The following is a 44445-nucleotide window of genomic DNA, read 5'->3' on the forward strand; positions in this document are numbered from 1 at the left end:
CGTCGGCGGGCTCACCCACTCCTCCCCGATCCTCGACATCGGCCTCGACCTGCGCGAGGTGCGGGCCTGATGCTGCTCACCATCGACGTCGGCAACACGCACACGGTCCTCGGCCTCTTCGACGGCGACGAGATCGTCGAGCACTGGCGGATCTCCACCGATCCGAGCCGCACCGCCGACGAGATGGCGGTCCTGCTCCAGGGCCTCATGGGCATGCACCCGCTGCTCGGCGTCGAGCTGAGCGACGGCATCGAGGGGATCGCGATCTGCGCGACGGTCCCCTCGGTGCTGCACGAGCTGCGCGAGGTCACCCGGCGGTACTACGGGGACGTCCCGGCGGTCCTGGTCGAGCCGGGCGTCAAGACGGGCGTCCCGATCCTCACGGACAACCCCAAGGAGGTCGGCGCGGACCGCGTGATCAACGCGGTCGCGGCCGTCGAGCTCTACGGCGGCCCGGCGATCGTCGTCGACTTCGGTACGGCGACGACGTACGACGCGATCACCACGCGCGGCGAGTACGCGGGCGGCGCCATCGCGCCGGGCATCGAGATCTCGGTCGAGGCGCTCGGCGTGAAGGGGGCCATGCTCCGCAAGATCGAGCTGGCCAGGCCCCGCAGCGTGATCGGCAAGAACACGGTGGAGGCGATGCAGTCGGGCATCGTCTACGGGTACGCGGGCCAGGTCGACGGCGTCGTCGCCCGGATGAAGCGGGAGCTGGTCGGCCCGGCCGGCGACCCCTCGGACGTGACGGTGATCGCGACCGGCGGCCTGGCGCCGATGGTCCTCGCCGACTCCCAGGAGATCGACGAGCACGAGCCCTGGCTGACCCTGATCGGCCTGCGCCTGGTCTACGAGCGGAACGTCTCCCGCATGTGACCCCCGCCGGGGCCGGCCGCCGCGGGCCGGCCCCGGGGACCGCGCCGGACGCCCGCCGCGAAGCCGCCGCTCGTCGGCGCGCCGTAATGATCGCTAAGAGAAAATTGTCCGATTAGCGCGTATCGTCGGCCCATGCCCACGCCATACGGATCCCGCGGCGGCATGGCGTTCAGCGCGGACGAGCTGCGTGTGCTCCGCCGTGCCCTCGCCGTCGCCCTCCACCCCGCCCCGCTCCAGGACGAGGACGTCCAGGACACCCTGCGCCTGGCCGAATCCGTGGACGAGGCCGTACGCGAGGCCGGCCGGCTGCGCGCCTTCCTCCTCGACGACCTGGCCCGCTACCGCGAGGCGCTTCCCGGGTCCCTGAGCGGCTATCTGGAGCTCCTCCAGGACGCCCTGGCCGCCGGGTACGACCCCGCCGCCGACGACCTCGCCGCGCTGCGCGCCCTGCGCCGCAACCCCGCGGCCGCCGCGCTCCTCGCCCGCTGCCAGATCCTCGCCGAGCGCTCGGTGCGCGCCCGCCTGGCCCGGGTCTCCCAGGCCACCGGTACGACCGCCGTCCGGAGCCCGCAGGGCGCCGTGGTCGCCGCGCCCCGCACCCGGCTGCTCGCCCTGCCCGGCGGCCGTGCGGCGGCGGACGACCCCAAGCCGACGCCCCCGGTGCCGGCCGAGCGTCCGGTGCCCAAGCCCTCCGAGGTCTTCCCGCCGCGCCGGAGGCCCGTACCGCCGCCCCCGCCCGAGGAACGGGTCGCCGGATAGCTAGGCTGGGCGCCATGGACTACGTATCCGCGCTCGTGCCCCCCGTCGTGATGGCCGTGTTCTTCATCGCCCTGGTCACCGTGATCGTGAAGAGCCAGGGCGGCCCGAACAAGGCCAAGGAGGACGCGGTCGTGGACGCCGCGCTCGCCCGCGCCGAGGCGACCCGCCAGGCGGACAGCACCCCCGCCGGCTGACAGCCGCACGAACGCCGCAGCACCCGGGACGTACGACCCTTCGTGGTCGTACGTCCTTTTTGTTGCGTTTCCCTCCGTCAATCGACGCTTACTGGCGTTTTGCGCACTAAAGTGACGCTGTGCCCCGTCCCCTGGGAGAGCTCGAAGACGCCGTGATGACGCGCGTCTGGCAATGGAACCGTCCGGTGACCGTCCGGGAAGTTCTGGAGGACCTTCAGCAGGAACGGTCCATCGCCTACACCACCGTCATGACCGTCATGGACAATCTCCATCAGAAGGGCTGGGTCCGCCGGGAAGTCGAAGGCCGCGCCTATCGATATACGGCGGTCTCCACCAGGGCCGCCTACGCCGCCGCCCTGATGAACGAGGGATGGGCGCAGAGCGACAATCCGGCAGCCGCGCTCGTCGCCTTCTTCGGCATGATGTCGCAGGAACAGCGCGAGGCCCTCAACGACGCCATCCGGATCGTGCAGCGCGACACCCCGCTCCCCGCCCCGCCCGAGGAGGGCGCCGAGGGATCCGGGGCCCAGGAGCGATAGCGTCCCCCCATGTCGCCGTCCGCTTCCCCGGCCGCTTCCCCGGCCTCCGCCAAAGCCGTCACCGTCCGCAGGGCCCGCACCGGAGACGTCGCCGCGGTCCGCCGCCTCGTCGACCCCTTCGTGAACCGCGGCATCCTGCTCGACAAGGCCACCGTCACCCTTTACGAGTCCATCCAGGAGTTCTGGGTGGCGGAACGGGACGAGGACGCCACCGTCGTCGGCTGCGGCGCTCTCCACGTCATGTGGGAAGACCTCGCCGAAGTGCGCACTCTCGCCGTCGATCCCGAGTTCAAGGGAGCCGGCGTCGGACATCAGGTGCTGGACAAGTTGTTGCACACCGCCCGATGGCTCGGTGTGCGGCGGGTATTCTGCCTCACCTTCGAAGTCGACTTCTTCGCGAAGCACGGCTTCGTCGAGATCGGCGAGACCCCGGTCGACGGAGATGTCTACAGCGAGCTGCTGCGTTCCTATGACGAGGGAGTCGCCGAGTTCCTCGGTCTCGAACGAGTGAAGCCGAACACCTTGGGCAACAGCCGGATGCTTCTGCACCTGTGACCCGTGCGGATCCCTATGTCCGAATCGCGCACGTTTCCCGCGTTGCCGGGCATCTGAACCTCTCCCAGGGGTTTGTGTTTTTCCGGGAAAAGCGGTTTCCTTTCCGCGTACTGCATTTTCGATGAAAGGAAATCCGGTGGCACAGAAGGTTCAGGTCCTTCTTGTCGACGACCTCGACGGCGTCGAGGCGGACGAGACCGTGACGTTCGCGCTGGACGGCAAGACCTACGAGATCGACCTCACCACCGCCAACGCGGAAAAGCTCCGTGGTCTGCTCGAGCCGTACACCACGAGCGGCCGTCGTACCGGTGGCCGCACCGCCGGCGCGCGTGGCAAGGGCCGCGCCGTGGCGACGGGCAGCCAGGACACCGCGAAGATCCGCGCGTGGGCCAAGGAGAACGGCTACGACGTGAACGACCGCGGTCGCGTGCCGGCCACCGTCAAGGCGGCCTACGAGGACGCGAACCGCTGAGGCGACAGCTGCTGAGCCGCCGGCCCCCGGGTCCGCGCACTCAGCAGCCGCGCCCGGTGGCACTCCGCGGCCGCCGCGGCCACCAGACGCACCAGGCACGGGGCATCCGCACCGCTCCAGGGCGCGGACCGCAGGGCCGGCAGCGAGGACTCGACCTCGCGGCCCGGCGCCGGGGCCCGCAGCCACACGGAGGCACCCGGCGCGCCGGATCCGCCCCGCCCCGGGGGAAGGGGCGCGGTCATCCGGCCGTCGGCCCCCATGGCCGTGAGGTCCAGCGCGATGCCGCCCCACTCCAGCCAGTCGAGCAGCCCCGGCAGCTCCTCGGCCGTCCCGGCGGCCACGAGCAGCCGCATCCGGCGCCCCAGCAGGGCCACCGGACCCGTCGCCGGGCCCGTCCGGCGCAGCACGCCCCGGCCGGCCTCGGCGGGCAGTTCGAGGACGTCGAAGCGCAGCCCCGTGACCAGCTGCACCGGCGGACCGGCCACCGTCGCCCAGCCGAGCTCCTGCTCGTACCACCGCGCCAGACCGCCGTCGTGCGGCGTACGGGGAAGCGGGACGGTGAGGGCCATGCCCGGGGAACTCCCGCGGGGGCGGGTTGGTTACGCCCCGAGGCGACCTCTCTGGTGACCGCGCGTCCCCGGCCGGACGCGCACGGTGTCCGTGATGGGGCGTACGCGTGCATTCGGCAGCGCAAGGGTGTTCGCTGGTAGCGGAGGGAACCGGGGTGCGCCGCATGGAGTGTCAGTCCTTACGGGTAAGACATTCCTAGTGGAGAGGGGCGACTCGCGGGCTTCGGCGTCTCACGTTCGCCATCGGCGTACTGATGACGCGGCTAACTACTTGGCCTGCGGGAACATCGTCTCGCACCATCGGGTTGGAGCATTTGTCGGCTGTTCGGCAGCAGGTCTCCCCGCGGAAGAGGGGGTGATCCGGACGGATGTCGGCAGTTGGAATGAGCGGTCCCCGCTTGCGGGACTAAGCTGCGGAAGGACAGGGAGGGGATCGACCCCTAACTGACTGACCGCTCTGAGGAGCGATTAACGATGTTCGAGAGGTTCACCGACCGCGCGCGGCGGGTTGTCGTCCTGGCTCAGGAAGAAGCCCGGATGCTCAACCACAACTACATCGGCACCGAGCACATCCTTCTGGGCCTTATCCACGAGGGTGAGGGTGTCGCCGCTAAGGCCCTGGAGAGCCTCGGGATTTCGCTCGAGGCGGTCCGCCAGCAGGTTGAGGAGATCATCGGGCAGGGGCAGCAGGCCCCGTCCGGGCACATCCCCTTCACCCCGCGTGCCAAGAAGGTCCTGGAGCTCTCGCTCCGTGAGGCCCTCCAGCTCGGCCACAACTACATCGGCACCGAGCACATCCTGCTCGGCCTGATCCGCGAGGGCGAGGGCGTCGCCGCCCAGGTCCTCGTGAAGCTGGGCGCCGACCTCAACCGGGTGCGGCAGCAGGTCATCCAGCTGCTCTCCGGCTACCAGGGCAAGGAAGCCGCCACGGCCGGCGGTCCTGCCGAGGGCACCCCCTCGACGTCCCTGGTCCTCGACCAGTTCGGCCGGAACCTCACCCAGGCGGCCCGCGAATCCAAGCTCGACCCGGTCATCGGGCGCGAGAAGGAGATCGAGCGGGTCATGCAGGTGCTGTCCCGCCGCACCAAGAACAACCCGGTCCTCATCGGCGAGCCCGGCGTCGGCAAGACCGCCGTCGTCGAGGGCCTGGCGCAGGCCATCGTCAAGGGCGAGGTGCCCGAGACCCTCAAGGACAAGCACCTCTACACCCTGGACCTCGGCGCGCTGGTCGCCGGCTCCCGCTACCGCGGTGACTTCGAGGAGCGCCTGAAGAAGGTCCTCAAGGAGATCCGCACCCGCGGCGACATCATCCTGTTCATCGACGAGCTCCACACCCTCGTGGGTGCGGGTGCCGCCGAGGGCGCGATCGACGCCGCCAGCATCCTCAAGCCGATGCTGGCCCGCGGTGAGCTCCAGACCATCGGTGCCACCACGCTCGACGAGTACCGGAAGTACCTGGAGAAGGACGCGGCCCTCGAGCGCCGCTTCCAGCCCATCCAGGTCGCCGAGCCGTCGCTGCCGCACACCATCGAGATCCTCAAGGGTCTGCGCGACCGGTACGAGGCCCACCACCGGGTCTCCATCACCGACGAGGCGCTCGTCCAGGCCGCGACGCTGGCCGACCGGTACATCTCGGACCGCTTCCTCCCGGACAAGGCGATCGACCTGATCGACGAGGCCGGCTCCCGGATGCGCATCCGCCGGATGACCGCGCCGCCGGACCTCCGCGAGTTCGACGAGAAGATCGCCGGCGTCCGCCGCGACAAGGAGTCCGCGATCGACTCGCAGGACTTCGAGAAGGCCGCCTCGCTCCGCGACAAGGAGAAGCAGCTCCTCGCCGCGAAGGCCAAGCGCGAGAAGGAGTGGAAGGCCGGCGACATGGACGTCGTCGCCGAGGTCGACGGCGATCTGATCGCCGAGGTCCTCGCGACCGCCACCGGCATCCCGGTCTTCAAGCTGACCGAGGAGGAGTCCAGCCGCCTGCTCCGCATGGAGGACGAGCTCCACAAGCGCGTCATCGGGCAGAAGGACGCCGTCATCGGCCTCTCGCGGGCCATCCGCCGTACGCGTGCCGGTCTGAAGGACCCGAAGCGCCCCGGTGGCTCGTTCATCTTCGCCGGTCCGTCCGGTGTCGGTAAGACCGAGCTCTCGAAGGCCCTCGCCGAATTCCTCTTCGGCGACGAGGACGCGATGATCTCCCTCGACATGTCGGAGTTCAGCGAGAAGCACACGGTTTCGCGTCTCTTCGGTTCGCCGCCCGGATACGTCGGCTACGAAGAGGGCGGCCAGCTCACCGAGAAGGTGCGCCGCAAGCCGTTCTCCGTCGTCCTCTTCGACGAGGTCGAGAAGGCCCACCCCGATATCTTCAATTCCCTTCTCCAGATCCTGGAGGACGGTCGTCTGACCGACTCCCAGGGCCGGGTCGTGGACTTCAAGAACACGGTCATCATCATGACGACCAACCTCGGGACCAGGGACATCTCGAAGGGCTTCAACCTGGGCTTCGCCGCCCAGGGCGACACGAAGTCCAACTACGAGCGGATGAAGGCGAAGGTCAGCGACGAGCTGAAGCAGCACTTCCGCCCCGAGTTCCTCAACCGCGTGGACGACATCATCGTCTTCCCGCAGCTGACCCCGGAGGACATCCTCCAGATCGTCGACCTGATGATCGGTCGCGTCGACGAGCGCCTCAAGGACCGGGACATGGGCATCGAGCTCTCCCAGTCCGCGAAGGAGCTGCTGTCCAAGAAGGGCTACGACCCGGTCATGGGCGCCCGGCCGCTGCGCCGGACGATCCAGCGCGAGATCGAGGACACGCTCTCGGAGAAGATCCTCTTCGGCGAGCTGCGCCCCGGTCACATCGTGGTCGTGGACACCGAGGGTGAGGGTGAGGAGCGCAAGTTCACCTTCCGCGGCGAGGAGAAGACGGCGCTGCCGGACGCCCCGCCGATCGAGGCTGCGGGCGGCTCGGGCCCGAACCTGTCGAAGGAAGCGTGACGCACGCGCTGAACCCGTAGCGCTGAAGGGGCGGCCCCGGAACCCGATGGTTCCGGGGCCGCCCCTTTTCCCGTCCGCGCGGCGCCCCCGCCGTCTAGCTGACCGTGAGCCGGTCGCCGAGGACGTCGGCGCCGAGGATCTGTCCGCGGGTGAAGGAGGTGACGTCCACCATCAGCAGAGGCAGGTCGAGGACCGGGGTGAGGTCCAGCGTCCCGGTGGAGTCCGGGGCGCCTCTGACACTGAGGTAGACGAGCGCGCTCAGCCGCGCCACCGCCGTCAGATCCGTCAGCCCGGGGCAGTGCGCCAGATAGAGCCCGGTGAGCTGACCGCAGTCCACCCCGCTCAGGAAGCCGAGGCCGGTGAGCCGGAGGTTCTGGGAGAGACCGAGGAAGCGCAGCCCCCGCCCGCTGAGGCCGCTGAGGAGTTCGGGCTCGCCGAAGTCCCCGTAGAGGTGGACGCTCGGGTGGTCCGGCAGGAGCCGCAGCTGCTCCGGGCTCGTCACCATGATGGGGGTGCTCGGGGTCAGGTGCGGAGCGATCTCCCGCGCGTACCCCTCAAGGGGGAACTGGCTCCAGACGCCGGAGAACCTGTTCGCCTCGCCCGCCTCGGCGAAGGCGCGGGCGTACGGCAGGGCCTCCCGGCCGCCGATCGTGGAGACCAGGTGGACGACGCTCTCGATGGCGTCCTTGGGGACCTCCCCGGGTCCGGGCAGCAGCGGCAGTACGTAACCGCCCAGGCGGGCCAGCTGTCCCACCTGCTCGGTGCTCCGCGGCGGGATCACCGACTTCACCGCCTTCCGCACCCGTCCGTGCAGCGCGCCGTCCAGCCAGGCCGCGTGCTGGGCCGCCAGCGCCGCGAGGACGTACAGCGTGGTCTTGAGGTCCCGTTTGCGGGTGGCCGAGCCGGCCGTGAGGAGGCCCTCGACCAGGGTGGGCAGGTCGCGGCGGGTGCAGTGGCCGGCCGCGAGGAGCAGGACGTCGTGCCACTGCTGGTCGTGGGCGTGCCGGAGAGCCTCCCTGAGCTGGTCGTCCTCCACCAGTTCCTTCGCCGCCAGGAAGTCCTGGAAGGTGCGGTGGGTGAACTGGAAGACGCGGTCCGCGCGCTCCTGGAGGAGACCGCTGCGGTTCAGGAGGTGGGTGAGGATCTCCTCCGGGGTGCCCTGGCGGGAGACGTCCGGCATGCCGGGCAGGGCGCGGGTGAGCTGCCGCAGGGCCTGTTCCCTGGTGAACTCGGTCTGGCCGCCCCTGACCAGCCAGGCCGCGAGCCGCTGGAGGAGTTCGGTGTGCTCCTCGACCGTCATGCGGATGCCGTCGGGGGCGTCGATCCGGCGCTGTTCGTCGCGGGCGCCGAGCAGCATCTGCAGCGCCGAGTCGTAGAGCGCCCAGCGGGTCTTCGGCAGCAGGCCCTCCCGCAGCCGGTGCAGCGCGCAGATGACCGCGCAGAGCAGCGGGGTCCGGGCGAGTTCGGCCAGGGCCGGGTTGTGGTGGAACTGCTGCGCCAGGTCGCGTTCGAGCTCGGCGAGGTTCCGGTCCGGATCCCCGTCCAGCCGGGCGGCGGCGTGCCAGGCCGCGACGAAGGCCTGGATGTCGGCGTCCCGGAGCGGCAGGAGGGTCAGTTCCTCGAACTGCTCGGAGCCGAGCCAGTCGGGGGCGACGGCGAAGGGCCGCACGGTCGCCACGCAGCGGGTGCGGGGGTAGCGGTCGAGCAGCTGGGAGAGCCAGGTGTGGGCGGCCTCGCGCTCCTCCGCCGGGACCTCGTCGAGGCCGTCGACGAGGAGCAGGCCCCGCCCGGCGTTGAGGACCCGGCCGGCCCAGCCGTCGGGGGCGGGATCGATCATGAGCCCCGAGACGCGGGCCAGCTCGCCGGGGGAGGGGTAGCCGTTGCCCTGGGCCCGCAGGGTGCGCAGCGGGACGACGAAGGGGACGAGGCCGTTCAGCTCGGCCAGGTGGGGCCCCAGGGTCCCGGCGGCGGCGTGCGCGGCCAGCCACCACACGAGGGTGGTCTTCCCGGCCCCGGCGTCGCCCCGGAGGAGGACGCGCGGCCGGGAGGCGAGCAGGTCGTCGATGCGCTGGGGGACGGGGGCGGCGGGGCCGGGCTCCCGGGAAGCGGCCTCCAGCGAGAGGTAGGCGGTGTCGAGGTCCCATGTGGAGGCCCGCTTGCCCAGTTCGTCGAGGCCGAAGATGCGGGTGCGGCGGTAGGCGGCTCCGACGGCCTCCGCGTACTCCTCCTCGTACGGCTGGTCGTGGGGGTGCGTGCCGGTGATCCGTACGGGCGGGGCGGCGCCGGGGGGAAGCCACCGGCGTATCTCCTCGTTCGCGAGGACGGTGGTCAGGGGTACGCACTCCAGGCGGCGGTGGCCGCGCCCGCGCGGTACGGAGCGGACGATGCCCAGCAGCTTTCCGTCGACGAGCACGGGCGCGCCGGAGAGGCCCGCGAGGGGCGAGGGGCCGTCCTCCGTCCCGGTGACGGGAGGGTGGTCCAGCTCGACGGTCAACGTGCGGCGGAGGAGTCCGGCCATCGGCAGGACGGTGCCGGTGAACTGGTCGACGTCCAGCTTCCGGCCCTCGTACCGCTGGAGGCGGGGAAAGCCGACCACCTCGCAGCCGGGTATCGGGCGGTCGGTGGCGAGGGCGCTGAACAGGGGCGGGGTGCCGAGACGATGGCCGGACCGGAGGACGGCGACATCGAGCCGGTCGTCGGACCAGACGACCGACAACCGTCCCGGTACCGCCCGGTCCGGGGCCGCGACCGTGACGCTGCGGGCACCGCCGACGACGTGGGCGCTGGTCAGGACGAGGGTCGGGGTCAGCAGGACGCCGGTGCCCTGCTGTTCGCCGAGGACGGCGAGGACGGTGGTGGAGCCGCTCACCGCCCCTCGGCCCCGCCGCCGAAGCCGGACAGGTCCGCGTCCTCGTCGTTGCCGACGAGCCAGGGGCCGTTGTTCGTGGCGTTCCGGGGCTTGAGCGTGAAGGAGACCCGGTGGGTCTCGCCCCGGGCGCGGGAGGCGTCCGCGCCGGCCTCGACGACCCAGGCCTTGACCTTGCCGCCCGCCTTCACCTCCTTGCGGAGTTCGATGGTGAACTCCATCTCGATGTCGCCCACTTCGAAGGCGACGGGCTGCCCGGTCGCGCGGGTGGCGGCGGTGACGAGCTGGTCGCGTACGGAGGCGATGGCGTCGGCGAGTTCGATGTCGGTCATGACCATGAACGTATCGGGGGAGGGGGAGGGTGGTCAGGTCATGTGTGGATCTCGACGGTGGGGGCGAGGGCTTCGGCGCCGGTGAAGCGGTTGCCGGAGCCTTCGACGTACCGGAGTTGGGTCAGGGACGCCAGCGGTGTGAGGTCGTGGACCTGCCCTTCGAGGTTGCCGTAGAGGCCCAGCTCACGCAGGGCGGGGAAGGCTCGGGCAATGGTGCCGAGAGGTGCGGTGGTGCCGGAGCACCGGACCCACAGGCTCTCCGTACGCGGCAGACTCAGCGATTCCGGCATGCATTCCATGGTCTGACTGCCCAGCCCGAGCCACGAGAGGTTCTCCAGGGCGGCCACCGCGTGCCAGTCCTCCTCGCTCATGGCAACGGCTTGGCGGATGGTGAGTCCCGCGAGACCGCGCGCGTGGCGGAGGAAGGTGAGCCCCCCTGTGGGGTGGCTGGACAGGATGAGGCTCGTCAGCTTGTTCTCGGACGAGAGGTGGCGCAGGAACGGGGCCAGGTTCCCCGGCAGTTGCACACTCCGCGCCTCATCGAGTGCCGGGCGGAGCAGGGCCATGCCGTCGAGGGTGAGGCTCCGGCTGATGCGCAGGTCGAGGCGCTCGGGGCGCAGCCCGAGGCGGGCGATCTCGGCCGCCTGGTCGTCGGACACCAGCGTGAAGTCGAGGCCGTCCGGATCGAGCCGGGCGATGATCTCCTCCGCGTAGGGTGCCGTCGCGAACCGGGTCCAGCCCCACATCAGCTGGGAGCGGACGCCCAGGGAAGGATGGTCCGTGAACCGTGCGAGGTAGGGCAGCGTGGCGTCGTCTGTGATGTGGGTCGCCGTCGTCACCACGGCGTGGGCCACTTTGTCGTCCAGCCCCTCCGGCCCCGGCAGCAGGTCCAGCACCGCCCGTCCCACCGACGCCAGCTCCCGGGCCTCGTCCGCGTCGCGCGGCGGGATCACCTCGGCCGTGCGGGCCAGGATCCGTTCCCGTGCCTCCGGTGCCACCTCCGTCGCGTGGTCCAGCGCCGTCGCCGCCACCACCAGGACGCGGAGCTGGGTGCGGCGGTCCGGTGCCGCGTCCGCCGCCTTCAGCAGCTCGTCGAAGATCTCCGCGCACTCGCGCGGGCGCGCGTGCCCGACGGCCATGCGGATGACGTCCTCCCACTGGTCGTCGGCCGCGTGCCGGACGAGGACGCCGATGTCCCAGCGGTCCACGAGGGCCTTCGCCGCCAGGTAGTCCTGGAAGGTGCGGTGCACGAAGTCGACCGTGTCCGCGGTCGGCTCGCGCAGGAGGCCGCTGCGGTGGAGCAGATGCGTGAAGACGGTGCCGGGGTCGTAGCCGGCCGCCTCCGTGATCGCGGGCACGGCCTCCCGTACGACGTCCTGCGCGTGCGCGCGGTCCATCGTGGTGCGGCCGTTGAGCGTCAGCCAGTACGCGATCCGCTGGATCAGCTGGATCTGCGGGGTCTCGCCGAGGTCGATCCCGTACGGGGTCCCCATGTCCCGCTCGCGGTCCCGGCGCGAGAGCAGCATCGAGAGGGCCGCGTCGTACAGCGCCTTCCGGCCGCGCGGCAGGAAGCCGCGCCTGCCGTGGTGCAGGGCGCAGATCAGACCGCACATCAGGGGGTTGGTGGCGAGCTGGGCGACGTCCGCCGTCGTGCGGAGGGCGTCGAGGAGGGGCTGCTCGTACGGTGCCGCCTCCGGTCCCGCCGCCCGGTGCCAGCGGCGGACGAAGGTGGCGACCGCGGCGGAGGACATCGGGGCGAGGGTGAGTTCGGCGAAGCCGTCGGGGGCGAGCCAGTCGTCGCGTACGGCGGTGGGGCGGGAGGTCACGAGCCAGCGGTTGCCCTCGTAGGTGTCGAGGAGGTCGCGGAGCCAGCGGCGGGCGCGGTCGCGCTCGGCCTCGGGGATCTCGTCGATGCCGTCGACGAGGACCAGGCCGCGCCCGGCGGCGAGGACGCGGTCGGCCCAGCCCTCGGGCGCGGGGAGCGGGCAGTCGACGGCGGAGAGGAAGCGCTCGGGGGTGGGGAGCCGCTCGCCGTGGCGGGTCAGGGCGCGCAGGGGGAGGACGAAGGGGATGCGGTCGCGGAGGTACGCCATGCCGTCCGCGAGGTCCTCGCGTGCGGCGGAGACGGCCAGCCACTGGATGAGGGTGGTCTTGCCGGAGCCGGCCGTGCCGCGCAGGAGGACCTTGTCGTGGCGGGCGAGGATCCGGTCGGCGGGGCCGCCGGACGGGCCGCCCAGGAGGAGGGCGGTGGGGAGGTCCGGGAACCCGGCGGTGAGCGGGGACCCGGCGGACGGGGTCTCCGGGAATCCGAGGGCGACCGACAACTCGGCGGACGGGGCCTCCAGGAACCCGGAGGTGACCGACAACCCGGCGGACGAGGACTCCAGGAACCCGGAGGTCTCCGGGGACCCGGCGGACGAGGACTCCGGGAACGTCACCTCCATCACCACCCGGCGTGCGAACTCCCGCTGCATCCGGCTCGACGTCCAGGGCCCTCCCGTTGCCTCCAGCGACAGGTACGCCACGTCCAGCGGCCACTTCTCCGGGGCGTCCCTGAGGTCCACGCCGTAGATGGTCAGGCGGCCGTGCTTCCTGGCGAGGTGGGCCAGATAGCGGCGCTCGAACTCCGCGTCCCGGCCGTCCTGCCGGGGCGTCCTGCGGATGACCTCGTCGACCTTCGCGATGAGTTCCCGCTGGCCACGGGTCTGCTCCACCAGGCTGCGGGCCACGAAGGTGGAGCGCTGGGTGAAGAAGTCGAGGATGTGGAGGCAGGCCCACTCCGTCATCGACTCCAGGTAGCGGACCGAGTCGGTGGAGAGGCCGTCCGGGGCGGGGGCCGCCGCGCGGAGGCGTCGGGCGAGGTCGAGGTGGCCGAGGCGGACCGCCTGGACGTCGTCCATGTCGAGGTCGCCGAGGGCGATCAGCGTGGCCGCGAGGGTGTCGGTGACGGCCTCGGCCTCGTCGGCGGGGAAGGGGCGCTCGCCGGGCCCGGCGTCGCTCCCCCGCAGCGAGCGCTCGACCAGCGTCGACGCCAGTTTCCGGACGTCCTTCTCGGTCAGCGTGCGCTTCTCGCCCCTGAAGGAGACGAGCGAGGAGAGCCGGACCTTCTCGGACCGTCCCGTGAGACCGGCCCCCGGACCCTCGCTGACCAGCAGTTTCTTCAGGATCGGGCCGATCACGGCCGAGCCGAGGCGCGTGCCGATGAGTACCGGTTCCATCTGTGTCCCCCCGTGGGTCCCGAAGCGGTCAGCGTAGTGCGGGACGGTCCTCGGGGCGGCCCGGTTGCGTGACCCAGGTCCCATCCGGGGCCGGTGCCTGGTGACAAGGCGCACAGGGGTTTCGAGGGGTACTAACCGGAATAGTGGCGACCTTTGGTGGGGTTTCGGGACGTTCCGGTGTGAACCGTCGGGACTTTGGTCCCGAGGGGTCCCGAACCGGACGTGAGGCGGCGTTTTCGGTGGTTCCGGGCATCCGTGACATGCGGATAAACCGTTTCGCTTGTGCCGGTATGTCCGATTTCAAGGGGAGGCTCCGGGGTTGTCAAGAGCTGAACTTCCCCGGAGATCGCTACGAGGCGATGTCGTAGATGGGGTGTTTTGGGCTGGATGGGGGTCCGGGTTACCAAGGATGAGCAAGCCCGGCGCCGCACCGTTCGCGTCGGGCCTCGCACATTCCGTTCCGCACTACCCGGAGGTTTTCCCCCGTATGTCGAAGCGCGTCATGAACCCCGCCGCCCGTGTCACCGTCGTCGCTCTTGCCGCCGCCGGCCTGGGAGCGTCGCTGGTGGCCGGAGCCGGGTCCGCCTTCGCCGCCGAGGGCAAGGCCGCCGCCCCGGTGGCGCTCACCGCGTCCGCCGCCGTCTCCGCCCAGGCCGAGGCCCAGGCGCACGTCGCCGCCCAGGTGAAGGCCGCCGCCGCGAAGGCGAACGCCAAGACCGTGGCCGTGAAGGCCGTCGCCGCCCAGCACGTCGTCACCGCGAAGAAGGCCCCGTCCTGGGTCAAGCCGGTCAGCGCCTACACGCTGAGCGCCAGCTACAACCAGGGCGGCGCCATGTGGGCCCACAAGCACTCCGGTCAGGACTTCGCCGTCCCGACCGGCACCCCGGTCAAGGCCGCGGCCGCCGGCACCGTCGTGAAGGCCGGCCCGAACGGCGGCGGCGACGGCCCCGCGTACGGCAACGCGATCGTCGTCAAGCACGCCAACGGCAAGTACTCCCAGTACGCCCACCTGTCGAAGATCAAGGTGAAGATCGGCCAGAAGGTCGGCGCCGGCCAGCAGATCGCCCTCTCGGGCAACACCGGCAACTCCTCCGGCCCGCACCTGCACTTCGAGATCCGCACGACCCCGAACTACGGCTCCGCCGTGAACCCGATGGCGTTCCTGCGGTCCCACGGCGTGGGCGTCTGACGCACGCGTCAGGCCTGATGGGCCTGTTCGATCAGATCGAGGGCGACTTCGAGGACGGCTTCCTGCTTCTCCTCGGGGTCGCCCTCGACGTTCTCCATGAAGAAGGTCCCGGCGTGCAGCGCGAAGATCGCGCTCACGGAGCGGACCTTGTCCTTCATCGGTGAGTCGGGCTCCTGGATGAACGCGTTGAGCGAGATGAACCGCTCCTTGAAGGTGAGCCCGATGCTCAGGTCGCGCACGGTCGCCTGGTTCTCGTGCATGAAGCGGAACAGCGGGGCCGCGGCGAGCAGGGCCTTCTGGTAGCGGCGCAGGATCTCCTGCTTGGTCTCCAGGGTGCGCGGCTGCTCGGCCGCCCAGGCGACCAGGTCGTCGATCGGGCGCGCGAGGTCCTGGAAGATCCCGATGATGATGTCTTCCTTGGTCTTGAAGTGGTAGTAGAGCGCCGCCTTCGTGACGTCCAGATGCTCCGCGATCTCGCGCAGCGAGGTCTTCTCGTATCCCTGCTCGGCGAAGAGTTCGAGAGCCACGTCCTGGATGCGCTGGCGGGTGTTGCCTCGGGCCATGGCTGCTCTCCACTTTCCAGAAAACTTACTTGACGACCGGCTAGTTACGGGTCTACTTTCCCCAGTGTAGTAACTAGCCGGGCGGCAAGTAAGGGACTGACATGACGGCGCAGCACGACACAGCGAAACCGGCACAGGGGGAATCGGAGCCGCAGCCACGCAGCGTCCGCGTCGTCCTCCTCGCCCTGATGATCGCGATGCTCCTCGCGATGCTCGACAACATGATCATCGGCACCGCGATGCCGACGATCGTCGGTGAGCTCGGCGGCCTGGAGCACCTCTCCTGGGTGGTCACCGCGTACACCCTGGCCACCGCCGCCTCCACCCCCCTCTGGGGCAAGGTCGGCGACATGTTCGGCCGCAAGGGCGTCTTCCTCACCTCGATCGTGATCTTCCTGATCGGCTCGGCCCTCAGCGGCATGGCCCAGGACATGGGCCAGCTCATCGGCTTCCGTACGATCCAGGGCCTCGGCGCCGGCGGTCTCATGGTCGGCGTGATGGCGATCATCGGCGACCTGATCCCGCCCCGCGAGCGCGGCAAGTACCAGGGCATGATGGCCGGCGTGATGGCCCTCGCCATGATCGGCGGCCCGCTCGTCGGCGGCACCATCACCGACCACTGGGGCTGGCGCTGGTCCTTCTACATCAACCTGCCGCTCGGCGCCGTCGCCCTCGCCATGGTCAGCACCGTCCTGCACCTGCCGAAGAAGCAGCGCGCCACGGGCACCCGCATCGACTTCCTCGGCGCCGCGCTGCTCACCGTCGGCATCACCGCGATCGTCCTCGTCACCACCTGGGGCGGTACGGAGTACGCCTGGGGCTCGGCCACCATCATCGGCCTCGCGGTCGGCGGGGCCGTCGCCCTCGCGGCCTTCCTGTGGGTGGAGACCCGGGCGAGCGACCCGATCATGCCGCTGCACATCTTCCGCAGCCGCAACTTCACCGTGATGTCCCTGATCGGCTTCATCACCGGCTTCGTGATGTTCGGCGCGGTCCTCTACCTGCCGATCTTCCAGCAGTCCGTCCAGGGCGCCTCCGCGACCAACTCGGGTCTGCTGCTCCTGCCGATGCTGCTGTCGATGATGGTCGTCTCGCTGCTCGTCGGCCGGGTCACCACCAGCACCGGCAAGTACAAGATCTTCCCGATCGTGGGCGGCGCGCTGATGACGGCCGGCCTCTTCCTGCTTTCCACGATGGACACCGGCACCTCCCGGCTGACCTCGGGCGTCTACATGGCCGTCCTCGGCGCCGGCATGGGCTTCCTCATGCAGATCACGATGCTGGTCGCCCAGAACAGCGTGGAGATGAAGGACATGGGCGTCGCCTCGTCCTCCACCACCCTCTTCCGGACGCTCGGCTCCTCCTTCGGCGTCGCGATCATGGGCGCGCTCTTCACGAGCCGCGTCCAGGACGAGATGACCTCCCGCGGCGGGTCCGGGATCACCGAGCGGACCGCCCAGCTCGACGCGGCGAGCCTCGCCAAGCTCCCGGCGGCGCTCCGCGAGGCCTACCAGCACGCGGTCTCCTCCGGCACCCACGGCGCCTTCGTGGTCGCCGCGGCGGTCTCCGTCCTCGGCTTCGCCCTCGCCTTCCTCGTCAAGGAGGTGGCGCTCCGCGGCGCCGGTCCGGCGGCGGCGCCGAAGGCCTCGTCGGACGACGAGAGCGCGAAGGTCGACCAGAAGGTCTGACCCCCGGAGGAGTACGTACGACGGTGGGGCCGGTCCCGGAACGGGGGCCGGCCCCACCGGCGTACCCCCGAGGACTCAGTCCGACGACGGCCGGCAGTCCGACGGCGGCCGGGAGCCCGGCGAAGGCCGCGCCTCCGCCGCCCGCTGCTCCAGCCGGCACAGCTCCGCCGGCCGCAGCATCGGGAAGCTCCCCGTGTTCGTCGGCGCGTGGTCCGGCAGCCACAGCACGGCGATGGCGCCGCCCACCCCGTTCGGCGCCGCCTCGGAGGCCACGTTCCGGAAGGTGAGCCGGGCGCCGAGCACCCGGGCCTGGCCCGCCGCGATCGTCAGGCCAAGGCCGTGGCCCTGCCCGGCGCGGTCGCTCGTACCCGTACGGAACCGGCTCGGGCCCTCCTTGAGGAGCGCCTCCGGAAAGCCGGGGCCGTGGTCCCGGACGCGGACGACCCGGCCCTCGACGGTGACCTCCACCTGCGGCTTGCCGTGCTTGGCGGCGTTCGCGAGGAGATTGCCCAGGACTCGTTCGAGCCGCCGCGGGTCGGTGTTCACCCAGTCCTCGTGGACGACGCGGACGACCACCTCGGGGTCGAGGGCCCGCACCCGCCGCTCCACGAACTCGCCGAGCGCGATCTCCTGCAGCTCCGCCCGCTCCGAGGCGCTGTCGAGCCGGGCCACTTCGAGCACGTCCTCGACCAGCGTCCGCATCGCCTGCGCCCGGTCCCGCACCAGCTCCGTGGGGCGGCCCGGCGGCAGCAGCTCGGCCGCCGTGAGCAGCCCGGTCACGGGGGTGCGCAGCTCGTGCGCGATATCGGCGGTGACCCGCCGCTCCGCCTCGATCCGTTCGTTGAGGGCGTCGGTCAGGGCGTCGACCGCCCACGCGAGGTCGTCGGTCTCGTCCCGTACGACTCCGCCGACGGCGTCCCGCACCCGTACGTCCGTGTTGCCCTGGGCGACCCGCCCCGCCGCGACGGCCGCCTTCCGCAGCCGTCGCGAGAGCTGTCCGCCGATGAGCACGCCGAGCGCGCAGCCGCCGAAGACGACCGAGACCGAGCCGATGACCAGGGCCCGGTCCAGATCGCTCATGATCGTCGCGCTGCGGTCGGCGAAGGGGATGTGGAGGGAGAGCACGTCGCCGTTGGCGAGCGGCACGGCGGCCCACACGTCGGGCGGCCCGCCGTGCCGGTGCTCCTGCACGTACGTGCCGCGCCGCCGGTCCCGCATCAGCTCGTCGAGCTGGGCGGGCAGCGAGGGGTCGTTGATCTTCGTGCCGAAGCGCGGTTCCTTGGGCTTCGAGGTCTCGTACATGCGCTGCGCGAACAGCAGCCGCTCCATCTGCACCTCGCGCGCGTTGTCGAGCATCGAGATGCGGGCGGCGTTGTGCACGACCACGCTCAGGGTGATCGCGATCAGCGCGCCGACGGCCGCGATGGCGACGGCGATCTTCCAGCGGACCCCGGTCCGCAGGGGGAGCAGCTTCATCCCGTACGCGCCCTAGCTCTTGAGCTTGTAGCCGAAGCCGCGGACCGTCTCGATCCTGTCCTGGCCGATCTTGGCGCGCAGCCGCTGCACATGGACGTCGACGACGCGGGTGTCGCCGCCCCAGCCGTAGTCCCAGACCCGCTCCAGGAGCTTGTCCCGGGAGAGCACGGTGCCGGGCGCGGACGAGAACTCCAGGAGCAGCCGCATCTCGGTCGGGGTCAGGCCGACCGGCACGCCGCCCTTGCGGACCTCCATGCCCTCGGTGTCGACCTCCAGGTCACCGAAGACGAGGAGCCCGCCGTCCGCCGCCCCCTCGCCGTGCTCACCGGCGCCGGGTCCGCCCGCGTGACCGAAACGGCGCAGGACGGCACGGATGCGGGCCATCAGCACGGAGCCGTCGAAGGGCTTGGTGACGTAGTCGTCGGCCCCCGCCTCCAGGCCGAGGACGACGTCGATCGAGTCGGCGCGCGCCGACAGCATGATCACCGGCACGGTCGACTCGTCGCGGATGCGGCGGCAGAGGCTGACCCCGTCCATGCCGGGCAGCATCACGTCGAGGAGGGCGATGTCCGGCCGCTGCGCGCGGAAGGCGTCGAGGCCGGAGAGCCCGTCGGGCATGGCCGTGACCCGGAAGCCGTCCCGCTCCAGGGCGAGCTGGGTGGCCTCACGGATGACGTCGTCGTCCTCGACGAAGAGGACATGGGTTTCGGCCATCGTGCGTGTCCTTCGGGTCTGTGCGCTGCTGCTGTGTGCGGGTTCGGGAGCGTCCGCCGGGTGCGGACCCTCCGCCGCGGGGTGTCCGCCGGGTCCGGGAGGCGTACGGCTCAGTCGGCGGGGCTCGCGGCCGGCGCGGGTTCCTCGACGCCGGCGTCGCCGAGGGCGCGGCTGTAGTCGTTGTGGACCCAGTCGTGCTGGGTGAACTTGTTCCCCGACCAGCGGTACGTGATGACGTCCTCGCCCGAGGGGTACGCGACCGGGTCGCCCTTGGCGTACACCTGCTTGGTGACGACGAGGTCGCCCCGGTCGATCGTGGCGTAGACGGCCGCGTCCTCCGCCATGAAGACGTTCTCGTACCGGTCGCTCCGCATCCGGTACACATAGGTGCCGATGCCGACGGCGTCACCGCAGGTCATCACGTTGACGACGACGTCCGGTGCGGGGGCGTTGGTGAGATTGCCGTAGGAGGCGTCCACCGGGTACGCGTCCGCGACGCAGGGCTTCAGATCGGCCTTGAGCCGCTCGCCGATCTTCGGGTCGGCCTTCAGCAGCGCGATCGGGTCCACCCGCTCGGCGGACTGCGGGCCGCCGGTGGTGGTCACGGAGGGGGTGGGCGCGGCGGCGGCCACCTCGTCGGTGCGGGCGGCGCCCTCGTCGCGGGAGCCGGTGCCGCCGGTGGAGCAGGAGGCCAGGAAGAGCCCGAGGGCGACGACCCCGGCCGTCGCCGTGAGCCCCGTCGCCCGGGCGGTACGGCGCCGGCGGCGCCGCCCGGTTCCGCACCGTTCGCCGCCGCCGGGGCCGTCATCGCCGTGGATGCCGCCGCTGCCGCCGTGGCGTACGCCGTCGTGGCGTCTGCCGTCGGCTTCGCCGTCTAGGCCGCGCACTGCTCCCGCTCCCGTTCGTCGCCTCGTACGGTCGTGCGCTCCCCGGTCCGCCCGAGGGCACGGGCGTCGAGGTCGCGGCTCTCCAGCTCCTGACGGAGCCGGGCGAGCGCGCGGTGGAGCGTGGACTTCACCGTACCCGTCGACATGCCGAGCGCCGCCGCCGTCTCCTCCGTGCTCATCTGCTCCCAGTGGCGCAGGACGACGACGCTGCGCTGCTTCGGCGCGAGCACCTTCAGGATGTCCATGAGCAGGGCGCGGTCGGCGTGCTGCTCGGTGGCGTCGTCGACGCAGGCGTCGGGGAGCTGCTCGGTGGGGACCTCTTCGAGCTTGCGGGAGCGCCACCACTCGGTCCGGGTGTTGATCATGACCCGGCGGAGGTAGGCGTCGGCCAGCGACTTGTCGGCGATGCCGTCCCAGCGGCCGAACGTCCTGGCCAGGGCGGTCTGGAGAAGGTCCTGGGCGTCGACGGGGTCGGCCACGAGACGCCGGGCACTGCGCAGCAGCGCGTCCTGCCGCGTGCGTACGTACTCCTCGAAGTCGAGCACCTCGCCATGCCTCATCCGAACCGCCTCCGAACCCCGTGACCTGCTTCGTTCCTCGTGTCGTGGACGACGCTACGGAGCGCTTGTCACGGGGCTGTGCGTGGCAGCCGTCGGTGGACGCACGGCTACCCATCGGTTGTGTAACGACGAGGGGGCGGAGGTTTCGGGGGCGGGGGAGCGGGGTTCCGCCCGTGCTCAGGCCACCGGAAGCCGGTAGAAGCCGTCCTCCAGCGGTTCGACCAGGCCGTCCGCGACCAGGCCGTCCAGCGCCCTGGCCCGCTGCACCGGCTCGTCCCAGACCGTGTCCAGGGCCGCCTGCGCCACCGGCTCGTGCGACTCCCGCAGCACCGCGAGGAGCCGGCCGCGGACCTGGCGGTCGGTGCCGGCGTACGTCTGGCCGCGCCGCGGCGGGCCGTCGTGCGCCGGCTTCCCCGAGAGCCGCCAGGCGCACTGCCCGGAGATCGGGCAGCGCCCGCAGTCCTCGTTCTTCGCCGTGCAGACGAGCGCGCCCAGCTCCATCGACGCGGCGGCCCAGCGGGCGGCCTTCGTCTCGTCCTCCGGGAGCAGCGCACGCGCGAGCCGGCGCTCGGCGGCCGTGGTCGCGTTCGGCGGGTACTGGACTCCGCCCGCCGCCCGCGCGAAGACCCGGCGCACATTGGTGTCCAGCACCGCGTGCCGCTGCCCGTACGCGAAGGAGGCCACCGCCGCGGCCGTGTACTCGCCGATGCCGGGCAGCGCGAGCAGCTGCCCGTGATCGCTCGGTACGTCGCCGCCGTGGCGTTCCGTTATGGCGACGGCCGCCGCGTGCAGCCGCAGCGCCCGGCGCGGATAGCCGAGGCGGCCCCAGGCGCGGACGGCCTCGCCGGGGGCGTCGGCGGCCAGGTCGGCCGGGCGGGGCCAGCGCGCGAGCCACTGCTCGTACACCGGGAGCACCCGGACGACGGGGGTCTGCTGGAGCATGAACTCGCTGACCATGACGCCCCAGGCGCCGGCCTCGGGATGCCGCCAGGGCAGGTCGCGGGCGTGCCGGTCGAACCAGGCGAGGACGGGCCCGTGCAGCTCGGCGGGCGGCGTCGGAAGCTCGGGGACGCCGGGGACGCCGGGGACCTCAGAGGTGCCGGGGTCGGCCGAGGCGCCGGAGACGGCGGAGGTGCCGGGGACGGCGGAGGCCGGGGACACGGCGGGGGCCGGCGAGGGAGCCGAGGCGGCCGGGGTGCCGGGGACGGCGGAGGTGTGGGGAGCGTCGATGGAAGTCATGGCACCCCGATCCTGGCACGTCCCCGGCGGGATCAGTACGCGCCGTGGCGTGTGCGGGGGGCTTCCTCGGCGTACGAGGCGTGCGCGGGGGCGTGCGCGCGCGGTCCGCGCCCCGCACACCACACCACGGCCGAATTCCGGCTCGACCTGGCCGTCTCCACCAGCGCCCCCACCGGCCGCGCCGCCGCCCGCATCACGACGAGGGCGACCAGCGCGCCGACGAGCAGACCGACGGTCACGTCGTGCGGGTAGTGGACACCGACGAAGACCCGGGAGAAGGCCATGAGCAGCGCCATCGGCACGGTCAGCCAGACGATCCCGCGCCAGGAGAGCGCGAGGGCGATGGCGGCGGCGCCCGCGATGGCCGAGTGGTTGCTGGGGAAGGACCAGTCGCCGTGCGGCGGGCAGGCGACGAGAGAGGCGGGCGCCCCGAGGACCGCCCGGCAGGGGCGTTCCTCGTCGACCAGCGACTTCAGCGCCTCGCTCACCACGTATCCGAAGGCGGTGGCGAGCGGGGCGAGCAGCGCGAGGGCCATCACCCGGCTCGAACCCTCGCGGGAGCGCCACCAGCCGGCCAGGAACAGCACGCCGAAGAGCAGCAGTCCGGCCTCGGTCCAGACCTCGGCGAGCCACTGGAACCAGTGGGGGGTGGAGTGCGCGAAGTCGGCGACGTCGAGATACAGACGGTCGGAGAGGTCGAGAAGGGTGTTCATGGTGGACGACGCTAACCGGAATCCGGAGTCCGCCGCCCCGGGCCAACGGCCAGAGCGACCCCCGACGAAAGTGGGGGTCACCCCGGGGCGCCGGTTCTCTCCCCTTTCCGCCGGGTTCGGGAGGGGGCTCGACGCCGGTTCCGGGAAAAGTTCCCGGAACCGGCGGATGTGATCATCGGCAAAACTTGAGGTCTCGGGCGGCGGGTGGGGCGGGAGTTGGGCCGGATCTCTCGTAAGGTTCGGGTCGTGGGATCTCTGCGCAATCCGGTCGGGCCGCTTCCCTCCACCATCTACTGGCGACGGAGGGCGGTGGCGGCGTGCCTGGTGGCGCTTCTGGCGCTCCTCGCCGTGTGGGCCGTCACCTCCGGTGACGGGGGCGGGAAGAAGTCGGACGACGCCTCCAACGGCTCGTCCCCCACGCCTCCCTCGATCACCCCCGGCCCCTCCGGCACCGGAGCCGCGATCAGCCAACAGCCCGGCGGACGCGACGAGTCGGAGGACTCCGGCGAGTCCACCGGCGGCAACGGCGGCTCGGACGGGGCCGGTACGGACCCGGGTTCGGGCGGCGACGCGGGCACGGACGCGGGTACGGGGACCGGGACCGGCGGCAAGAACGGCGACACGGACGGTGCCGGCGGCGACGGCGGCGCGGGCACCGGCGCGGGCCAGCAGGTCCCGGCCGGCTCCCCGCTCCCGAACTGCCCCGCCGGAGCACTGCAGTTGACGCTCCGCAGCACCAAGGTCACCTATGAGGCGGGGGAGAAGCCCCGCTTCCACCTGGTCGTCAAGAACACCTCGAACACCACCTGCAAGGCCGACTTCGGGCCCCGCAGCGCGGTCCTGACGATCAGTGACGACAAGGACGACGAGGTCTGGTCCACCGCGGACTGCCCGCGCCCCGGCAACCCGGTCCTGCTGCGCGTCCCCGCGCACGCCACCGTCACCCACACCGTGGAGTGGGACCGCGTCCGCAGCGCCCCGCAGTGCGCCACCGCCCCGACGACCCCGATCGCCCCCGGCACCTACCTGGCGGAAGCGACGATGCCGGGCGCGAAGGTGCTCCCGGCCCCGTTCAGCCTGGCGAAGGACTGACGGACCGGGCCGACGTCACGGGTCCGGGCCTCACGGGTCCGGACCGACCTCATGGTCGCGGGCCGCGCATCGGCGACCCGGCCCGGATCAGACGTACCGCTCCAGGATCGACGACTCGGCGAGCCGCGACAGGCCCTCGCGGACGCTGCGGGCGCGCGCCTCGCCGACGCCGTCGACGGTCTGGAGGTCGTCCACGCTGGCCGCGAGCAGCTTCTGCAGCCCGCCGAAGTGCTCCACGAGCCGCTCGATGATCGCGCCCGGCAGCCTCGGCACCTTGGCGAGCAGCCGGTAACCGCGCGGCGAGACCGCCGAGTCGAGGGTCTCGGGCGAACCGCTGTAGCCCAGGGCCCGCGCCACGACCGGGAGTTCCAGCAGCTCGGTGTGGGTCAGCGCGTCCAGCTCGGTCAGCGCCTCCGCGACCGTCCGCGAGCGCTTGGCCGTCGGCTCGGGCACGTAGTCCCGGATCACCAGCTCGCGCTCCGGCTCCACGCCCGCGATCAGCTCGTCGAGCTGGAGCGACAGGAGCCGCCCGTCCGTACCGAGCTCGACCACGTACTCGGCGATCTCGGTCGCGATCCGGCGGACCATCTCCAGACGCTGGGCGACCGCCGTGACGTCCCGGACCGTGACCAGGTCCTCGATCTCCAGCGCGGAGAGCGTGCCGGCCACCTCGTCGAGCCGGAGCTTGTACCGCTCCAGGGTCGCGAGCGCCTGGTTGGCGCGGGACAGGATCGTGCCCGACTCCTCCAGGACCCGGCGCTCCCCGTCCACGTACAGCGCGATCAGGCGCATGGACTGGGAGACGGAGACGACCGGGAAGTTGCACTGCTTGGAGACCCGGTCCGCGGTGCGGTGGCGGGTGCCGGTCTCCTCGGTGGGGATGGAGGCGTCCGGGACCAGCTGGACACCCGCCCGGTGGATCTTGGTGATGTCCTTGTCGAGGACGAGCGCGCCGTCGAGCTTGCACAGCTCCCGCAGGCGCGTGGCGGCGAACTCGACGTCCAGCACGAAACCGCCGGTGCACATCGAGTCGACCGTCTTGTCCAGGCCCAGCACGATGAGACCGCCCGTGTTGCCCCGGAGGATCCGCTCCAGGCCGTCACGCAGCGCGGTGCCCGGCGCGACCGCGCTCAGGGCGGCGCGCATCAGTGCTTCGTTGCCGGAGCCCGCGCCGGACTTTCCAGGAGCTGCTGCCCCGTCCTTGGCTGCCACTGCACTCCTCCGGCTCGTACGGATGGGCGAGACCAGGGCAAAGTCTAGCGACACCGCCCCGCCGCCCTCCGCCCCCGACCGATCACGGGTGGTCCGAAAGGGGTCCCCGGCCTGACACCGGCCAAACCCTTCACGGCTTTGCGAAGCGTACGGAACACACCTGTGCATCCGTCGAACCGGCACCCGCCCTCTGCCGAACCCGCACCCGGCATCCGCCGAGCCCCGCGCCGAGCACGGGTCGAACCGCGGCGCCCGGCCCCCTCCGAACCGGGCCCGCCCCCGACCCGCCGGCCCTCGGCGCCCCGCCGCCGGACGCCCGCCCAGGCCCTACTCCTCCGCCCCCTTCGCCGCGCGGCGGCTGCGCGGCAGCACCCGCAGCGCGTCCCCCATGTCCGCGACCTCCGTCACCTTCATGCCCGCCGGGACCCTGCCCGGGTCCGAGGGGACCAGTGCGTGTGTGAAGCCCAGCCGGTGCGCCTCGGCCAGCCGGCGCTGGACGCCCGTCACCCGCCGGACCTCGCCCGCGAGCCCGACCTCGCCGATCGCGACCAGGTTCTTCGGCAGCGGCGTGTCGCTCGCGGCCGAGGCGAGCGCGAGGGCGATGGCCAGGTCGGCGGCCGGCTCGGTGAGCTTCACCCCGCCCACGGTCGCGCTGTAGATGTCCCGCTTGCCCAGAGCGGTGATCCGGCCGCGCTGCTCCAGGACCGCCAGCATCATCGAGACGCGGGAGGTCTCCAGACCGGAGGTGGTCCGGCGCGGGGACGGGATCTGGCTGTCCACGGTCAGCGCCTGCACCTCGGCGACCAGCGGACGCTTGCCCTCCAGGGTGACGGTGAGACAGGTGCCCGGCACGGCCACGTCGCGCCGGGTCAGGAACAGCCCGGACGGGTCGGCGAGCCCGGTGATGCCCTCGTCGTGCAGCTCGAAGCAGCCGACCTCGTCGGTCGCCCCGTACCGGTTCTTCACGCCCCGGACCAGCCGCAGCCGCGCGTGCCGGTCGCCCTCGAAGCTCAGTACGACATCGACCAGGTGCTCCAGGAGGCGGGGTCCCGCGATGGCCCCGTCCTTGGTGACGTGACCGACGAGCAGCGTGGCCATGCCGCGCTCCTTGGAGGCCCGGATGAGCGCTCCCGCGACCTCGCGGACCTGGGCCATGCCGCCGGGCGCGCCGTCGATCTCGGGGGAGGCGACGGTCTGCACCGAGTCCATGACCAGCAGCGAGGGCTTCACGGCGTCCAGGTGCCCGAGGACGGCCGACAGATCGGTCTCGGCCGCCAGGTACAGGTGGTCGCTGAGCGCGTTGATCCGGTCGGCGCGCATCCGGACCTGGCTCGCGGACTCCTCGCCCGTGACGTACAGCGTGCGGTGCTCGTCGCTCGCCGCCTTGGCCGCCACGTCCAGCAGGAGCGTGGACTTGCCGACGCCCGGCTCGCCCGCGAGGAGGACGACCGCCCCGGGCACCAGACCCCCGCCCAGGACCCGGTCGAGCTCGTCGACCCCGGTCGAGCGGGCGGTCGCCTGCCGGCTGTCGACCTGCCCGATGGGCACGGCGGCGGCGGACACCCGCCCCGCCGCGGTCGTACGCACGGCGGGCGCACCGTACTCCTCGACCGTCCCCCAGGCCTGGCACTCGGGGCAGCGGCCGAGCCACTTGGCCGTCTGCCAGCCGCACTCGGTGCAGCGGTAGGACGGCCGGTCCTTGGTCGATTTCGTACGGGCAGCCATGTCGCCCACCGTAGCGGCCACCACCGACAACGGGCCCGGGGCCTGCGCACGCCCCCGGAACGTCCGGTTCCTGTCCCCTTTCGAGCGATAGCTTCACCCGTACGAATGAGAAGTCCGCAACCGGTACGAAGAGCGCCCCCGCGCTGCCTACGGTCGACCGGTGACGAGCAGCAGGCTGGAATCCCCCGCACGCACCACCGGCGCACACCGGGCGCACCCCGCCGCGGACCAGGGCCCGCGCACGCTCGGCCGACGACCTCCCGCCCGCTACGAGGCCGCGCTCGACGGGCTCTTCACGTACTGCCTCTCCGTGCTCTGCGACCACGACACGGCCACCGCCGTCCTCGGCGACGTCCTCGCCGTCGCCGAGCGCCACCACGGCCGCTGCCCCTCCGACGAGGACGGCCGTACGGCCTGGCTGTACGCCCTCGCCCGCTGGGCCTGCCTCCGCAGCCTCGGCGAGCAGCGCCGCAGGCGCCAGGGCGCCCACACCGGCCGCCCCGCCGTCACCGCGCCCGAGCCGCCCCGGGTCCCCGAGGAGACCGCCGAGCGCCGCCGCGCCGAACTCGCCCGGCTCGCCTGGCCCGAGGCCGCCGGCACCACCCCCGAGCAGCGCGAGGCCCTGGAACTGGCCGTCCGCCACGGCCTCAGCCACCGTCAGGTCGCCGCCGTGCTCTCCCTCGACCCGCTCGCTGCCCGCGAACTCCTCGCCACCGCCGGCTGCGAGGTCGAGCGCACCCGCGCCGCCCTCGCCGTCGTCGAGACCGGCAGCTGCCCCACCGTCGCCCGGCTCACCGGCGACCACCAGGTGCTCCTGTCCGCCGCCCTGCGCGCCGAACTCGTCCGGCACGTCGACGACTGCCCCCGCTGTCGGAAGGCCGCCGAGCGGGTCGGCGCCACCGCCCCCTGGCCGGGCGCAGGGGCCCTGCCCTCCGCCGGGCTGCCGCTCGTCGAGGCGCCCCGGGCCGCCGCGTACATGGCGATGCTTCACGTCCCGCGCGCGCGTGCCGGCGCCCCGCGCTTCGCGCCGACCGGATTCCCCATGGACCCCAAGGACCACGTGGCCCGCCGCGACCGGATGCGGGCCCGCGCGGTCACCACCACCGTCGTCGCGGCCGTGGTCGCCGCCCCCGTCCTCGCCCTGTGGACCTCCTACCGGGGCACCCCGGCCGCCGACGCGAGCGGCCACGACGGCGCCCGGATCAGCGCGAGCGACCGGGACGAACAGGTCGGCCCCGACGGCCGCCCGTACGACCGCTACGAGAACGCGGGCAACGCCCGCACCACCCCCGAGCCCCGCTTCACCCGCGGCAGCCGCGCCCCCGACGTCTCCGTCGAGGTGCTCAGTCCCGGCGGCCCCACCGGCTCCGCGGGCCCGTCCCGGCCCGGTGAACCCGCCCCCGGCTGGATCACCGTGGGCGCCCGGAGCCACGGCGACCTCACGCTGCTCACACTCACCGCCGACGGCGGCGCGCCCGTCGACTGGTCGCTGTGGACGGACGCGCCCTGGCTGTACGTGAGCCGGGCCTCGGGCACGCTCCGCCCCGGCGAGACGGTCACGATCGCCGTCCGCGTGGACCACGGCCGCGAGCCCCGGGGCGCCTGGAGCGCGCGGCTCGGGGTGAACCCCTCGGGCGCGGTGGTCAGGATCGACGGGCGCGGCGAGACCGCCCCGCCGCCGGTCGTGGACCCGGGCACCCCGCCGACGACGACACGGCCGACCACCCCGTCGACGAGCCCGCCCACCACCGGGCCGACGACCCCGCCGACGACGGACCCGGGCACGACGGAGCCGACGGACCCGTCGACGAGCCCGCCGACCACGGAACCGACCACCACGCCCCCGACGACGGAGCCGACGTCCACGCCGCCGACGACGGACCCGGGCACGACGGAACCGACCACGCCACCACCGACGACGGAGGAACCCCCGTCGCCGTCGTCCTGAGCCGGAGCACCGACGCCGGGCCCTGGGCGTCAGACTCTCGGGCCCGGGCGACACGAGGCCACCGGCCTCAGGAGGTCACCGGCCTCGGGCGGCCCCGGGCCTCAAACGGCCCCGGACCTCGGGCGGCCCCGGCCCTCAAGCGATCTCAGCCTTCAGCCGGCCCCCGGCCGGCGCCCGGTCTCAGACCTTCGGGTCCGCCGGGTGCGGGGCCACCAGCGGCAGCTGCGAGGAGAGCCGCGCCGCGCACAGCCCGGCCAGCACCTCGTAGGCCTCCTTGCCCATCATCTCGGTCAGCTCGGGCCGGTACGTCACGTAGACCGGCTCGCCCGCCCCGTGCGCCGAGGTGGCCGAGGTGCACCACCAGTGCAGGTCGTGGCCGCCGGGACCCCAGCCCCTGCGGTCGTACTCCCCGATCGACACCTGGAGGACCCGGGTGTCGTCCGGCCGGTCGATCCAGTCGTACGTACGCCGCACCGGCAGCTGCCAGCAGACGTCCGGCTTGGTCTCCAGCGGCTCCTTGCCCTCCTTCAGGGCCAGGATGTGCAGCGAGCAGCCCGCGCCGCCCGCGAAGCCGGGACGGTTCTGGAAGATGCAGGACCCCTCCCAGCGGCGGGTCTGCCGGTCACCGTCCTCGTCGAGCTGGGTCCAGCCCGACTCCGTGCCGACGTCGTGGAACTGCCACAGCTCGGGCGTCAGCCGGGCCACGTGCCCGGCGACCCGCTTCTCGTCGTCCTCGTCGGAGAAGTGCGCGCCGAGCGTGCAGCAGCCGTCGTCGGCCCGCCCCGCCTGGATGCCCTGGCAACCGCTGCCGAAGACGCACGTCCAGCGCGAGGTCAGCCAGGTCAGGTCACAGCGGAAGACCTGCTCCTCGTCGGCGGGGTCGGGAAACTCGACCCACGCGCGCGCGAAGTCGAGGCCCTTCTCGTCCGGCTCCACGCTCTTGCCCCGCTTCTTGCCGCTCTTCACACCCTTGCCGGCCGTCACGCCCGTCACATCGATGTCGCCACCGCGGTCTTTGCCCGGCTTCGCCTTCTTCGTCTTTGGCACAAGTCCAAGCGTATGCGGGCAGGCGCAGTAGCGTTCCGCCCATGAGACTCGGAGTCCTCGACGTCGGTTCGAACACAGTGCACTTCCTGGTGGTGGACGCCCACCCCGGCGCCCGGCCGCTGCCCGCCCATTCCCACAAGGCGGAGCTGCGGCTCGCCGAACTCCTCGACGAGCGGGGCGCCATCGCGCCCCACGGCGTCGAGCGGCTCATCGCGACCGTCCGGGACGCGCTGCACGCCGCCGAGGACAAGGGCTGCGAGGAGGTGCTGCCGTTCGCGACCTCCGCGGTCCGCGAGGCCAGCAACGCCGACGCCGTCCTCGCGCGCGTGAAGGACGAGACCGGGGTCGACCTCCAGGTCCTCACCGGCGAGGAGGAGGCCCGGCTCACCTTCCTCGCCGCCCGCCGCTGGTACGGCTGGTCCGCGGGCAAGCTGCTCCTCCTCGACATCGGCGGCGGCTCCCTCGAAGTCGCGTACGGCCTCGACGAGGACCCCGACACCGCGGTCTCCCTGCCGCTCGGCGCGGGCCGGCTGACCGCCGGCTGGCTGCCCGGCGACCCCGCCGACACCGCCGACGTGAAGGCGCTCCGCCGCCATGTGCGCGCCCAGATCGCGCGTACGGTCGGCGACTTCAGCCGCTCCGGCCGCCCCGACCACGTGGTGGCCACCTCGAAGACGTTCAAGCAGCTGGCCAGGATCGCGGGCGCCCCGGGCTCGGGGGAGGGGCTCTACGTCCAGCGGATCCTGAGCCGCAAGTCCCTGGAGGAGTGGGTCCCGCGCCTCGCCGCGATGACGGCCCCCGAGCGCGCGGCCCTGCCGGGCGTCTCGGAGGGCCGCGCCGGCCAGCTCCTCGCGGGCGCGCTCGTCGCGGAGGGCGCGATGGACCTGCTCGGGGTGGAGGAACTGGAGATCTGCCCCTGGGCCCTGCGCGAGGGCGTCATCCTCCGCCGCCTGGACCACCTGCCGACGGAGTAGCCGGGGCCGGGGGCACGGGCACCCCCTCCGCGCGCGTGGTGACGCAGCCCCCGCCCACGCGCGCGCGTGGTGACGCATCCCACGCCCACCTCGTGGAGGAACCCCCGGCCGCCCACCCCGCCCCCGCCGGCGTGACCCGAACCACCCCCCGGTCCCCCACCCCGCCCCGTACCCTGTCTCCGTGGCAGAACCAGTGGTGCGCGTCCCGGATGCGAAGGTCGCCCTGTCGACGGCCTCGGTCTATCCGGAGTCGACGGCGACGGCCTTCGAGATCGCCGCGCGCCTCGGCTACGACGGCGTCGAGGTCATGGTGTGGACCGACCCGGTCAGCCAGGACATCGAGGCCCTGCGGCGGCTCTCCGACTACCACCAGGTCCCGATCCTGGCCGTGCACGCCCCCTGCCTCCTCATCACCCAGCGCGTCTGGTCCACCGACCCGTGGACCAAGCTCCAGCGCGCCCAGGCCGCGGCCGAACGGCTCGGCGCGTCGACGGTCGTCGTCCACCCGCCCTTCCGCTGGCAGCGCCAGTACGCCAAGGACTTCGTCACCGGCATCTGGCGGATGGCGGACGAGACCGACGTACGGTTCGCCGTCGAGAACATGTACCCCTGGCGGTACAAGGACCGCGAGATGCTCGCGTACGCCCCCGAGTGGGACGTCACCAAGGACGACTACCGGCACTTCACCGTCGACCTCTCGCACACCGCGACCGCCCGTACCGACGCCCTCGCGATGATCGACCGCATGGGCGACCGGCTCGGTCACGTCCACCTCGCCGACGGCAAGGGCTCGGCCAAGGACGAGCACCTCGTCCCGGGGCGCGGCACCCAGCCCTGCGCCGAACTCCTGGAGCGCCTGGCGCTCACCGGCTTCGACGGCCATGTCGTCATCGAGGTCAACACCCGCCGCGCGATGTCAGCCGCCGAACGCGAGGCCGACCTCGCGGAGGCCCTGGCGTTCACCCGGCTCCACCTCGCGTCGGCCGCGACCCGCCCCTCCCGGGTGCCGCGGCCGTGACCGAACCGGCCCCGCGCCGGCGCGGCCGCCCCTCCCGTACCGGCGAGGAGAGCGGACCGGGCACCCGCGAACGCATCCTGGAGGCGGCCCGCGCCCAGTTCGCCGAGCGGGGGTACGACAAGACCTCGGTGCGCGGCATCGCCAAGGCGGCCGGGGTGGACCCGGCGCTCGTCCACCACTACTTCGGGACGAAGGACGAGGTCTTCGCCGCCTCGATCGAGGTCTCCTTCGAGCCGGCGACGGTGGTCCCGGCGATCGTCGGAGGCCCGCGCGAGGCGATCGGGGAGCGGCTCGCGCGCTTCTTCATCGGCGTCTGGGAGAACCCGGCCAGCCGCGCCCCGCTGCTCGCGGTGGTGCGCTCGGCGCTGACCCACGAGGCGGCGGCGAAAGTGCTGCGGGCGTTCGTGCTGCGGCGCCTCCTGGAGCGGATCGCGGCCGAGCTCGACGTACCGGACCCGAAGTTCCGGGCGGAGCTCGCGGCCTCCCACATGATCGGGATCGCGATCATGCGGTACGTGATCCAGGTCGAGCCGCTGGCCTCGGCGGACCCGGAGGACATCGTGACCCAGGTCGCGCCGACGCTCCAGCGCTATCTGACCGAGGCCTGAACACCGGGCCGCGTGCCCGGACCGCGCACCCCGGCCGAGTCCGGACCGCCGGGCCGGAGCCCGCCCGAAAGCTGAACACCCGGTCCGCCATGCGGACGCGCTGTCCAGATCTTGGTCCGTCGGCGTAGGCTCGGACACAAGCACCCCCATCACTGAGGAGCGAGCGACGATGCCCGAGCTGAGGTCCCGCACAGTCACCCACGGCCGCAACATGGCGGGCGCACGCGCCCTGATGCGCGCCTCCGGTGTACCCGGCGCGGACATCGGCCGGAAGCCGATCATCGCGGTCGCCAACTCCTTCACGGAGTTCGTCCCCGGGCACACCCACCTCCAGCCCGTCGGCCGGATCGTCTCCGAGGCCATCACGGCCGCCGGCGGCATCGCCCGCGAGTTCAACACGATCGCCGTCGACGACGGCATCGCGATGGGCCACGGCGGCATGCTGTACTCGCTCCCCTCCCGCGACCTGATCGCGGACAGCGTGGAGTACATGGTCGAGGCGCACTGCGCCGACGCCCTGATCTGCATCTCCAACTGCGACAAGATCACCCCCGGCATGCTGATGGCCGCCCTGCGCCTCAACATCCCGACGGTCTTCGTCTCCGGCGGCCCGATGGAGTCCGGCCGCGCGACCCTCGTCGACGGCTCGGTCCGCACGCTCGACCTGGTCGACGCGATCTCCGACGCCGTGAACCCGAACATCTCGGACGAGGACATCTCCCGCATCGAGGAGAACGCCTGTCCGACCTGCGGGTCCTGTTCCGGCATGTTCACCGCCAACTCGATGAACTGCCTGACCGAGGCCATCGGCCTCTCCCTCCCCGGCAACGGCACGGTGCTCGCCACCCACACCGCCCGCAGGGCGCTGTACGAGGACGCCGCCCGCACGGTCGTCGACATCACCCGTCGCTACTACGACGAGGACGACGCCTCCGTCCTGCCGCGCTCGGTCGCGACCCGCGGGGCCTTCGAGAACGCCATGGCCCTCGACATCGCCATGGGCGGCTCGACCAACACGATCCTGCACCTGCTCGCCGCCGCCCAGGAGGCCGAGCTGGACTACGGCCTGCCGGACATGGACGAGGTCTCGCGCCGGGTGCCCTGCCTGGCCAAGGTGGCCCCGAACGTCGCCAAGGACCGTACGTACTACATGGAGGACGTGCACCGGGCGGGCGGCATCCCGGCCATCCTCGGCGAGCTCTACCGTGCCGGACTGCTGAACGAGGACGTCCACACCGTCCACTCCCGCTCCGTCAAGGAGTGGCTGGAGGCCTGGGACGTGCGCGGCGGCTCCCCGTCCGACGAGGCCGTCGAGCTGTGGCACGCGGCCCCCGGCTGCGTCCGCTCGGCGACCGCCTTCTCCCAGTCGGAGCGCTGGGACACCCTCGACACGGACGCGGCGAACGGCTGCATCCGCGACGCGGCCCACGCGTACTCGAAGGACGGCGGCCTCGCCGTCCTGCACGGCAACCTCGCCGTCGACGGCTGTGTCGTGAAGACGGCCGGCGTCGACGAGTCGATCTGGACCTTCGAGGGCCCGGCCGTGGTCTGCGAGTCGCAGGACGAGGCCGTCGAGAAGATCCTCAACAAGCAGATCACCCACGGCGACGTGATCGTCATCCGCTACGAGGGCCCGCGCGGCGGCCCCGGCATGCAGGAGATGCTCTACCCGACCTCGTTCCTCAAGGGCCGGGGCCTGGGCAAGACCTGCGCCCTCGTCACCGACGGCCGCTTCTCCGGCGGCACCTCGGGCCTGTCCATCGGCCACGCCTCTCCGGAGGCGGCCTCGGGCGGCACCATCGCCCTCGTCGAGGACGGCGACCGCATCCGCATCGACATCCCGAACCGCTCGATCGAACTGCTCGTCGACGACGAGACCCTCGCCGCCCGCCGGGACGCGCTGAACGGCGTGTACGAGCCGAAGAACCGTCAGCGCAAGGTGTCGGCGGCCCTGCGCGCGTACGCGGCGATGGCGACGAGCGCCGACAAGGGCGCGGTCCGCGACGTGACGAAGCTGGGCTGACCCGCCCGGAGCGGACGAGAACGAACGACGGCGGCGGGGACCGGGCGGAGACGCCCGCTCCCCGCCGCCGTCGTCTCTCCGCCGCCCGGTGACACCGGGACGGGTGTCACCAGGACGCGGGGTCGCGCGCGTCGACCGCGAAGACCGAGCCGTCCGGGGCCGTGCCGAACACCCGGTCCCCGACGACCAGCGGCGCGGGCACCAGCGGCGCGTACTCCATCCGGCCGTTCGTGAGCCGGGGCCTGGTCTGGCCGATCAGCGCCCCGCGCGCGGTGTCCACGGCGAGCACCCGCCCGTCCTGGGCGGCGAAGTACAGCCGGTCGCCGGGGCCGAGCACCGGCTCGGACACGTTCCCGGCACCGGTCTCCAGCTCCCAGAGGACCCGGCCCTTGGGCGCCGCCGTGTCGAAGGCGACGAGGTGTCCGTCCGCGTCGAGGACGTGGACGACGGCGCCGCGCACGGCGATGCCCCGGATGTCGATCCGGTAGGGCAGCGCGAGCCGCCGCACGGAACCGCTCTCCGGGTCCAGCAGGACGAGGGTGTCGGACAGCGAGGCCTGGTAGCGGGAGGTGAGGAGCACGGCGCCGTCCCCGGTGAGGCCCAGAGGGTCGAGGTCGCCCTCCAGGCTCCGCTGCCGGAGCACCTCGCCGGTCCTCGGGCTGAGCGCGCCCACGCGCGTGCGCGTGCCGTCGGCCGAGGTCTCGGACACGGTCGTCAGCCCGGCCACGGCGTCGTACGGGCCCAGCCGCGGGGTGTCGAAGCCGGCCAGGCCGTGCCGCCAGAGCTCCTTCCCGGTCCGGCTGTCGACGGCCCGCGTCCCGCCCCGCCCGTCGGAGAGCACGACGGCGGAGCCGGCCGGCCGGTACAGCTCGGGGAGGTCCGCGTCCGCGCTCCAGCCGGGCACGCCGCCCTCGGTCGCGTACGCCCGCAGGGGGCCGGTCGGCGTGGCCGCGCCGACCAGGCCGTCGGCGAGGAGGAGGGGCGGCTTGGGGGAGTCCGACTCGACGGGTGTGGTCCGCGACCAGAGGACGCGCCCGGTGACGGGGTCGAGCCGGGCGAGGCCGATGCCCCGGGCCGCGCAGTACAGCGCGCCGCCGCCGTACGAGCAGGCGGGAGCGGCGGTGGGGCCGTGCTTCTGGAGCCCGGTGTGCCAGCCCGCGAACGCGGTGGCGACCTCTTCCGGACGCGCGGGCGGCTCGGGCGTGCCGCCCGCCGGCGGGGTCAGGGCCGCGTAGAGCCCGGCACCGGCCAGCGCGAGCGCGGCGAGGACGGCGAGCGTCGGCCGGGGGCGCAGCCGCACCCGGCCGAGGCCCGTCCGGCCGGGGCGCGGACGCCGTCGGGGCGGGACCGGCGCGGTGGCCCGGACCGGTGTGTCCGCGTCCCACGCGGGCGTGGGGCCGGACGCCTCGTCCCGGCCGTCCGGCAGGGCGGGCCGCCGCCGCTGTGCCGGTATGAAGGCCTCCGCCGCGTACGAGGGCGGCAGCAGGGCCGACATGATCTGCGCGGGCGTCGGCCGCTCGGCGGGGTCCTTGGCGAGGCAGCGCGCGACGAGCGGCGCGAGGTCCGCGGGGACGCCCGTCAGGTCCGGCTCGTCGTGGACCACCTGGTAGGCCACGATGTACGGGCTGTCGGAGTCGAAGGGGCCGTGCCCGGTCGACGCGTGCACGAGCACGGAGCCCAGCGCGAACACGTCCGCCGCGGGACCGACCTCCCTCGGCCGCTGGAACTGCTCGGGCGCCATGAACGGCGGCGAGCCGATGAGCTTGCCCGTCTCGGTGTGCAGATCGCTGTCGACGGGCCGCGAGATGCCGAAGTCGATGACCTTGGGGCCGGTGTCGGTGAGCAGGACGTTGCTGGGCTTGAGGTCGCGGTGGACCACCCCGGCGCGATGGATGTCGCGGAGCGCCTCCGCGAGCCCCGCGGTGAGCCGGCGCAGTTCGGCGGGGGCCAGCGGACCGTTCCGTTTGACCTGGTCGGAGAGGGTGGGCCCGGGGACGTAGAGGGTGGCCATCCAGGGGCGTACGGCATCGGGGTCGGCGTCGACGACCGGCGCGGTGAAGGCCCCGCTGACCCGGCGTGCGGCCGCGACCTCCTGGCGGAAACGCGCCCTGAACTCGGGGTCCTCCGCATACCGTGCGTGTACGACCTTGACCGCGAGCCGCAGCCCCGAGGCCGAGGCGGCGAGGTGTACGACCCCCATGCCGCCGGCGCCCAGGCATGCCTGAAGGCGGTAGTCGCCCGCGTACTCGGGCCCCTCCGCTTCCCGGTCGGCACCGGTGTTTCGCAGCGGCGGCATCGCCCACCCCCGTGTGGTTGCCCGTCACCTCGCGCGCACGTGCGCGACCCGACGGAGCCTAGACCATGACCCCCGGGATGTCGGTGCGGCTTGCTAGCCTGCGCGTCGCGGAGAGTGAAACTCAGCGGAGCGCTTTTGCGCCAACGGGGGAGGACCTGATGGACAGGGACACGGACAGGACGAAGACCACGCCGGGAGCGGCCGACACGGCCGCACCGGAGGCGGTGACCACGGAGACCGCCGCGACGGCGGGCGCCGTGACGACGATGGCCGTCTCGCGCTACTCGGTCGCCGCGGGCTACCGGGTCAACGTGCGCTCCGGCCCGAGCACCCAGTACCCGATCGTGCGCGTGCTGCCCCTGGGCGCCACGGTGGCGATCATCTGCCAGAAGTACGGCGAGTGGATCAGCGGCCCGTACGGCACCACGCGGATCTGGGACAGCATCGCGCCCGGCGAGTACGTCTCCGACGCCTACGTGCACACGGGCAGCGACGACTTCGTCGCACCGCGCTGCGCCTGAGGCCCACCGCCGCCGGCCCGGGGATAATCGACCTCGTGAGCGACCAGAGCGACGACGAGCAGACCCCCCGTACGGCCGGCGGCACGGGCGGCGGTGCGCCCGGCGGCACCCCCGCCGGGCCCCAGCCCGAGGAGATCCGTTTCTTCGGCACGACCTGGGTCGACCACGACGGCAGCTACACGGCCCGCCGCGTCGGCATGGCCGCCGGCTCGCTCGCCGCCGCCGTCGCGGCCTGCTTCGTGCTGCGCTTCGCGTACGAGGGCCTGGAGATCGCGGACGTCGGCGGCATCGTCAACGTGCTGGTCGTCCTCATGTTCGCGGTGTGCAGCGCCATCGCCTTCCGCAAGACCTGGGAGGGCTTCCTCCGCCGGCCCGCCGACCCGGCCCGCGAGGAGTCCCTGCGCAGCCTCAAGGCGATCGGCTTCATCGGCTCGCTCCTCGCGTACTGCGCCCGCTGCTTCGTCGAGGCACCCGGCGAGAAGCTCCGCCGCGCCGAGTACGAGACGGCCCGCGCCCGGTTCGAGAAGCGGCGCGGAACCCGTACGGGCAACCCGGCCGCCCGCAAGAAGCCCAAGCGCACGTAACCCCCCGCGCGAGCCCGCGCACCCCGGCGCACGGCTGCTGGTCCACAGCTGGGCCACAGCCGGATCGCCGCCCCCGAGAACTCTCTCCCGCGCCGATGTCACACTTCGCGGGTCCCGCGCCGTCCCCTTGGCATGCAGACGACACAGCACCGCCCCGGCCACCGCGTTCTCGTCCTCGGCGCCGGATACGCGGGCCTCATGACCGCCCTCCGGCTCGGCCGGCACGCCCAGGTGACCCTGGTCGACCCCGCCGACCACTTCACCGAGCGGGTACGCCTCCACGAGCGGGCGGCCGGCCGCCCCGACGTCACCCACCCGCTGGCCGGCCTCCTCCACCGCACCGGCATCGAGCACGTCCCGGCCCGCGCCACCGCCATCGACACGGCGGCCCGCCTGGTGACCACCGACGACGGCCGCCGCCTCCCGTACGACCGGCTGGTCTACGCCCTCGGCAGCCGCACCCACGTGCCCGCCACGGCCGGGGACTCCCGCGCCTACACGGCGGAGTCCGCCGAAGCGCTGCACAAGCACCTGCGGGACCGGCCCGGCTCGGTCACCGTCGTCGGCGGCGGACTCACCGGCATCGAGATGGCCACCGAGCTGGCGGAGACGTACACCCCGCAGGGCACCGAGGTGCGCCTCCTCACCGGCGGCCGGGTCGGCCCCGGGCTCTCCCCGCGCGGCGCCGCGCATGTGCACCGGGTCCTCCAGGCACGAGGGGTCCGCGTCGAGGAGGGCCGCAGGGTCGCCACCGCGGACGAGGTCGACGCGGACGTGGTCGTCTGGGCCGCCTCCCTCGTCCCGAACGCCGAGATCGCCGCCACCGCCGGCCTCGCCCTCGCCCCCTCGGGCCGGATCGCCGTCGACTCCTCGCTCCGCTCGCTCTCCCACCCCGAGATCTACGCCCCCGGCGACGCGGGCGCCGCCCCGCACGCGGCCACCGGCGGCGAACTGCGGATGGCCTGCGCCACCGCGCTGCCCACCGGCATCCACACGGCCCGGTCGATCGAGCGGGAGCTGCGCGGCGAGGAGCCGGAGCCGCTCGACTTCGGGTTCCACTTCCAGTGCGTCAGCCTCGGCCGCCGGGACGGGCTCATCCAGTTCGTCCACGCGGACGACTCGCCCCGCGACCGCATCCTCACGGGCCGCCCGGCGGCCGCGTTCAAGGAGCTGGTGGTACGCGGCGCGACCTGGTTCATCCGCCGCTCGGCCCACCGCCACTGACCGCCGGGGCCCACCGGGTGCTTGACGACGGGTACCCCCGGGAGCAGTATTCATCACATGATGAATTACTCGGCGGGGGACCCCGCCGACCGCACCGGGCCGGCCGAGGCCGAGCCCGACGGAGCCACCACACCCCAAGAAGCCACCACACCCCGAGAAGCCGCCATCGCCGCGCACGGCCTCACCGTCGTACGCGGCGACCGCACCGTCCTGCGCGACCTCGACTTCACCGTCCCCACCGGCCGCATCACCGGCCTCCTCGGCCCCTCCGGCTGCGGCAAATCCACCCTCATGCGCGCCATCGTCGGCACCCAGGCCAAGGTCGACGGCACCCTCCGCATCCTCGGCCGCCCCGCCGGCGACGCCGCCCTCCGCTCCCGGATCGGCTACGTCACCCAGGCCCCCTCCGTCTACGACGACCTCACCGTCCGACAGAACCTCGACTACTTCGCCGCCGTCCTGCTCCCCGGCCGCGCCCGCCGCCACGAACGCCGCGCCGCCGTCGACCGGGCCGTCGACGAGGTCGACCTCGCCTCACACGCCGACTCCCTCGCCGGCCGGCTCTCCGGCGGCCAGCGCAGCCGCGTCTCCCTCGCCGTCGCCCTCCTCGGCACCCCCGAGCTCCTCGTCCTCGACGAACCCACCGTCGGCCTCGACCCCGTCCTCCGCCGCGACCTCTGGAACCTCTTCCACCGGATCGCCGCCGAGCGCGGCACCACCCTCCTGGTCTCCTCGCACGTCATGGACGAGGCCGAACGCTGCCACCGCCTCCTCCTCATGCGCGAGGGCGAACTCCTCGCCGACGACACCCCCGAGAACCTCCGCCGACGCAACGACACCGCCACCGTCGAGGAGGCCTTCCTCCACCTGGTCGACGCCGCCGCGGCCCGAGCCGCAAACGAGGAGCCCCGGACATGAACACCGCACGCACCCTCGCCACCGCCGCCCGCGTCCTGCGTCAGCTGCGCCACGACCCCCGCTCGATCGCCCTGATGCTCCTCGTGCCCTGCGTGATGCTCTTCCTGCTCCGGTACGTCTTCGACGGGAGCCCGGGCACCTTCGACAACATCGGCGCCTCCCTGCTCGGGATCTTCCCGCTGATCACCATGTTCCTGGTGACCTCCATCGCGACCCTCCGCGAACGCACCTCCGGCACCCTCGAACGCCTCCTCGCCATGCCCCTCGGCAAGGCCGACCTCATCGCCGGCTACGCCCTCGCCTTCGGCCTCGTCGCCGTCCTCCAGTCCGTCCTGGCCACCGGCCTCGCCGTCTGGTTCCTCGGCCTCGACGTCATCGGCTCCCCCTGGCTGCTCCTCCTGGTGGCGCTCCTCGACGCCCTCCTCGGCACCGCCCTCGGCCTCTTCGTCTCGGCCTTCGCCGCCTCCGAGTTCCAGGCCGTCCAGTTCATGCCGGCCGTGATCTTCCCCCAGCTGCTCCTCTGCGGCCTCTTCACCCCGCGCGACCGCATGGCCCCCGCCCTCGAAGCACTCTCGGACGTCCTGCCCATGTCGTACGCCGTCGACGGGATGAACCAGGTCCTCCACCACCCCGACATCACCGGCGACTTCGTCCGCGACGCCCTCGTCGTCGCGGGCTGCGCGGTCCTCGTCCTGGGCCTCGGCGCGGCCACCCTCCGCCGCCGCACCGCGTGACCGCCCCTCGGACACCCCGCACACCACCCGGCCCACCGGTGCGAGGATGACGACACGTACCCCCTCCGGCGAGGTGAACAGAGCCATGACACAGACCGTCGCAGTCCTCGGCACCGGCAAGATCGGTGAAGCGCTCCTCAGCGGCATGATCCGCGCCGGCTGGCGCCCCGCGAACCTCCTGGTCACCACCCGCCGCGCCGAACGCGCCGAGGAACTCCGCGCCCGCTACGGCGTCGAGACCGTCACCAACGCCGAGGCCGCCAAGCGCGCCGACACCCTCATCCTGGCCGTGAAGCCCCAGGACATGGGCCGGCTCCTCGACGAGCTCGCCCCGCACGTCGCCGCCGACCGCCTGGTCATCAGCGCCGCCGCCGGCATCCCCACCTCGTTCATCGAGGACCGCCTCACCGCCGGCACCCCCGTCGTCCGCGTCATGCCGAACACCCCCGTCCTGGTGGACGAGGGCATGTCCGTCATCTCGGCCGGCAGCCACGCCACCCCCGCGCACCTCGCCCACACCGAGGAGATCTTCGGCGGCGTCGGCAAGACCCTCCGCGTCCCCGAGTCCCAGCAGGACGCGGCCACCGCCCTGTCCGGCTCCGGCCCCGCGTACTTCTACTTCCTCGTCGAGGCCATGACCGACGCCGGCATCCTCCTCGGCCTGCCCCGCGCCCAGGCCCACGACCTCATCGTCCAGGCCGCCATCGGCGCCGCCGTGATGCTCCGCGACAGCGGCGAGCACCCGGTCAAGCTCCGCGAGGCCGTCACCTCCCCGGCCGGCACCACCATCAGCGCCATCCGTGAACTGGAGAACCACGGCGTCCGCGCCGCCCTCATCGCCGCCCTGGAAGCGGCCCGCGACCGCAGCCGCGAACTCGCCTCCGGCAACAGCTGACCCGCTACTTCGAGGCCGCGCCCTTCAGCACGTCCTCCGTGGTCACGACCCGGGCGAACCGCCCACCGTGCAGCGACACCGCCGTCGCCCGGGTCAGCTCCTCCGCCGTCTGCGTCCAGTCGAACGGCCCCGCCAGGTCGAAGGTGTGCATCGCGTCCAGCGGGAACAGCACGTCGTACCCGAGGTTCCCGCCCATCCGGGCCGTCGTCTCGTTGCACATGTTCGTCTGGATCCCCACCACCACGAACTGCTCGATCCCCGCACCCTTCAGCCAGGCGTCCAGATCCGGCTCCCCGTAGAACGCCGAGTTCACGGACTTCGTGACGAACAGCTCCGGACCGGACCCCTTCCCCCGCCGCTCCTCGACGAAGTCCTTGAAGGCGTTCCCCTCGGTCCCCGGCTCCAGCGGCGAACCCGCCCGGGGCGAGTCGTGCCGTACGAAGACGACCGGCCGCCCCGTCTCCTGCCAGGCGTCGATCAGGGCAGCGATGTTCCCTTCGGCGTCCGGGTTGTCCCGCCGCCCCCAGAAGTCGAACTCGAAACCCTTCTGTACGTCGATGACCACCAGCGCCGCGTTCTCGTTGATCTCCATGCCTCCGATCCTCCCGCCACGGGGCCCGCCCTCCCAGAGGGACGAATGCCAGCGATCGATGATTTACTGCCACACGTGCCGCCGACCCCCGCGCCCCGCCCCCAGCGCATCGCGCTCCTCGCCTTCCCGGGCGTCCGCGCCTTCGACATCTCCGTCATCACCGAGGTCTGGGGCAGCGACCGCACCCTCCGCGGCGTCCCGCCCTTCGAACTCCGCAGGACGGCCACCGCCCCGGACACCCCCATCCCCCTGCGCGGCGGCCTCACCCTCACCCCCGACCGCCCGCTCGACTGGATCGACGCCCTCACCCCCACCGACCTGGTCGTCGTCCCCGGCATCGAGGACCCCGACGCCGACCTCCCGGTCCCCGTCCTCGACGCCCTCCGCCGCGCCCACGCCCGGGGCACCCCGGTCGCCTCGCTCTGCGCCGGCGCGTTCGTCCTCGCCCGTGCCGGACTCCTCGACGGCCGCCGCGCGGTCACCCACTGGCACCTCGCCGCCACCCTGGCCGCCCGCCACCCGGGGATCCAGGTCCAGGCGGACGCCCTCTTCGTCGAGGACACCGGCGTCTGGACCTCCGCGGGCACCGCCGCCGGGATCGACCTCTGCCTCCACCTCGTACGCACCGCCCACGGCGCCGAAGCGGCCGCGTCCATCGCCCGCTCGATGGTCACCGCCCCCTTCCGTACGGGCACCCAGGCCCAGTTCATCGAGCACCCCACCCCCCGCGCCGACCGGGACGCCGACGCCCTCGCCGCCGTACGCGCCCACGCCCTCGCCCACCTGGACGAGCCCCACACGGTCGCCACGCTCGCCGCCCGCGCCGGCATGTCCCCCCGCTCCTTCGCCCGCCACTTCCAGGCCACCACCGGAGCCACACCCCTGCACTGGCTCATCACCCAGCGGGTCGCCGCCGCGCAGAAGCTCCTCGAACTCACCGACCACCCCCTCCCCGAGGTGGCCCGCCGCGCGGGCTTCGGCAGCGAGGTCACGATGCGCCAGCACTTCGCCTCGCACCTCGCCACCAGCCCGCGCGACTACCGCAACGCGTTCCGTCACCCGGCGGGCAACAGCCCGATCGCCCGATAGGCCCGGTCCACCAGGGGCCGCGCCGTCCCCCGGGCCCGCTCGGCCCCGTCCCGCAGCACCCGGTCCACATGACCGGGGTCCGCCGCGAGCTCCGCATGCCGCTCCCGTACGGGCCTCAGCAGCTCGACGACCGCGTCGGCGGTGTCCTTCTTCAGCGCCCCGTACGACGCGTACTCGGCGGCGAGCACCTCGGGCTTCCCACCGGTCGAGGCGGCCAGCAGATCGAGCAGGTTCGCAACCCCCGGCCTGCCCTCCCGGTCGTACTCCACGTCCCGCCCGCTGTCGGTCACCGCGCGCATGATCTTCCGCCGCACGGTCTCCGCGTCGTCGAGCAGATAGACGATCCCGGCCGTGTCCGCGTGCGACTTCCCCATCTTGGAAAGGGGGTCCTGCAGATCCATGACCCGGGCCGCCACCTCGGGCCGCGTGGCCCGGGGCACGGTGAACGTGTGGCCGTACCGCTGGTTGAACCGCACCGCCAGGTCCCGCGTCAGCTCCACGTGCTGCGTCTGGTCCTCACCCACCGGCACCTCGTCGGCCCCGTACGCCAGGATGTCCGCCGCCATCAGCACCGGATACGTCAGCAGCGACAGCCGTACGCCCTCCCCGGCCGCCCGCGCCCGGACGCTCTTCTCCTTGTACTGGATCATCCGCCGCAGCTCACCGTCGGTGGCCGTGCACTCCAGCAGGTACGAGAGCCTCGCGTGCTCGTCGACATGGCTCTGTACGAACAGGGTGCACAGCTCCGGATCGAGCCCCGAGGCCAGCAGCAGCGTCGCCGCCTGCCTGCTGAGCCTCCGCACCCGGGCCGGATCGTGCTCGACGGTCAGGGCGTGCAGGTCCACGACGCTGAACAGCGCCTCCGCCCGGTGCTGGTCGGTCTCGACCCAGCCGCGTACGGCCCCGAGGTAGTTGCCCAGCGTCAGATGCCCGGTGGGCTTGACCCCGCTGAAGATCCTCGTCATCGCGTTCGTTCTCCCTCTTCTCCTGGGCGCCGGCCTCGTCGGCCCGGCTCCCGGAGGGGGATACGCGAACGGCCGCCGAAGCGGCGGCCGCGTGGTGCATGCGCGAGTGCGGGCCGCCGTCAGGCGGCCCACCACTGGGTGGTGTGCGCACGCGTAGTCATACGCCGAGGCTACCCCCGGGGCCCCGGGTTGACACGGGATTACCGGATCCGTAGTGTTCTCCGAGTTGTCCGACGTGAGTACCGACTCCGGTCGGCCCCGGACAGCCATTCCGCAAGATCCACAGAAGCCTTCGGCGCTTTGTCGCGCCGTTCTGCTTTCCGTGCGTTTTTGCGAAATGAGGAATCCGCGTTCGAACTTCGGACGCAGCCCCCGATTAGCGTCGGAGGCAGGGAATCCGCTAAAGTCTCACTCGTCGGAACGGCCCAACAGCCGGAAAGACAAATCCCGCTGACTGGGAATCAGACGCCGAAAGGATCTGATAGAGTCGGAAACGAAGGAAGCGCCGGAGGAAAGCCCGAGAGGGTGAGTACAAAGGAAGCGACCGTTCCTTGAGAACTCAACAGCGTGCCAA

The 44445-nt window shown here is 72.6% G+C and carries 40 protein-coding genes (1 of these 40 cut by a window edge); 23 read left to right on the forward strand and 17 right to left on the reverse strand.

Annotation, left to right across the window (positions count from 1 at the left end):
• The 7 genes from nadC to ASD33_RS33465 form a co-directional block, all read left to right on the forward strand.
• On the forward strand, window positions 1-70 hold the 3' portion of the coding sequence (gene nadC / locus ASD33_RS33435; RefSeq protein WP_056569537.1) for a carboxylating nicotinate-nucleotide diphosphorylase. It extends 953 nt beyond the left edge of the window; the window shows 70 of its 1023 coding nt (coding positions 954-1023); the start codon falls outside the window, past its left edge; its stop codon occupies window positions 68-70.
• Window positions 70-876, forward strand: a complete 807-nt coding sequence (locus tag ASD33_RS33440) for a type III pantothenate kinase (RefSeq protein WP_056569540.1) — start codon at window positions 70-72, stop codon at window positions 874-876. Before nadC ends, ASD33_RS33440 begins: the two co-directional genes overlap by 1 nt.
• Window positions 877-1038: 162 nt before the next feature.
• Entirely contained in the window at window positions 1039-1635 is a 597-nt protein-coding gene (locus ASD33_RS33445; RefSeq protein WP_056569543.1) for a hypothetical protein, read from the forward strand.
• 14 nt (window positions 1636-1649) lie between these two features.
• Window positions 1650-1829: a hypothetical protein gene (locus tag ASD33_RS33450; RefSeq protein ID WP_056569546.1), complete on the forward strand. Its 180-nt coding sequence runs from the start codon at window positions 1650-1652 to the stop codon at window positions 1827-1829.
• A 119-nt stretch (window positions 1830-1948) separates the two neighbouring features.
• A complete protein-coding gene (locus tag ASD33_RS33455; protein ID WP_079045151.1) occupies window positions 1949-2368 on the forward strand; it encodes a BlaI/MecI/CopY family transcriptional regulator in 420 nt (139 codons plus the stop codon).
• 9 nt (window positions 2369-2377) lie between these two features.
• Complete coding sequence (locus ASD33_RS33460) at window positions 2378-2923, forward strand: amino-acid N-acetyltransferase (protein ID WP_056569553.1); 546 nt, start codon at window positions 2378-2380, stop codon at window positions 2921-2923.
• A gap of 136 nt (window positions 2924-3059) precedes the next feature.
• Window positions 3060-3395, forward strand: a complete 336-nt coding sequence (locus ASD33_RS33465) for an Lsr2 family protein (RefSeq protein WP_056569557.1) — start codon at window positions 3060-3062, stop codon at window positions 3393-3395.
• On the opposite strand, the gene ASD33_RS33470 is transcribed toward ASD33_RS33465, so the two are convergent.
• The gene (locus ASD33_RS33470; RefSeq protein WP_056569561.1) at window positions 3374-3964 is read right to left on the reverse strand and encodes an SCO3374 family protein; all 591 of its coding nucleotides are present in this window, start codon (window positions 3962-3964) and stop codon (window positions 3374-3376) included. The two genes, ASD33_RS33465 and ASD33_RS33470, sit on opposite strands and share 22 nt — an antisense overlap.
• 474 nt (window positions 3965-4438) lie before the next feature.
• On the opposite strand from ASD33_RS33470, the gene ASD33_RS33475 reads away from it, so the two are divergent.
• Window positions 4439-6961 carry an ATP-dependent Clp protease ATP-binding subunit gene (locus ASD33_RS33475; protein WP_056569564.1) on the forward strand — a complete coding sequence of 841 codons (2523 nt, stop codon included), beginning with the start codon at window positions 4439-4441 and terminating at the stop codon, window positions 6959-6961.
• A gap of 94 nt (window positions 6962-7055) precedes the next feature.
• Here the strand turns inward: ASD33_RS33475 and ASD33_RS33480 are convergent, their stop codons facing one another.
• Genes ASD33_RS33480 through ASD33_RS33490 form a run of 3 tightly spaced genes read right to left on the reverse strand, consistent with a single transcriptional unit; the run spans window position 7056 to window position 13377 of the window.
• Window positions 7056-9830 (reverse strand): serine protease, encoded by a 2775-nt coding sequence (locus ASD33_RS33480; protein ID WP_242427260.1) that lies wholly within the window; start codon window positions 9828-9830, stop codon window positions 7056-7058.
• Entirely contained in the window at window positions 9827-10159 is a 333-nt protein-coding gene (locus ASD33_RS33485; protein ID WP_347232310.1) for a trypco2 family protein, read from the reverse strand. Before ASD33_RS33485 ends, ASD33_RS33480 begins: the two co-directional genes overlap by 4 nt.
• A 38-nt stretch (window positions 10160-10197) precedes the next feature.
• Entirely contained in the window at window positions 10198-13377 is a 3180-nt protein-coding gene (locus ASD33_RS33490) for an NACHT domain-containing protein (RefSeq protein ID WP_056569573.1), read from the reverse strand.
• A gap of 487 nt (window positions 13378-13864) precedes the next feature.
• Between ASD33_RS33490 and ASD33_RS33495 the strand changes: the two genes are divergently transcribed.
• On the forward strand, window positions 13865-14566 hold the full coding sequence (locus tag ASD33_RS33495; RefSeq protein ID WP_056569576.1) for a M23 family metallopeptidase: 702 nt from the start codon (window positions 13865-13867) through the stop codon (window positions 14564-14566).
• An 8-nt stretch (window positions 14567-14574) separates the two neighbouring features.
• Here ASD33_RS33495 and ASD33_RS33500 read toward each other — a convergent pair whose 3' ends face one another.
• The gene (locus ASD33_RS33500; RefSeq protein WP_056569579.1) at window positions 14575-15129 is read right to left on the reverse strand and encodes a TetR/AcrR family transcriptional regulator; all 555 of its coding nucleotides are present in this window, start codon (window positions 15127-15129) and stop codon (window positions 14575-14577) included.
• A 101-nt stretch (window positions 15130-15230) separates the two neighbouring features.
• Between ASD33_RS33500 and ASD33_RS33505 the strand changes: the two genes are divergently transcribed.
• Window positions 15231-16817 (forward strand): MDR family MFS transporter, encoded by a 1587-nt coding sequence (locus ASD33_RS33505; protein ID WP_056569583.1) that lies wholly within the window; start codon window positions 15231-15233, stop codon window positions 16815-16817.
• Between the two features lie 75 nt (window positions 16818-16892).
• On the opposite strand, the gene cseC is transcribed toward ASD33_RS33505, so the two are convergent.
• The 6 genes from cseC to ASD33_RS33535 all read right to left on the reverse strand — a co-directional run bounded on the left by cseC (window position 16893) and on the right by ASD33_RS33535 (window position 22406).
• Window positions 16893-18293 carry a two-component system sensor histidine kinase CseC gene (gene cseC / locus ASD33_RS33510; protein WP_056569584.1) on the reverse strand — a complete coding sequence of 467 codons (1401 nt, stop codon included), beginning with the start codon at window positions 18291-18293 and terminating at the stop codon, window positions 16893-16895.
• A 12-nt stretch (window positions 18294-18305) separates the two neighbouring features.
• Window positions 18306-19007, reverse strand: a complete 702-nt coding sequence (gene cseB, locus ASD33_RS33515) for a two-component system response regulator CseB (RefSeq protein ID WP_056569587.1) — start codon at window positions 19005-19007, stop codon at window positions 18306-18308.
• Between the two features lie 110 nt (window positions 19008-19117).
• Window positions 19118-19894: a hypothetical protein gene (locus tag ASD33_RS33520; RefSeq protein WP_199863643.1), complete on the reverse strand. Its 777-nt coding sequence runs from the start codon at window positions 19892-19894 to the stop codon at window positions 19118-19120.
• Window positions 19882-20454 (reverse strand): SigE family RNA polymerase sigma factor, encoded by a 573-nt coding sequence (locus ASD33_RS33525; protein ID WP_056569590.1) that lies wholly within the window; start codon window positions 20452-20454, stop codon window positions 19882-19884. The genes ASD33_RS33520 and ASD33_RS33525 overlap by 13 nt, the downstream gene beginning before the upstream one ends.
• A 177-nt stretch (window positions 20455-20631) precedes the next feature.
• A complete protein-coding gene (locus ASD33_RS33530; RefSeq protein ID WP_242427262.1) occupies window positions 20632-21693 on the reverse strand; it encodes an A/G-specific adenine glycosylase in 1062 nt (353 codons plus the stop codon).
• A gap of 32 nt (window positions 21694-21725) precedes the next feature.
• Entirely contained in the window at window positions 21726-22406 is a 681-nt protein-coding gene (locus ASD33_RS33535; protein ID WP_056569593.1) for a phosphatase PAP2 family protein, read from the reverse strand.
• Between the two features lie 246 nt (window positions 22407-22652).
• On the opposite strand from ASD33_RS33535, the gene ASD33_RS33540 reads away from it, so the two are divergent.
• Complete coding sequence (locus tag ASD33_RS33540; RefSeq protein WP_056569597.1) at window positions 22653-23498, forward strand: hypothetical protein; 846 nt, start codon at window positions 22653-22655, stop codon at window positions 23496-23498.
• Window positions 23499-23585: 87 nt separating this feature from the next.
• On the opposite strand, the gene disA is transcribed toward ASD33_RS33540, so the two are convergent.
• Window positions 23586-24710 carry a DNA integrity scanning diadenylate cyclase DisA gene (disA, locus tag ASD33_RS33545; RefSeq protein ID WP_056569600.1) on the reverse strand — a complete coding sequence of 375 codons (1125 nt, stop codon included), beginning with the start codon at window positions 24708-24710 and terminating at the stop codon, window positions 23586-23588.
• A 327-nt stretch (window positions 24711-25037) separates the two neighbouring features.
• On the reverse strand, window positions 25038-26435 hold the full coding sequence (gene radA, locus ASD33_RS33550; RefSeq protein ID WP_056569604.1) for a DNA repair protein RadA: 1398 nt from the start codon (window positions 26433-26435) through the stop codon (window positions 25038-25040).
• A 160-nt stretch (window positions 26436-26595) separates the two neighbouring features.
• On the opposite strand from radA, the gene ASD33_RS33555 reads away from it, so the two are divergent.
• A complete protein-coding gene (locus ASD33_RS33555; protein ID WP_056569607.1) occupies window positions 26596-28383 on the forward strand; it encodes a sigma-70 family RNA polymerase sigma factor in 1788 nt (595 codons plus the stop codon).
• A gap of 180 nt (window positions 28384-28563) precedes the next feature.
• Here ASD33_RS33555 and ASD33_RS33560 read toward each other — a convergent pair whose 3' ends face one another.
• Window positions 28564-29367, reverse strand: coding sequence for a hypothetical protein (locus ASD33_RS33560; RefSeq protein ID WP_199863646.1), 804 nt, complete (start codon window positions 29365-29367; stop codon window positions 28564-28566).
• A 104-nt stretch (window positions 29368-29471) separates the two neighbouring features.
• On the opposite strand from ASD33_RS33560, the gene ASD33_RS33565 reads away from it, so the two are divergent.
• The 4 genes from ASD33_RS33565 to ilvD all read left to right on the forward strand — a co-directional run bounded on the left by ASD33_RS33565 (window position 29472) and on the right by ilvD (window position 34053).
• On the forward strand, window positions 29472-30404 hold the full coding sequence (locus tag ASD33_RS33565; RefSeq protein WP_079045153.1) for a Ppx/GppA phosphatase family protein: 933 nt from the start codon (window positions 29472-29474) through the stop codon (window positions 30402-30404).
• A 181-nt stretch (window positions 30405-30585) separates the two neighbouring features.
• The gene (locus tag ASD33_RS33570; protein ID WP_199863644.1) at window positions 30586-31422 is read left to right on the forward strand and encodes a sugar phosphate isomerase/epimerase; all 837 of its coding nucleotides are present in this window, start codon (window positions 30586-30588) and stop codon (window positions 31420-31422) included.
• On the forward strand, window positions 31419-32030 hold the full coding sequence (locus ASD33_RS33575) for a TetR family transcriptional regulator (protein ID WP_056569613.1): 612 nt from the start codon (window positions 31419-31421) through the stop codon (window positions 32028-32030). The genes ASD33_RS33570 and ASD33_RS33575 overlap by 4 nt, the downstream gene beginning before the upstream one ends.
• 169 nt (window positions 32031-32199) lie before the next feature.
• Window positions 32200-34053 (forward strand): dihydroxy-acid dehydratase, encoded by a 1854-nt coding sequence (gene ilvD, locus ASD33_RS33580; protein WP_056569617.1) that lies wholly within the window; start codon window positions 32200-32202, stop codon window positions 34051-34053.
• Between the two features lie 106 nt (window positions 34054-34159).
• Here the strand turns inward: ilvD and ASD33_RS33585 are convergent, their stop codons facing one another.
• Window positions 34160-36349, reverse strand: coding sequence for a PQQ-binding-like beta-propeller repeat protein (locus ASD33_RS33585; protein ID WP_056569620.1), 2190 nt, complete (start codon window positions 36347-36349; stop codon window positions 34160-34162).
• Window positions 36350-36507: 158 nt separating this feature from the next.
• Between ASD33_RS33585 and ASD33_RS33590 the strand changes: the two genes are divergently transcribed.
• The 6 genes from ASD33_RS33590 (at window position 36508) to proC (ending at window position 41225) form a co-directional block, all read left to right on the forward strand.
• Window positions 36508-36870, forward strand: a complete 363-nt coding sequence (locus tag ASD33_RS33590) for an SH3 domain-containing protein (protein WP_056569622.1) — start codon at window positions 36508-36510, stop codon at window positions 36868-36870.
• A gap of 134 nt (window positions 36871-37004) precedes the next feature.
• Window positions 37005-37454: a hypothetical protein gene (locus ASD33_RS33595; RefSeq protein WP_242427282.1), complete on the forward strand. Its 450-nt coding sequence runs from the start codon at window positions 37005-37007 to the stop codon at window positions 37452-37454.
• 132 nt (window positions 37455-37586) lie between these two features.
• Window positions 37587-38678: an FAD-dependent oxidoreductase gene (locus ASD33_RS33600; protein WP_056569626.1), complete on the forward strand. Its 1092-nt coding sequence runs from the start codon at window positions 37587-37589 to the stop codon at window positions 38676-38678.
• A gap of 57 nt (window positions 38679-38735) precedes the next feature.
• Window positions 38736-39596 carry an ABC transporter ATP-binding protein gene (locus ASD33_RS33605; RefSeq protein ID WP_079045154.1) on the forward strand — a complete coding sequence of 287 codons (861 nt, stop codon included), beginning with the start codon at window positions 38736-38738 and terminating at the stop codon, window positions 39594-39596.
• Window positions 39593-40330, forward strand: a complete 738-nt coding sequence (locus ASD33_RS33610) for an ABC transporter permease (protein ID WP_056569629.1) — start codon at window positions 39593-39595, stop codon at window positions 40328-40330. Before ASD33_RS33605 ends, ASD33_RS33610 begins: the two co-directional genes overlap by 4 nt.
• A gap of 85 nt (window positions 40331-40415) precedes the next feature.
• Window positions 40416-41225 carry a pyrroline-5-carboxylate reductase gene (gene proC / locus ASD33_RS33615; RefSeq protein ID WP_056569632.1) on the forward strand — a complete coding sequence of 270 codons (810 nt, stop codon included), beginning with the start codon at window positions 40416-40418 and terminating at the stop codon, window positions 41223-41225.
• Window positions 41226-41229: 4 nt separating this feature from the next.
• Here the strand turns inward: proC and ASD33_RS33620 are convergent, their stop codons facing one another.
• Window positions 41230-41817 carry a cysteine hydrolase family protein gene (locus ASD33_RS33620; RefSeq protein ID WP_056569634.1) on the reverse strand — a complete coding sequence of 196 codons (588 nt, stop codon included), beginning with the start codon at window positions 41815-41817 and terminating at the stop codon, window positions 41230-41232.
• 45 nt (window positions 41818-41862) lie between these two features.
• Here ASD33_RS33620 and ASD33_RS33625 point away from each other — a divergent pair, with 45 nt between their 5' ends.
• Window positions 41863-42906 (forward strand): helix-turn-helix domain-containing protein, encoded by a 1044-nt coding sequence (locus ASD33_RS33625; RefSeq protein ID WP_056569637.1) that lies wholly within the window; start codon window positions 41863-41865, stop codon window positions 42904-42906.
• Here the strand turns inward: ASD33_RS33625 and trpS are convergent.
• The gene (trpS, locus tag ASD33_RS33630) at window positions 42873-43871 is read right to left on the reverse strand and encodes a tryptophan--tRNA ligase (RefSeq protein WP_056569640.1); all 999 of its coding nucleotides are present in this window, start codon (window positions 43869-43871) and stop codon (window positions 42873-42875) included. The genes ASD33_RS33625 and trpS overlap by 34 nt on opposite strands.
• Window positions 43872-44445 lie beyond the last annotated feature (574 nt).

The organism is Streptomyces sp. Root1304 (assembly GCF_001426405.1).
Lineage (GTDB): Bacteria > Actinomycetota > Actinomycetes > Streptomycetales > Streptomycetaceae > Streptomyces.

Bases quoted from the DNA above. Each gene is read 5' to 3' on its own strand.
- ASD33_RS33605 (WP_079045154.1), top strand. From the start codon at position 38,736: ATGATGAATTACTCGGCGGGGGACCCCGCCGACCGCACCGGGCCGGCC.
- ilvD (WP_056569617.1), top strand. From the start codon at position 32,200: ATGCCCGAGCTGAGGTCCCGCACAGTCACCCACGGCCGCAACATGGCG.
- ASD33_RS33620 (WP_056569634.1), bottom strand. From the start codon at position 41,817: ATGGAGATCAACGAGAACGCGGCGCTGGTGGTCATCGACGTACAGAAG.
- ASD33_RS33460 (WP_056569553.1), top strand. From the start codon at position 2,378: ATGTCGCCGTCCGCTTCCCCGGCCGCTTCCCCGGCCTCCGCCAAAGCC.
- ASD33_RS33565 (WP_079045153.1), top strand. From the start codon at position 29,472: ATGAGACTCGGAGTCCTCGACGTCGGTTCGAACACAGTGCACTTCCTG.
- cseB (WP_056569587.1), bottom strand. From the start codon at position 19,007: ATGGCCGAAACCCATGTCCTCTTCGTCGAGGACGACGACGTCATCCGT.
- ASD33_RS33585 (WP_056569620.1), bottom strand. From the start codon at position 36,349: ATGCCGCCGCTGCGAAACACCGGTGCCGACCGGGAAGCGGAGGGGCCC.
- ASD33_RS33590 (WP_056569622.1), top strand. From the start codon at position 36,508: ATGGACAGGGACACGGACAGGACGAAGACCACGCCGGGAGCGGCCGAC.
- ASD33_RS33450 (WP_056569546.1), top strand. From the start codon at position 1,650: ATGGACTACGTATCCGCGCTCGTGCCCCCCGTCGTGATGGCCGTGTTC.
- cseC (WP_056569584.1), bottom strand. From the start codon at position 18,293: ATGAAGCTGCTCCCCCTGCGGACCGGGGTCCGCTGGAAGATCGCCGTC.
- ASD33_RS33505 (WP_056569583.1), top strand. From the start codon at position 15,231: ATGACGGCGCAGCACGACACAGCGAAACCGGCACAGGGGGAATCGGAG.
- ASD33_RS33600 (WP_056569626.1), top strand. From the start codon at position 37,587: ATGCAGACGACACAGCACCGCCCCGGCCACCGCGTTCTCGTCCTCGGC.
- ASD33_RS33610 (WP_056569629.1), top strand. From the start codon at position 39,593: ATGAACACCGCACGCACCCTCGCCACCGCCGCCCGCGTCCTGCGTCAG.
- proC (WP_056569632.1), top strand. From the start codon at position 40,416: ATGACACAGACCGTCGCAGTCCTCGGCACCGGCAAGATCGGTGAAGCG.
- ASD33_RS33440 (WP_056569540.1), top strand. From the start codon at position 70: ATGCTGCTCACCATCGACGTCGGCAACACGCACACGGTCCTCGGCCTC.
- ASD33_RS33490 (WP_056569573.1), bottom strand. From the start codon at position 13,377: ATGGAACCGGTACTCATCGGCACGCGCCTCGGCTCGGCCGTGATCGGC.
- ASD33_RS33500 (WP_056569579.1), bottom strand. From the start codon at position 15,129: ATGGCCCGAGGCAACACCCGCCAGCGCATCCAGGACGTGGCTCTCGAA.
- ASD33_RS33485 (WP_347232310.1), bottom strand. From the start codon at position 10,159: ATGACCGACATCGAACTCGCCGACGCCATCGCCTCCGTACGCGACCAG.
- ASD33_RS33625 (WP_056569637.1), top strand. From the start codon at position 41,863: ATGCCAGCGATCGATGATTTACTGCCACACGTGCCGCCGACCCCCGCG.
- ASD33_RS33525 (WP_056569590.1), bottom strand. From the start codon at position 20,454: ATGAGGCATGGCGAGGTGCTCGACTTCGAGGAGTACGTACGCACGCGG.
- ASD33_RS33495 (WP_056569576.1), top strand. From the start codon at position 13,865: ATGTCGAAGCGCGTCATGAACCCCGCCGCCCGTGTCACCGTCGTCGCT.
- ASD33_RS33470 (WP_056569561.1), bottom strand. From the start codon at position 3,964: ATGGCCCTCACCGTCCCGCTTCCCCGTACGCCGCACGACGGCGGTCTG.
- ASD33_RS33445 (WP_056569543.1), top strand. From the start codon at position 1,039: ATGGCGTTCAGCGCGGACGAGCTGCGTGTGCTCCGCCGTGCCCTCGCC.
- trpS (WP_056569640.1), bottom strand. From the start codon at position 43,871: ATGACGAGGATCTTCAGCGGGGTCAAGCCCACCGGGCATCTGACGCTG.
- ASD33_RS33535 (WP_056569593.1), bottom strand. From the start codon at position 22,406: ATGAACACCCTTCTCGACCTCTCCGACCGTCTGTATCTCGACGTCGCC.
- ASD33_RS33530 (WP_242427262.1), bottom strand. From the start codon at position 21,693: ATGACTTCCATCGACGCTCCCCACACCTCCGCCGTCCCCGGCACCCCG.
- radA (WP_056569604.1), bottom strand. From the start codon at position 26,435: ATGGCTGCCCGTACGAAATCGACCAAGGACCGGCCGTCCTACCGCTGC.
- ASD33_RS33475 (WP_056569564.1), top strand. From the start codon at position 4,439: ATGTTCGAGAGGTTCACCGACCGCGCGCGGCGGGTTGTCGTCCTGGCT.